Source organism: Bifidobacterium catenulatum PV20-2 (assembly GCF_000800455.1).
In the GTDB taxonomy this organism is placed as follows: Bacteria; Actinomycetota; Actinomycetes; order Actinomycetales; family Bifidobacteriaceae; genus Bifidobacterium; species Bifidobacterium kashiwanohense_A.
Genome location: NZ_CP007456.1, coordinates 459,842 through 517,512 on the forward strand (window position 1 = coordinate 459,842; position 57,671 = coordinate 517,512).

The 57,671-nt window shown below is 56.7% G+C and carries 49 protein-coding genes, 3 tRNA genes and 1 pseudogene (1 of these 53 cut by a window edge); 28 read left to right on the forward strand and 25 right to left on the reverse strand.

Annotation, left to right across the window (positions count from 1 at the left end):
* The 5 genes from nusA to ribF form a co-directional block, all read left to right on the forward strand.
* A protein-coding gene (gene nusA, locus AH68_RS01910; RefSeq protein ID WP_039197160.1) for a transcription termination factor NusA crosses the window boundary here: on the forward strand, nucleotides 1–111 show its end. 942 nt of this gene lie to the left of the window's left edge; only the last 111 of its 1,053 coding nucleotides appear in the window; the start codon falls outside the window, past its left edge; its stop codon occupies nucleotides 109–111.
* A gap of 213 nt (nucleotides 112–324) precedes the next feature.
* Nucleotides 325–3,171 carry a translation initiation factor IF-2 gene (gene infB, locus AH68_RS01915; protein ID WP_039197162.1) on the forward strand — a complete coding sequence of 949 codons (2,847 nt, stop codon included), beginning with the start codon at nucleotides 325–327 and terminating at the stop codon, nucleotides 3,169–3,171.
* 135 nt (nucleotides 3,172–3,306) lie between these two features.
* Nucleotides 3,307–3,810, forward strand: coding sequence for a 30S ribosome-binding factor RbfA (rbfA, locus tag AH68_RS01920; RefSeq protein ID WP_039197164.1), 504 nt, complete (start codon nucleotides 3,307–3,309; stop codon nucleotides 3,808–3,810).
* The gene (truB, locus tag AH68_RS01925) at nucleotides 3,794–4,861 is read left to right on the forward strand and encodes a tRNA pseudouridine(55) synthase TruB (protein WP_039197166.1); all 1,068 of its coding nucleotides are present in this window, start codon (nucleotides 3,794–3,796) and stop codon (nucleotides 4,859–4,861) included. The genes rbfA and truB overlap by 17 nt, the downstream gene beginning before the upstream one ends.
* Before the next feature lie 48 nt (nucleotides 4,862–4,909).
* Nucleotides 4,910–6,136 carry a bifunctional riboflavin kinase/FMN adenylyltransferase gene (ribF, locus tag AH68_RS01930; protein ID WP_039199682.1) on the forward strand — a complete coding sequence of 409 codons (1,227 nt, stop codon included), beginning with the start codon at nucleotides 4,910–4,912 and terminating at the stop codon, nucleotides 6,134–6,136.
* Nucleotides 6,137–6,214: 78 nt separating this feature from the next.
* Here the strand turns inward: ribF and AH68_RS01935 are convergent, their stop codons facing one another.
* Nucleotides 6,215–7,054, reverse strand: coding sequence for an ABC transporter substrate-binding protein (locus AH68_RS01935; protein ID WP_039197167.1), 840 nt, complete (start codon nucleotides 7,052–7,054; stop codon nucleotides 6,215–6,217).
* A 155-nt stretch (nucleotides 7,055–7,209) separates the two neighbouring features.
* On the opposite strand from AH68_RS01935, the gene AH68_RS01940 reads away from it, so the two are divergent.
* On the forward strand, nucleotides 7,210–8,007 hold the full coding sequence (locus AH68_RS01940; RefSeq protein WP_052189122.1) for a 5'-methylthioadenosine/S-adenosylhomocysteine nucleosidase: 798 nt from the start codon (nucleotides 7,210–7,212) through the stop codon (nucleotides 8,005–8,007).
* 91 nt (nucleotides 8,008–8,098) lie between these two features.
* Here AH68_RS01940 and AH68_RS01945 read toward each other — a convergent pair whose 3' ends face one another.
* From AH68_RS01945 to radA, 7 genes are all read right to left on the reverse strand, one after another.
* Complete coding sequence (locus AH68_RS01945) at nucleotides 8,099–8,869, reverse strand: amino acid ABC transporter ATP-binding protein (RefSeq protein ID WP_039197172.1); 771 nt, start codon at nucleotides 8,867–8,869, stop codon at nucleotides 8,099–8,101.
* A complete protein-coding gene (locus AH68_RS01950; RefSeq protein ID WP_039197173.1) occupies nucleotides 8,866–9,744 on the reverse strand; it encodes an amino acid ABC transporter permease in 879 nt (292 codons plus the stop codon). Before AH68_RS01950 ends, AH68_RS01945 begins: the two co-directional genes overlap by 4 nt.
* A gap of 35 nt (nucleotides 9,745–9,779) precedes the next feature.
* Nucleotides 9,780–10,640, reverse strand: a complete 861-nt coding sequence (locus AH68_RS01955) for an ABC transporter substrate-binding protein (protein WP_039197175.1) — start codon at nucleotides 10,638–10,640, stop codon at nucleotides 9,780–9,782.
* A gap of 145 nt (nucleotides 10,641–10,785) precedes the next feature.
* On the reverse strand, nucleotides 10,786–11,250 hold the full coding sequence (locus AH68_RS01960; RefSeq protein WP_039197177.1) for a cupin domain-containing protein: 465 nt from the start codon (nucleotides 11,248–11,250) through the stop codon (nucleotides 10,786–10,788).
* Nucleotides 11,251–11,280: 30 nt separating this feature from the next.
* Nucleotides 11,281–12,672, reverse strand: coding sequence for an amidohydrolase family protein (locus AH68_RS01965; protein WP_039197180.1), 1,392 nt, complete (start codon nucleotides 12,670–12,672; stop codon nucleotides 11,281–11,283).
* Complete coding sequence (locus AH68_RS01970) at nucleotides 12,662–14,140, reverse strand: adenosylhomocysteinase (protein ID WP_039197181.1); 1,479 nt, start codon at nucleotides 14,138–14,140, stop codon at nucleotides 12,662–12,664. The genes AH68_RS01965 and AH68_RS01970 overlap by 11 nt, the downstream gene beginning before the upstream one ends.
* A 110-nt stretch (nucleotides 14,141–14,250) precedes the next feature.
* A complete protein-coding gene (radA, locus tag AH68_RS01975) occupies nucleotides 14,251–15,669 on the reverse strand; it encodes a DNA repair protein RadA (protein WP_039197184.1) in 1,419 nt (472 codons plus the stop codon).
* Between the two features lie 127 nt (nucleotides 15,670–15,796).
* On the opposite strand from radA, the gene AH68_RS01980 reads away from it, so the two are divergent.
* On the forward strand, nucleotides 15,797–16,423 hold the full coding sequence (locus AH68_RS01980) for a hypothetical protein (RefSeq protein ID WP_039197186.1): 627 nt from the start codon (nucleotides 15,797–15,799) through the stop codon (nucleotides 16,421–16,423).
* Nucleotides 16,424–16,626: 203 nt separating this feature from the next.
* Entirely contained in the window at nucleotides 16,627–16,716 is a 90-nt protein-coding gene (locus AH68_RS10205; protein ID WP_004268639.1) for a 30S ribosomal protein bS22, read from the forward strand.
* Between the two features lie 217 nt (nucleotides 16,717–16,933).
* On the opposite strand, the gene rpiA is transcribed toward AH68_RS10205, so the two are convergent.
* From rpiA to pgm, 3 genes are all read right to left on the reverse strand, one after another.
* A complete protein-coding gene (gene rpiA / locus AH68_RS01985; protein ID WP_039197188.1) occupies nucleotides 16,934–17,632 on the reverse strand; it encodes a ribose-5-phosphate isomerase RpiA in 699 nt (232 codons plus the stop codon).
* A 174-nt stretch (nucleotides 17,633–17,806) separates the two neighbouring features.
* On the reverse strand, nucleotides 17,807–19,087 hold the full coding sequence (locus AH68_RS01990) for a ribonuclease H family protein (protein ID WP_039197190.1): 1,281 nt from the start codon (nucleotides 19,085–19,087) through the stop codon (nucleotides 17,807–17,809).
* A 326-nt stretch (nucleotides 19,088–19,413) separates the two neighbouring features.
* On the reverse strand, nucleotides 19,414–21,090 hold the full coding sequence (pgm, locus tag AH68_RS02000) for a phosphoglucomutase (alpha-D-glucose-1,6-bisphosphate-dependent) (RefSeq protein WP_039197195.1): 1,677 nt from the start codon (nucleotides 21,088–21,090) through the stop codon (nucleotides 19,414–19,416).
* 321 nt (nucleotides 21,091–21,411) lie between these two features.
* On the opposite strand from pgm, the gene AH68_RS02005 reads away from it, so the two are divergent.
* Together AH68_RS02005 and AH68_RS02010 are read left to right on the forward strand one after the other, a co-directional pair.
* Entirely contained in the window at nucleotides 21,412–23,499 is a 2,088-nt protein-coding gene (locus AH68_RS02005) for a glucose PTS transporter subunit IIA (protein WP_039197197.1), read from the forward strand.
* Nucleotides 23,500–23,526: 27 nt separating this feature from the next.
* Nucleotides 23,527–24,432 carry a PRD domain-containing protein gene (locus tag AH68_RS02010; RefSeq protein WP_052189123.1) on the forward strand — a complete coding sequence of 302 codons (906 nt, stop codon included), beginning with the start codon at nucleotides 23,527–23,529 and terminating at the stop codon, nucleotides 24,430–24,432.
* Between the two features lie 16 nt (nucleotides 24,433–24,448).
* Here the strand turns inward: AH68_RS02010 and AH68_RS02015 are convergent, their stop codons facing one another.
* Nucleotides 24,449–25,561: a diacylglycerol/lipid kinase family protein gene (locus AH68_RS02015; RefSeq protein ID WP_173405837.1), complete on the reverse strand. Its 1,113-nt coding sequence runs from the start codon at nucleotides 25,559–25,561 to the stop codon at nucleotides 24,449–24,451.
* 129 nt (nucleotides 25,562–25,690) lie between these two features.
* Here AH68_RS02015 and serS point away from each other — a divergent pair, with 129 nt between their 5' ends.
* From serS to AH68_RS02035, 5 genes and pseudogenes are all read left to right on the forward strand, one after another.
* Nucleotides 25,691–26,977, forward strand: a complete 1,287-nt coding sequence (gene serS, locus AH68_RS02020) for a serine--tRNA ligase (RefSeq protein ID WP_039197200.1) — start codon at nucleotides 25,691–25,693, stop codon at nucleotides 26,975–26,977.
* 67 nt (nucleotides 26,978–27,044) lie between these two features.
* Nucleotides 27,045–27,129: transfer RNA gene (locus AH68_RS02025), tRNA-Ser, on the forward strand.
* Between the two features lie 88 nt (nucleotides 27,130–27,217).
* Nucleotides 27,218–27,388 (forward strand): annotated as a pseudogene (locus tag AH68_RS11245) (PfkB family carbohydrate kinase); the annotation flags it as partial.
* A gap of 131 nt (nucleotides 27,389–27,519) precedes the next feature.
* Entirely contained in the window at nucleotides 27,520–28,971 is a 1,452-nt protein-coding gene (locus AH68_RS02030) for a purine-cytosine permease family protein (RefSeq protein WP_039197202.1), read from the forward strand.
* 33 nt (nucleotides 28,972–29,004) lie between these two features.
* Nucleotides 29,005–29,565, forward strand: coding sequence for a cysteine hydrolase family protein (locus AH68_RS02035; protein ID WP_039197205.1), 561 nt, complete (start codon nucleotides 29,005–29,007; stop codon nucleotides 29,563–29,565).
* Between the two features lie 215 nt (nucleotides 29,566–29,780).
* Here the strand turns inward: AH68_RS02035 and AH68_RS02040 are convergent, their stop codons facing one another.
* A complete protein-coding gene (locus tag AH68_RS02040) occupies nucleotides 29,781–30,467 on the reverse strand; it encodes a LuxR C-terminal-related transcriptional regulator (RefSeq protein WP_039197207.1) in 687 nt (228 codons plus the stop codon).
* On the reverse strand, nucleotides 30,464–31,987 hold the full coding sequence (locus AH68_RS02045; RefSeq protein WP_052189124.1) for an ATP-binding protein: 1,524 nt from the start codon (nucleotides 31,985–31,987) through the stop codon (nucleotides 30,464–30,466). Before AH68_RS02045 ends, AH68_RS02040 begins: the two co-directional genes overlap by 4 nt.
* A 113-nt stretch (nucleotides 31,988–32,100) precedes the next feature.
* Between AH68_RS02045 and AH68_RS10215 the strand changes: the two genes are divergently transcribed.
* Together AH68_RS10215 and AH68_RS02055 are read left to right on the forward strand one after the other, a co-directional pair.
* The gene (locus tag AH68_RS10215) at nucleotides 32,101–34,023 is read left to right on the forward strand and encodes a PspC domain-containing protein (RefSeq protein WP_039197208.1); all 1,923 of its coding nucleotides are present in this window, start codon (nucleotides 32,101–32,103) and stop codon (nucleotides 34,021–34,023) included.
* Nucleotides 34,024–34,025: 2 nt separating this feature from the next.
* The gene (locus AH68_RS02055; RefSeq protein WP_039197211.1) at nucleotides 34,026–34,601 is read left to right on the forward strand and encodes a DUF3784 domain-containing protein; all 576 of its coding nucleotides are present in this window, start codon (nucleotides 34,026–34,028) and stop codon (nucleotides 34,599–34,601) included.
* A 212-nt stretch (nucleotides 34,602–34,813) separates the two neighbouring features.
* Here the strand turns inward: AH68_RS02055 and AH68_RS02060 are convergent, their stop codons facing one another.
* The 4 genes from AH68_RS02060 to AH68_RS02075 all read right to left on the reverse strand — a co-directional run bounded on the left by AH68_RS02060 (nucleotide 34,814) and on the right by AH68_RS02075 (nucleotide 39,270).
* Complete coding sequence (locus AH68_RS02060; protein ID WP_039197213.1) at nucleotides 34,814–35,461, reverse strand: DUF4125 family protein; 648 nt, start codon at nucleotides 35,459–35,461, stop codon at nucleotides 34,814–34,816.
* 78 nt (nucleotides 35,462–35,539) lie between these two features.
* Nucleotides 35,540–37,657: a DUF4037 domain-containing protein gene (locus AH68_RS02065; protein WP_236682429.1), complete on the reverse strand. Its 2,118-nt coding sequence runs from the start codon at nucleotides 37,655–37,657 to the stop codon at nucleotides 35,540–35,542.
* A gap of 185 nt (nucleotides 37,658–37,842) precedes the next feature.
* The gene (locus tag AH68_RS02070; RefSeq protein ID WP_039197217.1) at nucleotides 37,843–39,030 is read right to left on the reverse strand and encodes an MFS transporter; all 1,188 of its coding nucleotides are present in this window, start codon (nucleotides 39,028–39,030) and stop codon (nucleotides 37,843–37,845) included.
* A gap of 166 nt (nucleotides 39,031–39,196) precedes the next feature.
* Nucleotides 39,197–39,270, reverse strand: a tRNA-Pro gene (locus AH68_RS02075).
* Between the two features lie 95 nt (nucleotides 39,271–39,365).
* Here AH68_RS02075 and lysS point away from each other — a divergent pair.
* From lysS to AH68_RS02090, 3 genes are all read left to right on the forward strand, one after another.
* Complete coding sequence (lysS, locus tag AH68_RS02080; RefSeq protein WP_039197219.1) at nucleotides 39,366–41,042, forward strand: lysine--tRNA ligase; 1,677 nt, start codon at nucleotides 39,366–39,368, stop codon at nucleotides 41,040–41,042.
* A gap of 317 nt (nucleotides 41,043–41,359) precedes the next feature.
* Nucleotides 41,360–42,298 carry a 1,4-dihydroxy-2-naphthoate octaprenyltransferase gene (gene menA / locus AH68_RS02085; RefSeq protein ID WP_236682430.1) on the forward strand — a complete coding sequence of 313 codons (939 nt, stop codon included), beginning with the start codon at nucleotides 41,360–41,362 and terminating at the stop codon, nucleotides 42,296–42,298.
* A 109-nt stretch (nucleotides 42,299–42,407) separates the two neighbouring features.
* Nucleotides 42,408–43,148, forward strand: coding sequence for a phosphoglyceromutase (locus AH68_RS02090; RefSeq protein ID WP_003835576.1), 741 nt, complete (start codon nucleotides 42,408–42,410; stop codon nucleotides 43,146–43,148).
* 187 nt (nucleotides 43,149–43,335) lie between these two features.
* Here the strand turns inward: AH68_RS02090 and AH68_RS02095 are convergent, their stop codons facing one another.
* Together AH68_RS02095 and phoU are read right to left on the reverse strand one after the other, a co-directional pair.
* Nucleotides 43,336–45,216 carry an oleate hydratase gene (locus AH68_RS02095; RefSeq protein WP_039197225.1) on the reverse strand — a complete coding sequence of 627 codons (1,881 nt, stop codon included), beginning with the start codon at nucleotides 45,214–45,216 and terminating at the stop codon, nucleotides 43,336–43,338.
* Between the two features lie 241 nt (nucleotides 45,217–45,457).
* The gene (phoU, locus tag AH68_RS02100) at nucleotides 45,458–46,138 is read right to left on the reverse strand and encodes a phosphate signaling complex protein PhoU (protein WP_039197228.1); all 681 of its coding nucleotides are present in this window, start codon (nucleotides 46,136–46,138) and stop codon (nucleotides 45,458–45,460) included.
* Nucleotides 46,139–46,329: 191 nt separating this feature from the next.
* Between phoU and AH68_RS02105 the strand changes: the two genes are divergently transcribed.
* Nucleotides 46,330–47,511: a sensor histidine kinase gene (locus AH68_RS02105; RefSeq protein ID WP_052189125.1), complete on the forward strand. Its 1,182-nt coding sequence runs from the start codon at nucleotides 46,330–46,332 to the stop codon at nucleotides 47,509–47,511.
* Nucleotides 47,512–47,617: 106 nt separating this feature from the next.
* Here the strand turns inward: AH68_RS02105 and AH68_RS02110 are convergent, their stop codons facing one another.
* Nucleotides 47,618–47,872: a DUF2530 domain-containing protein gene (locus AH68_RS02110; RefSeq protein ID WP_039197232.1), complete on the reverse strand. Its 255-nt coding sequence runs from the start codon at nucleotides 47,870–47,872 to the stop codon at nucleotides 47,618–47,620.
* Between the two features lie 21 nt (nucleotides 47,873–47,893).
* Nucleotides 47,894–49,036 (reverse strand): phosphoserine transaminase, encoded by a 1,143-nt coding sequence (gene serC / locus AH68_RS02115; RefSeq protein WP_039197234.1) that lies wholly within the window; start codon nucleotides 49,034–49,036, stop codon nucleotides 47,894–47,896.
* 183 nt (nucleotides 49,037–49,219) lie between these two features.
* On the opposite strand from serC, the gene AH68_RS02120 reads away from it, so the two are divergent.
* From AH68_RS02120 to AH68_RS02130, 3 genes are all read left to right on the forward strand, one after another.
* On the forward strand, nucleotides 49,220–50,161 hold the full coding sequence (locus AH68_RS02120; RefSeq protein WP_039197236.1) for a CHAP domain-containing protein: 942 nt from the start codon (nucleotides 49,220–49,222) through the stop codon (nucleotides 50,159–50,161).
* Between the two features lie 122 nt (nucleotides 50,162–50,283).
* On the forward strand, nucleotides 50,284–51,060 hold the full coding sequence (locus AH68_RS02125) for a C40 family peptidase (RefSeq protein ID WP_081995850.1): 777 nt from the start codon (nucleotides 50,284–50,286) through the stop codon (nucleotides 51,058–51,060).
* Between the two features lie 164 nt (nucleotides 51,061–51,224).
* Nucleotides 51,225–52,259, forward strand: coding sequence for a universal stress protein (locus AH68_RS02130; RefSeq protein WP_039199690.1), 1,035 nt, complete (start codon nucleotides 51,225–51,227; stop codon nucleotides 52,257–52,259).
* Nucleotides 52,260–52,354: 95 nt separating this feature from the next.
* Here AH68_RS02130 and AH68_RS02135 read toward each other — a convergent pair whose 3' ends face one another.
* A complete protein-coding gene (locus AH68_RS02135; protein WP_039197238.1) occupies nucleotides 52,355–52,768 on the reverse strand; it encodes an OsmC family protein in 414 nt (137 codons plus the stop codon).
* 240 nt (nucleotides 52,769–53,008) lie between these two features.
* Here AH68_RS02135 and AH68_RS02140 point away from each other — a divergent pair, with 240 nt between their 5' ends.
* From AH68_RS02140 to AH68_RS02150, 3 genes are read left to right on the forward strand one after another with little or no spacing between them, the layout of a single operon-like run.
* Entirely contained in the window at nucleotides 53,009–53,809 is an 801-nt protein-coding gene (locus AH68_RS02140; protein ID WP_173405869.1) for a thymidylate synthase, read from the forward strand.
* A gap of 57 nt (nucleotides 53,810–53,866) precedes the next feature.
* Nucleotides 53,867–54,532: a dihydrofolate reductase gene (locus AH68_RS02145; protein WP_039197240.1), complete on the forward strand. Its 666-nt coding sequence runs from the start codon at nucleotides 53,867–53,869 to the stop codon at nucleotides 54,530–54,532.
* 4 nt (nucleotides 54,533–54,536) lie between these two features.
* Entirely contained in the window at nucleotides 54,537–55,034 is a 498-nt protein-coding gene (locus AH68_RS02150) for a low molecular weight protein-tyrosine-phosphatase (RefSeq protein ID WP_039197242.1), read from the forward strand.
* A 148-nt stretch (nucleotides 55,035–55,182) separates the two neighbouring features.
* Here AH68_RS02150 and AH68_RS02155 read toward each other — a convergent pair.
* Both AH68_RS02155 and galE read right to left on the reverse strand, forming a co-directional pair.
* Nucleotides 55,183–55,256, reverse strand: a tRNA-Asp gene (locus tag AH68_RS02155).
* Nucleotides 55,257–55,501: 245 nt separating this feature from the next.
* On the reverse strand, nucleotides 55,502–56,512 hold the full coding sequence (gene galE, locus AH68_RS02160; RefSeq protein ID WP_039197244.1) for a UDP-glucose 4-epimerase GalE: 1,011 nt from the start codon (nucleotides 56,510–56,512) through the stop codon (nucleotides 55,502–55,504).
* A 172-nt stretch (nucleotides 56,513–56,684) separates the two neighbouring features.
* Between galE and trmB the strand changes: the two genes are divergently transcribed.
* A complete protein-coding gene (gene trmB, locus AH68_RS02165) occupies nucleotides 56,685–57,578 on the forward strand; it encodes a tRNA (guanosine(46)-N7)-methyltransferase TrmB (protein WP_039197246.1) in 894 nt (297 codons plus the stop codon).
* Nucleotides 57,579–57,671: the final 93 nt, after the last annotated feature.

Below are 57,671 nucleotides of genomic sequence, written 5' to 3' on the forward strand. Positions count from 1 at the left end.
CGTTTGGCCGCCAAGCTGACCGGATGGAAGATCGGCATCGAATCCGCCGAGGCACACGCCAAGAAGATGGCCGAAGCGCAGGCTTCGACCAGCGGGGAAACCGCCGAATAACCAACACTTTCAGCAACGGCAAGCCCGTGGGTGTTCAATCCACGGGCTTGAGTATGCTGGACTCGATAATCCAAAGCGTGGGGGTACGTGCCGTCATGCCCAGGGAAAAGACGAGGTATCACGAACATGGTTGCACGATGAGAAGGAACAAGCTCGCCGTGAATCAGTAGCGGTCGCGCTCGTATGCGCGCGGCCCAAGATAGGAGAAATTGAGTGCCGAAAGCACGCGTATATGAACTTGCCAAGGAACTTGGCGTTGACAGCAAGACTGTTTTGAACAAACTTGAGGCGATGGGCGAATTTGTGAAGTCTGCATCGTCTACCGTTGAACCTCCGGTTGCCCGTAAGCTGAGGAATGCCTTCGCTTCCAACGCGCAGGGCAACGCATCCGAATCCAAGAAGCCTGCGGCCCCGGCCAAGAAGCCGGCTGCCCCGGCAGCTTCGCCCACTCCTGCGCCTCGTGCCACTCCGGCTGCTCCCGCGGCATCTGCGGCAAAGCCTGCCGCTCCGAAGCCGGCACGTTCTGCAGCATCCAAGTCCGAAGCCCCGAAGCCCGGCCAGCGCATGCCTCGTCCGGGTGATTCCCGCCAGCATGGCAATCGCGCCAACGGCAGCGCTCCGCGTCCGCAGGGCGAACGCCGTCAGGGCGGCAAGCCGGCTCCGGTTCCGGGACCTCGCGCACAGCGCAACAATAACAATACCAATGCTCCGCAGGGCGGCAATGGCAACAATGCCGCCAATGGTGCGAAGCCGCACACTCCGGGCCCACGTCCGGGTAACAATCCGTTCAGCCGCAAGCAGGGCATGCACACTCCGACACCGGGTGACATTCCGCGTCCGCATCCGATGAACCGTCCGAACGCTAACAACAATGGCGAAGGCCGTCGTGGCGGCCGCCCAGGTCAGGGCGGCGGCCAGCGTGGTGGTTTCCGTGGTCGTCCGGGTCAGGGCAGCGGTGCGAAGCCGGGCCAGTGGGGGCAGCATCGTCCGGGTCAGGGCGGCGGTCAGCGCCCTGCAGGCGGTGGCAACCGTTTCGGTGGCGGCGCCAATACCAACGGTGGTGGTTTCCAGGGCGGCAATAGCGCTCCGAGCAACGGTCCGGCACGCGGTGGCGGTCGCGGTCGCGGCGGTGCTGCAGGCGCGTTCGGACGCCAGGGCGGCAAGTCCTCGAAGGCCCGTAAGAATCGTCTGGCAAAGCGTCAGGAATTCCAGGAGATGAAGGCCCCGGTCATCGGCGGCGTGCGCATTCCTACCGGCAACGGCCAGACCGTTCGCCTGCGTCAGGGCGCATCCCTCGCCGATTTGGCCGAAAAGATCAACGTCAATCCGGCTGCTTTGGTCACCGTGCTCTTCCATCTTGGTGAGATGGCCACGGCAACCCAATCCTTGGACGAGTCCACCTTCCAGATCCTCGGCGAGGAAATCGGCTGGGATATCAAGATTGTGTCTGCCGAAGAGGAAGACAAGGAGCTGCTGCAGCAGTTCGATATCGACTTGGATGAGGAAGAGCTGCAGGAGGATGAGGATCTGAAGCCTCGTCCGCCGGTCGTTACCGTAATGGGCCACGTCGATCATGGTAAGACCCGACTGCTCGACACCATTCGCCGTACCAACGTCATCGCACGTGAGGCCGGTGGCATCACCCAGCGTATCGGTGCATACCAGGTGACCGTCGATCTCGAAGGCGAACCGCGTAAGATCACGTTCCTTGATACCCCAGGCCATGAAGCCTTCACCGCCATGCGTGCCCGTGGCGCCGAACTCACTGACGTCGCGATCCTCGTGGTAGCAGCAGATGACGGCGTGATGCCACAGACCGTGGAAGCCATCAACCACGCGCAGGCAGCCAACGTGCCGATCGTGGTGGCCGTCAATAAGATCGATAAGCCGGGAGCGAACCCCGACAAGGTCCGCGGCCAGCTCACCGAATACGGGCTCGTGCCGGAAGAATACGGTGGCAGCACCATGTTCGTCGACATTTCCGCCAAGCAGGGCACCAATGTCGACAAGCTGCTCGAAGCCGTGCTTCTTACCGCCGATGCTGAGCTTGACCTGCGTGCCAACCCAGATATGGACGCTCGCGGTGCCACCGTGGAAGCTCGACTCGACAAGGGCCGCGGTGCCGTGGCGACCGTGCTTGTTCAGTCCGGTACGCTGCACATCGGCGACTCCATCGTCGCTGGCACCTCCTACGGACGCGTTCGCGCCATGCTTGACGAGAACGGCAACCATATGAAGGAAGCCGCGCCATCCACTCCGGTGCAGGTGCTTGGCTTGACCTCCGTGCCGACCGCAGGCGACCTGTTCCTGGTGGCCTCCGACGACCGTACCGCACGTCAGATCGCCGAGAAGCGTCAGGCCACCGAGCGTGCCGCCCAGCTGGCCAAGCGTCGCAAGGTCGTGTCTTTGGAAAGCCTCAAGGAGCAGTTCGCCAAGTCCGAAGTCGACATGCTCAACATCGTCATCAAGGGCGATTCCTCCGGTTCGGTCGAAGCGCTGGAAGATTCCTTGATGAAGATCGAAGTGTCCGACGAGGTCGGCATCCAGGTGATCCACCGCGGCGTCGGCGCCATCACCCAGAACGACGTCAACCTGGCTACCGTCGACAAGGCCGTCATCATCGGCTTCAACGTTCGCCCGAACCGTCAGGTGGCGGATCTGGCCGAACGCGAAGGCGTGGAAATCAAGTACTACTCGATTATCTACAAGGCCATCGAAGACATTGAGGCATCCCTCAAGGGCATGCTCAAGCCGGAATTCGAAGAGGTTGTCACCTCCCACTCCGAGATTCGCGAAATCTTCCGTTCCTCCAAGTTCGGCAACATCGCGGGTGTCATGGTGCAGGACGGCGAAGTCAAGCGCGGTACGAAGTGCCGTATTCTGCGCAACGGCATCGCGACCGTCAACGATCTCGAGATCTCCTCGCTGCGTCGTTTCAAGGACGACGTCACTTCCGTCAAGGAAGGTTACGAAGCGGGTATCAACCTCGGTTCGTTCAACGACATCGAGCTTGGCGATATTATCGAGACCTTCGAAATGCGGGAAATCGAACGTAAGTAGTCGATTGATTCGAACCAACGATCGATAACAGGAAAGGAACGCCCACAGCTGATATACGGCTGCGGGCGTTCCGCAATACAACAAGAACTTATTTCAAAAACTAAGCTGATACATTTATCTGATTGAAGGACGATAATGGCAGGAACCAATCCTCGCGCCGCACGTATCGCGGCGTTGATTCAACGTGTGATCGCATCCTCCATGGAGGCGCAGCTGCACGACAAGCGTCTCGCAAACGTGACTATTACCGAAGTGCGTGTGACCAACGATCTGCAGATCGCCAAGGTCTACTGGACCCAGCTTGGCCGTGAAGGCCATGAGCAGGGCGAGCGTCGCCGCGCACAGCAGGCGTTGAACCAGGCCAAGGGCCGTCTGCGTTCCCTTGTGGGCACTAAGGCCGGCCTGCGCCTGACTCCGCAGCTCGAATTCGTGTTTGACGAGGTGCCGGGCGAGGCGCATGAGATCGAAGATATTCTCGCCATCGCGCGCAAGCGTGACGAAGAGCTCGCCAAGACCCGCGAAACCGCGCAGTATGCGGGTGAAGCCGATCCGTACAAGCATCCGGAAGAGGATGACGACGATGATTTCGACGATGACGACGTCGAAGTTGAAGATTGGGACGATGACGAAGAAGCCTGAACATTCCGGTCTGCTGATCATCGACAAGCCGCAGGGCGTCACCAGCCATGACGTAGTCGCGGCCGTACGCGGCGCCCTGCATATGAAGCGAGTCGGGCATGCGGGCACGCTCGATCCGATGGCCACCGGCGTGCTGGTGGTCGGATTCGGCAATGCCACGCGACTGCTCAACTACATTGTCGACCATAACAAAACGTACGAGGCCACCATTCGTCTTGGGCAGCGCACCACTACGGACGATGCCGAAGGCGAGCTGTTGCCGGCAGGGGAGAGGGCAGTGAACTTTCCTTCGCGTCAAGCCGTGGAACAGCTGATCGCAGAACGGTTCACCGGGCGTATCGAACAGGTACCGAACGTCTACTCCGCCATTAAGATCAATGGCCAGCGTGCCTATGATTTGGCACGCGAAGGCAAGGATGTGGAGCTTAAGGCACGTCCTGTGACCATCGAAGAGTTCAACGTGCGGCAGGCGCGTTACGGCTACACACATAGCGATCGTGCCGGTGCGGAACTTGTTGGCGCAGTCGTGGCCGAGAAGGCAAGCGATGGATGGATTGCCGACATTGCACCGCATGAAGACATGCAGCCCGTCATGGAACTCGACGTGACCGTGACCTGTTCCGCAGGCACCTACATTCGCGCGCTCGCACGCGATTTGGGCGAGGAACTCGGGTTGGGAGGCCATCTGACAATGTTGCGACGCACACGCGTCGGCAGATTCTCAGTGGATATGCCCAACGTCATGAGCGCCCACGCTGAATCCAAAACATTCACCAATCGTGAAGGCATGGAAGTGACTCGCAATCGTGCGGTGCTTGACGATGCCGATCATGCGCTCGATCATGCGCTCAATCCCGTGGCCAGCGCCGCAGCTTCCATGAGTATGCTGGCCGTTAGCGAGCAGGAAGCGGCCGACTTGCGTTTCGGACGCAGAATCGCGCATGACATACGTACGACCACGGCGGCGTACGTTGAGGAAACCAACGATTTGGTCGCCATCCTCGAACGTGCGAAACGCGGTGAGGCTAAACCGGTCGCGGTATTCAACTGAACCATCTAATCAGACTACAGATACGAATTCATACACAAGAAGGACATGATGAAGACAATCACGCTCACGCCTGATGCCAGCGGCATGGTGGATTGGCCTACGCTGAGCAACGATAAGAAATCCGTGGTGACCATCGGTTCGTTCGATGGCATGCATCAGGGCCATCAGGCGGTGATTCGCCGCGTAGTGGAACTCGCCAAGAAGGAGCAGTCCTTCTCCGTGGTGGTGCTATTCGATCCGCGCCCTGCATTGGTGCACGGTTATGCGGCGAAGAACGGCGGTCAGGAGCCGCCGACCGGCATGGTTGACACGCAAGCGCTCACCAGCATGCAGGAGCGTCTTCGCGCCATCAACAAGCTGGGAGTGGACTACACGCTCATCGTGCACTACACACTGGCATTCGCGGCGAAATCATACCGATTCTTCCTCGGCCAGATGGTCGGCAAGCTGGGTATGCGCACCTTGGCGCTCGGTTCCGACGCGGCCATGGGGGCAAATCGCGCCGGAGACGTAAAAGCCATCGAGAATCTAGCGCTCGCTACTGGCGTGTTCCAGCTTGAAGTGGTTGATGATCGAGGTCCCGGAGAGACCCGAGTGCCAGCCAATGCCCAACCAGTTATGCCGACCGGCCACGGCGAGCCGACAGACCCGCTGGAAGGCGCTTCCAAGGCGGAACGCCGCGCATGGAGCAAGAAGAACCAAGCCAAGCCCGTGCGTGTGTGGAGTTCCACGAACGTGCGCTACCTGCTAGGCCAGGGGCGCATCAAAGACGCCGACGCGATTCTGGGGCATCCGCACGCCGTGGAAGGCATTGTGGTGCACGGCGAGGAACGTGGACGCACCATTGGATTCCCGACGGCGAATTTGAACGACAATGTGGCCGGTTATCTGCCGGTTGACGGCGTGTATGCGGGTTGGCTCGTTGATTTGGGAGCGAAGACTGCAGAGGACGACCATGCGGAAGCGGCAGCCGATGGTATTTCGCAACAGTTTGACTCGTCTTCCGTTGACGCCCGCCTTGCCGATCATTCGCCGTATCGTTGGCCCGCTGCGATTTCCATCGGCACCAAGCCGACCTTCAACGAGACGACCGGAATGAACGAGCGCGTGGTCGAAGCTTACGCCATCACCGACGATTGGCTTGATTTGTACAATCATCAGGTGCGCGTGGAATTTACAGGATTCCTGCGTCCGCAAATTAAGTTCGATTCCGCACAGGATCTGATCGACGAGCTGAAGCGCAATGTCGAGGAGACCAAGCGAATTACTGCCTGATTTTCCAAAAAGTTGTGTCGGACAGTGATGACACTGTCCGACACAACTTTATCTATATGCCTAATAGGCATTCGCGGATTACTTCAATGTCGGAATATCCGTGGTGTATGCCTTCAGCCATGTGTTTTGCAGTTGTCTCAGCGTACCGTCCTGCTTCAGTTCGTTGAGAGCTTTGGAAACTTTCGAAGTCAATGGTGAATCCTTCGGCAACACGATGCCCATGCCTTGTTTATCTTCGGATCCTGGAATCTGGCCAACGACCTTACCGTTCTTTACTTGGGAGGATGTTGCCACATTAACTGCGGCTGGAGTGTCCATGACCAGCGCGTCGATTTGATCGGCATCCAGTGCTTGAGCCAGCGTCGCATTGTCATTGAAAGTCTGCACGTTGGTGCTGAGCTTCTGCTTGGCGTAGTCATAGGAAGTGGTGCCGACCATAGCGCCGATTGTAGCGCCCTTGAAATCGCTGAGCGATGTTGCTGATGCGTACTTCGAATCACCTCGTACGACGATGGACTGCGTCGGATTGTAGTAGCTCGGGGAGAAGTCGACAGCCTTTTTACGCTGGTCGGTGATGGAGAATTGCTGAATATTGAGATCCCAATCCTTCGTGCCTGGGGCGATGGCCGCGTCAAACGTGGTGCGTCTCCAATCGACTTGGTTCTTGGAATACCCGAGTTTGTCTGCTATGGCATACACCAAGGCTGATTCGTATCCTTTGCCGCTTTCCGGCTTGTTGTCAATTACCCATGGCTCATATGCTGGTTCTCCAGTGGCGACCGTAAGTTTGTTTGTGGTTACGGTGTCTTGGGTGGATTGGGAAGAGGAATTAGATCCGCCGCAAGCACTGGTACCGGTCAGCGTGGCAATGGTCAATAATGCAGCTGCCAGACGGATGAAATGCGATGAACGAGACAATGGACACCTCGGTTTGCTTGGATGAATATGGCGAACACCCAGAGGCTATCGCTTCTATGCTAATGACATGCCCCATAAGGTATGGGGAATACTTATGACGTGTTCAATAAATCCCCTGAGGATTTTGTCTGTATCCTGGCACAGAATCGGCACTTATGAAAGACACCATCACTGTGGCTGTGCAATGCGCGCTTGCCAAGGAAACCAAGCCATTTCTCGAACGAATTGAGAACGTGTCTCATGAACGGCACGGTGGAATCGACGTGGGCATGGGAATGTATCGGGGTGCTCGTCTGGTCGTAGCCGAAGGTGGTATGGGCTCTGTCAACGCTGGCGCCGCATCGCAGATGTTGATTGACCGCTATGAACCGGATTGTCTTATATTCAGCGGTATCGCCGGGGGATTGAACCCCGCTTTGCGTATTGGGGATATTGTGGTTGGAAATCAATTGCATTATTTGGAAACGAATACCCCGATTATTGCGGAATGTGCGCCTTGGAAGGAATCCTTCGCATCTAGCGATGTGCTGCGTGATGCCGTTTTGGGCGTATTGCATCAGCATGGATGGGCTAGGATTCCTTCACTGCGTGAATTGAAAGCGGGATTGCATACCAGTTTCAAGGATCTATCGAGTGAAGGGAAACGACGTTTTGTGTGTGGTACCATCGCCACGAGTAATCAATTCAACACTGACCCGGCTGTTTTGGAAAACATTAGAACCATGATTTATGCGGACTGTGAAGAGATGGAAGGAACCGCCACCGCACATATCTGCACCAAAAATAACGTGCCTTTCTTAGTGATTCGAGCCATCAGCAATCAATGCGGGGAATCCTACGAATCGCTGGATAATCATCAGAACGACTTGGTTGATGCGGCACGAGCGGCAGCTTCTATAGCATTAGATGTGATTGATATGGTGGTTGAAGGGCGAATCGGTCTGGGCCAGTGAGTCCTGCGGACTTATGAAAACAGCCAGAGACCTATGAAGGATTTTTCCCTATTCCATAAGCTACTGGCCGTTCTCATAAGTCACTTGTCTCCTAATTACGGAAATGAGAGAAGAATTCTTTCGTTTCCGGATCTTGCGATTCGTCCATGACTTCTTGAGGCGAACCGTTTTCGGCGATAACACCGTGGCGCAGCAGCACAATGCGGTCCGCAGCATCATGGGCGAAACTCATTTCATGGGTCGCCATGAGAATCGTGGTGCCCTGCTCTTTGAGCTCGGCCACCATGTTCAGCACCTCGCCCACCAGCATCGGGTCGAGTGCCGAGGTAATTTCGTCAAGGAGCAGCAGTTCCGGATCGGTCATCAACGCTCGGGCGATGGCCACGCGTTGTTGCTGGCCGCCGGAAAGCTGATCGGGGTAGGCACCGGCCTTGGCGCGCATACCGATGCGGTCAAGCAGCTCCAGCGCGCGGGCTTCAGCACGATCCTTATCCCAATGGTGCACCTTGAGCGCCGCCAAAGTGACGTTCTTGATCACCGACATGTGGGGAAACAGGTTGAACTGCTGGAAGACCACGCCGATGCGCGAACGAATCTTATCCTGGTTGGCGTGAGGATCGGTGATATCCGTGTCTCCCAGCCAAATCTGTCCATCGTCGACACGTTCCAACAGATTCACGCATTTCATCAACGTCGACTTGCCCGAACCGGAAGGGCCGAGCAGCGCCACCACCTCATGCTGGTTGACATCGAAGGAAATACCGTCAAGCACCGTGGTGGAGCCAAACGATTTGCGGATGCCGTCCAGATGCAGCACAGGCGTCTGGGATTTGCCTGCGGACGGGGTCATAGTCTCGCTCATACCGTGCCTCCACTCAACTCGCGCTTACGCAAACGCGCCGAATACCAGTCGTTCAGCAGAATGAACGGCACGCTCATCAGAATGAACAGCAGGCTCGCAACCACATACGGGGTGAAATTGTAGGTGCTCGCCACCTCGATCTGGGCAGCACGCACTGCGTCGACCGCGCCCAGCACGGAAATCAATCCCACATCCTTCTGCATGGAAATGAAGTCGTTCATCAATGCGGGAGCGACCTTGCGCAACGCCTGCGGAATCACGATCATGCGTGTCGTCTGACCTGCGGTAAGTCCGAGGGAGCGCGCCGACGCGCGTTGCGAAGGATGCACATCATTGAAACCGGCGCGTAGCACTTCCGCCACATATGCCGAATAGCCCATGATCACGGCGATGGTGCCTAGGACCGACGGGTCGATACGTCCGAAAATACCCAAGCCGGGAATGCCGAAACCGATAAGATACAGCACGACGATCATTGGAATGCCGCGCATAATCGTGGTATACAACGCGGCAAGAGCGCGCAGCGGGAACAGTACGGGATTATTGCTGGTGCGCACCAACGCAATCAACGTGGCAAAAATGGCCACACCGACCAACGCTATGGCGAGCACCTTGATATTCAGCCACAATCCCTTCAAAATCTCGGGGAATGACGAAACGAAATATTCGGCGGAGAAGAACGTCTCCTTGACACGCGGCCAACCGGGGGACATCTTCAAACCGATGACGATGATCGCCACAAACACAATCGTGCTGATCAGACTGGTCATTACCGATTGCAATTGCTGCTTTTTGCGATACGCGCGCCGGGAAAGCTCGACCTCGCTGACTTGATGTTCAGCGAGGCCGTCCGGACGACTATCCGAAACACTCATGAGAGAAATCCTTATGTAGCGAGCTTGCCATGAGCCTACTTGAGTTCTGCCAGATCGGTGGTGTATTCGGCCAGCCACTTGTCCTGCAGGGCCTTGATAGTACCGTCGGAATCCAACTCCTTCACGGCCTTGGAGGCAGCGGAGGTGAGCTTGGAATCCTTCGGAAGCACAATGCCCATGCCGTTCGGATCGGTGGAGTCGGCAATGCGGCCGACGACCATGGCGTCCTTAACCTGCTCGGACTGCACCATGTACACGCATTCCACGGTGCTGGTCACCAGAGCGTCGATCTGGCCGGCGTCGAGCGCCTGGGCCACGGCGGCGTCATCGTTGAAGGTCTGCACGTCATCCTTGATCTTCTTGGCGTACTTGTAGCCTTCGGTGCCTACCATCGCGCCGATGGTGGCGTCCTTCAAGTCGGTCAGGCTCTTGGCCTTGGCGTACTTGCCGTCCTTCTTGACGATAATGGCCTGAGAATCGTTGTAATAGCTGGCGGAGAAATCTACAGCCTTCTTGCGTTCAGGAGTGATGCCGAACTGCTGGATGTTCATATCCCAATCCTTGGCGCCCGGTGCGATGGCAGAATCGAACGTAGTGCGTGTCCATACCACGTCGGACTTCTTGAAGCCCATCTTCTCGGCGACGGCGTAAGCCACGGCCGCCTCATATCCCTTGCCAGATTCTGGCTTGTCGTTCATGACCCACGGTTCGTAGGCCGGATCGCCGGTGGCGATGGTCAGCTTGCCGGGAGTGACGGTCTGCTGCGTGATGTCGGAGCTGTCGGAGCCGGCTGACTTGGTATCGGAGCCGGATCCGCAGGCGGCGGATAGCGTCAGCGCGGCGATGGATGCCAACGCCGCCGCGGCACGTATAAATTTTCTGCCTGAGAATGCCATTTTTCTTTACCCTTGTCTTCATGCTGCGTGTAAAGCGCGATTCTTCTTGTCCATAATGAACGTACGCCACTATAGACTATTGATGTTTCTGAAACGGCGCACGCGATATCGCATTATGTGATATCGCATTATCGACGGACTCGCGTTATTCGAGCGTGAATCCGTCGAACACAAAACCGGGACTGACCACACAGGAGACAAGCGCGTCGCCCTTTCCTGGAACGGTGCGTTGCCAGACCCCTGCAGGTACCACGGCATGGCCGGTGGGGATTCCCTGCGCGCCGTCCGGAGCGATTCCCGTGCCCAGCACGATGGATTCCACTGTGCCATCGCCGGCGGGCGAATCGCCCGTGCCTCCCAATTGCAACGTGACCGGGGCTGGACCGTGCCATAACCAGATTTCATCGGCGTCCACCTTATGCCAGGCGCTCATGTCTCCCTCCGGCAGAAGGAAGTAGATCAGCGATGACAGGGGACGGTGCGAGGCTTCGTCCGTTTGCGGCGACTGCCAGTCGCGTACATACCATCCGCCTTCCGGATGGGCTTCAAGACCAAGGTCCGCCACCACGCCACGGGCATAATCGCTCATCTGATCAAGTGGGACACTCATGATATTCCTTTCGTTTGTATCGCTGCACCGTCAGCGAAGGTCGAACGCGCCGTCGTTGTAGACGATATCGCCGGAAATGATGGTCGCCCGGTTGGTGCCGGCCCCGTGACGGACGAAATCCTCCAAGGTTCGTTCGATGGCCTGTGGTGAGTCTGTGCCGACGGGAATATCGAAGAACGCAAGATCGGCTGTGGCACCGGCGTTGATCTGACCGATACGGCCCGCGCCAACATGCAATCCCATTTCCTCGGCACCGCCGATGGTGATCATGCGAATGATGCGGTGGGTCAGGTCATCGCGGGTGTACCCCTGCTCGCGTGCCAGATCGTAAACCATGGCCGCATCGTCGAGCACATCCAGGCTGGGTGAGCTCGACAGTGAATCCGTGCCGATGGCAAGCAGATTGCCCTCTTCGAGATATTGGCGGATCGGCGCGTCCTTGCCTGTCACGGTAATGCGGTTGGAACGCGGACACAGTGCCACGCCAACCCCACGCTGGCGTAGGATGCGGCGATCCTCCGCATCGGCCCACACGCCATGCGCGATATGCACGTCCGGGCCGAGCGACCCCAGCTGGTCGACGAACTGGATGGCGGACGCGCCCTTGCCTGCGGCCTTGAGCTGCTTGTAGCTGTCCCACTGGCCATCACGCCAATCGGCTGCGGAATACGTGGTGAGCGTGGACTCATGCTCACCTGCCTCGATCGGCGTTTCCGACAGGTGGATATGCAGTCGCATGTCGAGCTGACGTGCAATGTCGGGAAGATCCACGAATGGTTCCGTCTCCAGCGTGTAGGGCGCATGCGGGCTGATGCCGATGCTTGGCAACCCCTCGTGATGCATGTGCCCGAGATTGCTGATCAGCTCTGCGATGCCCTCGGTTTTCCAATCGTCGTTATGCCAGCCCATGACCTCCCAATAGGCGATGCCATGCATGCCCTGCGAGGCAAGTGCGCCCACGGCTTCCGGGTCGGTGACGATATCGGCTGCCGCGGTTGTGCCGGCTTCTACCATCATGCGCGCGCCCTGATATGAGGATTCCTTCCACGGACGTGTTTCCTGCAGCTTCTCGTACACTTCGTTGAAGCCGAGTTCCCAGGCGCGGAAGCGGTCGTAGGTTCCACGTCCCACTTCGGCCATATTGGTGTACTGAAGATGCGTGTGTGCGTTGATCAGGCCGGGGGTGATGATGCCGTCCCAATAGTGTTCGACGATGCGCCCATTGGCGGCCATATCGTGCTTCAGCGCATCGAGCACCCACTGTCGGGTGCCCACATGCACCACTCGGCTGCCGGACACCGCGATGGCGCCATTGAGCACCACCGGTCCGGTGACGGGAATGATCAGCGGAGAGCTGTACAGCGTCACCGAGTCGAGCGGCTGCGGATGCGCGGCCAGGTGCAGGGGGTTGTCAAGCTGCATGATGCTGTTCCTTTTCGTTTTCCGCGAAACGGGTGAGGGTCCAATCGTAGCCGTTATCGGCTACCGCTTGGCTTGCCTGGTAGCCGCGTACGCGCAATGCGATATCGGCGATATTGCAATCGATATCATGTCCAAGCTTCTGCAGTCCGTTCTGCAGTTTTCCTTGATTTCTCAACAGATGCGTGACCGCTGATATCTGCACGGCGAAGCTTAGATCCATGATTTCGATCGGATTGCCGCCTCCGACGGTGTAGTTGACGCCGTCGCCTTCCGAAATAAGCCGGATTCGCGGTCCGCTTGGAACGTCAAGATTGCGGATTTCACGCTTGTTCTCCGCTTGGAAACCGTCAATTTCATCCAATGCGATTTCGTTGGCGATGCCTCCGATCACCGAAAGCACGGCATTCGGCTTCATGATCTGCAGATGTTGCATGGCGATGGTGTGACGCACGCCGGTTGCGGAAATCACGATATCGGATTCGGAAATCGCGTGATTGATATCGTCGGCGCCGAATCCGTCGAATACGGCCTGCAATGCGACCACGGGATTGGTATCGCAAATGGTTACGTTGGCGCCGAGCGCACGCACGCGATGCGCGAAACCGCGTCCGACAGGACCATAGCCAACCACGCATACGTTTTTGCCTGCGAAGCAGTCATGGCCGAGAATGCGCTGCATGGTGGTGACGCAGGTTTCGCCGGTGCCGTGCGCATTGTCGAAACCGGTTTTCAGCATGCTGTCGTTGACTGCGATAACGGGGAATGATAGCGCTCCGGCGTCCTGCATGGCTTGGAACGCGCGAATGCCGCTGGTGGTCTCTTCCGCCACGCCGATGATGCGTTCCATCAGTTCGGGGCGTTCCATCGCGGCCAGTCGCGCGAAGCTCGCACCATCGTCGATGATGATGTTCGGCCGGATCTCATCAAGCAGGTCGAGTGCCCCCTGATGCGCCTGCTCCGGCGTCCAATCGGGATTGTATGCGACGGGAATGCCCTCTTCGCGCAGATGCGCCGCGACGCGCTCGTCATTGGCTTCGGAACCGCAGTATGCGCCGACGATGGCTCCTGCCTGCTTTAATTGGCGGAGCAGTACGGCGGTTTTCGGCTCAAGAATCAGGCAGACCGCAATGCGAATACCGGTGAAATCAACATCCTGCCGTGCCTCGCGCATAAGTTCCGCCGACACCGGCATATGATCCTGTGCGAAATCAATCGCCCCTGCTCCGGTCAATTCGCGTGCATCGGGTACCTCGTCCAAGGGAACCGTTGCGTCAATGGCATGGTATGTCTGCGATTCGGCCTGATCGTAAACGGGAATCATGCCCCAATCCTGCGCTTTGGCGAGATCGGATTGCGTGAAACATGCCTGTGTATCGTCATCGCCGACATACAAACGGGTGCCAGCCAGCGAAAGATTGGTTTTCTGGGAATATTCCGCGGCCCATGCACTGAATTGCGATTGTTCCATGAATCACCTTTCCTTGATCCGTCTTCTCTGTCCGCGCATTGCGCTGCAGCTGCATAAGCATAATGTATATGCTTCGCGTGCATACATGGGAAAACGGTATGTAGGGTGTGCTATCGCAACATGGCACCAAGCGCATCCTGCAATGTGTCGACCTGAACGATCGACAATCCGGGAATCGCGATTTCCCTACGTAATGTCGGCACTACAGCGGTGGTGAAGCCAAGACGGGCGGCCTCGCGCAACCGGTATTCCAGTCGCGGCACCGGACGCACCTGCCCGGTCAACGAAATCTCACCGATCGCACACGTGGTGCGGACGATCGCCTTCGACTTCGCGGCGCTCGCCAACGCGCCCACAATCGCCAGATCGCAGCCCGGCTCACGTGCCTGACCCCCGGCAATCGTGGAAATATAGAGATCGTTCGCCAGAAGATTGACGTTGCCATGCCTGTATAGCACCGCCACCAGCATGGCGATGCGGTTCGTATCCACGCCATTTGCCGCACGGCGAGGCGTCGGCAATACCGATTTGGTGACCAACGACTGCACTTCGATGGGCAGGCTGCGGTGGCCGTCCAACGTGAACGTCACGCACGTGCCCTCCACCGGAGCGGAACTGGCGGAATTGGATGATGAAAGAAAAAGCCCAGACGGGTCCGTCACCTCTTCGATGCCTTCGCCGCTCATATCGAAACAGCCGACCTCATCGGTGGGACCGAAACGATTCTTCACCGCGCGCAGCATGCGAAGCGCGGTTTCAGCATCCCCCTCGAACTGGCAGACCACATCAACGAGATGCTCCAACGTGCGCGGGCCGGCAATCGAGCCGTCTTTGGTGACATGACCGACCAATAATACTGGAATATCAAGCGTTTTTGCGGTGTCGATCAGGGCGCTCGCCACTTCGCGTACCTGCGTCGACCCTCCGGAAATGCCGTCGACTTCCTGTGAGACGATGGTCTGCGCGGAATCGACGATGGCCAGCGCAGGCTTGCTTTGCTCGATCAGTCCAAGTACGGTCGACAGGTCGGTGGTGGCAGCCAGTAGCAGATTCGGCTCGACAGCGCCTATGCGTGAGGCCCTCATACGCACCTGCGCCTGCGATTCCTCGCCGGAAATATACAGCACCGTGTTGCGTTCCGGTTGCGCCGCGCAAAGACGGGCCACGTTGCCGGCGGTTTCCAGCAGCAGCGTCGATTTGCCGATGCCAGGCTCGCCTGCGATGAGCGTCACGGAGCCGGGTACGATGCCGCCGCCGAGTATGCGGTTGAACTCCGTGAAACCCGTGCTGATTCTGGAAATGTTTTCCGTGCCGATTTCCGTGATGGGCTTCGCTGCGGAAGCAGGCACCGCATGCGATTGCGTGCGCGATGTGCGCCCGGGGGCTGCGGTGCGTTTCGAAGCGGCGGGACGGGCCTCATGAAATTCTTCGATGGTGCCCCATTGGCCGCATTCGGGGCAGCGGCCCAGCCATTTCGGGCCGTTCCAGCCGCATTCGGAACATACAAATTGCGAGGACGTCTTTGCCATACCGCCGACAATACGGATATTTTGAGACAAGCGTTCGCCGCGATGTTAAGGGGGTACTGATGCGGGGGTGCTGCGCGATTGTGTCGCCCGGATTTGAGCGTCTTGCGGATGTGAAAGAATAACAGCCATGTCTAATACGCAAACTTCCTCTTCCCATGGCAAGCTGATTGTGGCTGTCGTTGCCGCCGCTTTGGTGGTTGTACTCGCTTTGGTGTCCGCTTTTATTTGGCCCGGCTGGGCGTTGAACAAGGGTGACGGGGCGAGCTCCCAAGGCGCCACCTCTCAGGGAGCGTCGCAGAATGCCTCCGAACCGACCACGCCGTCCATCGACGCGGTGGCTTTGCCGGATGGTGCCAGCGAACTGCTGAAGGCCATGCCTGATTCCGTACTGAATTTCGCACGCACCAAGGCCGATGCCAGCACTTCCTGGAGTGGAGCGTCTCCGGTTGAGGAGTACACGCTGACGTATTCAACCGGCACGGACGGCCAGGAAGTCACTCTTGAAGTGGCGCAGTGGTCCCAGGACGAGGATGCGCAAGGCCAGTACGACAATCTGACCGGCGCCATGACCGGCAAGGAGCTGGGCAGCGGCAATGTGAAGGTTTCCGGCGAGGCTACCGGTGCCTACAGTGCTAAAACCGATCCGAACGATGAGACCAAGGCCATCGCCGTCTGGCGTAACGATACCGTGGTGTTCCAGGCCACTGGTGCCAAGGATTCGGTGCGGCGCTTCTACCAGCAGTTCCCGCTGTGACATTTGGCGGTCGGATACTGGACCCGCATGATGCACGCATGATTCAGTCGTGGCCTATGAGGGTTGTGGTTTAATCTGATTTTCCAATAAAGAGGTGTGTGCTTCCACCATATGAATGCGGTTGTGCGCGTTCGTCCCCGAAGCAGTGTAGTATTGGGCAAGTTGCAAACTTTTACCCTTTGAGTTTAAGAACGGAGGCTGAGATGGGCTCGGTCATCAAGAAGCGCCGCAAGCGCATGAGCAAGAAGAAGCACCGCAAACTGCTTCGTAAGACTCGCCACCAGCGCAAGTAGTCTTCAGGCGCGGTTGAGGCGTCGCTTAAACAAAATCCCGTATATCTTTTCTGATATACGGGATTTTTGCATATCTCAAAGAAATAAACGAAAATCACGAAAATGAAATCACAAGCAAGATGCAGCATCAAAGTCAATAGATGCAAATGAGGCTGTGCGCTCGATGTGAACGCACAGCCTCATAAGGATTCGCGGAACTTCCGCTACTGCTCTAATCTCACTTGTTGGAGTTGGTGAGCACGCGCGGGCCGTTCGGGTCGCCCACGATGACCTGATCCACCATGTGCAGGAACAGGCCGTGCTCCACCACACCGACGGTGTTGATGAGGTCGTCGGCCAGGGCTTCCGGGTGTTCGATGCGCTCGAGATGCAGGTCGACCACATAGTTGTTCTCGTCGGTACGCACCGGCTGACCTTCGGCGTCGAGGCGCAGCACCGGCCTGTAGCCGCGTGCTTCGAACCTCTTGACGACCTGGCCTGCGCCGAACGGAATCACCTCGACCGGCAGCGGGAACTTGCCAATGGTGTCGACGACCTTGGATTCGTCCACGATCCACACGATCTTGTTGGAGTTGGTGGCCACGATCTTCTCCCACAGCAGGGCAGCGCCGCCGCCCTTGATGCCGTTGAAGTTCTTGTCGACCTCGTCGGCGCCGTCAATGGTCACGTCGATGTGATCAACGTCATCGATGTCGACGATCTTGATGCCGTAGCCTTCTGCTTGTTCCTGGGTGCGGCGGGAAGTGGTCACGCCGGTGAACTCCAGGCCTTCCTCCTGCACGCGGCGGCCAAGCTCGTCGACCAGGAAACGCACGGTCGAACCGGTGCCCAGACCTGCGATCATGCCGTTCTGAATCAGCTTGGCAGCTTCGATGCCAGCTGCCTTCTTCAATGCGTCCTGCTGTGCCTTGTCCATGATCCTCCTTCGATATGGGGTTAAGACCGTCTCCATATTATCGGATGTGTTGATTTTTGTGCGTTTGTCGACATGTCTTGGCCGATGATGTGCAATCAATTACCGACAAATGTTTTCACGAGGTGTTTCACGTACTTTTTTGGCTGGGGATATGGGTTCCGGTGCGAGATTCCATTAATTGTGTTTGACTGCGAACGGCGCGTCCTCCAATACCAGTGTGCCATCGCCCTGCACATACCCCTCCACCGCGATGTAGCCGCGAATGCGGCGGAGTCTGCCGTCGAACGTCGGACTGGAATTTGGCGGGGGAGTGAAACGAATGGTGCCCGACACCGACAGTCCCGAAGGGCTTTTCCGGCGTGGTTGCTGGGATTGTTGCGGTTGCGTCGCCGATTGCGGTGCGTCTGCCTGCGATTCCTGCGTTTCTGGTGATTGCGGGGAGTCGGCTGTTTTATCGGATTGCGTCGCCGATTGCCCGGATTGCGTTGGCTGCAGCGTTCCGGCGGATGCGTTTTCCGTGTCTTCACGCGGGAAATAATCCGTTTTGATCAGCATTTCCGCATACGATTTGTGCGGTGCGGTGGTATCGGATTGCGTAGAGCCAGACGTCGCGGTATCCGATGGCATGGAGTCGGATACCGACGTGGCAAGCACTGTGGTCGGTTCCGGCATTTCGTCGGATTCTGCCGGCATTCCGTTGGGAGGCAGCGGCAACGTCGACTCGTCGGGCGCGGGGTAGCCTTCGGGCTCCACCAGCATGTCCGCTATGGAACGCGGCCGCGGTTCCGGATCGGACATACCTATCAGATCGTCGGCCAGAGAGCCGCCGGCGGATTCGCCCTGCCCGCGTCCGATATGGTATTCGTCCGAAGTGATTTTGCCGTCGAGCAGCATCTGGGCATCGTCGGGAACATCGATGCCTTGCGAGTATTCGGAAGCCAGCAGCGACTGCCAACCCTCCAAAGGAAGATATCCTTCGCGAACCTTCGAACGGCAATCGCCGGCATACGTGCGCGCAAGCTCGTCCACCTTCTCATTGCCCGCATTGCCGGCATGGCCCTTGACCCATACGAATTTCACCGATCCGGGACGTTTGGAAATCTCGGCGTCGATCGCGCGAATCAAATCCGCGTTCTTCACCGGCTTCTTCTGTGAGTTCTTCCAGCCGTTCTTCTTCCAGCCATGCACCCACGTGGTGGAACAGTTGATCGCATACTGCGAATCAGTTTCGATCACCAACGGTTCGGAACCGGGATGCGCGCGCAACGCCTCCAACACTGCGCACAGTTCGCCGATCTGGTTGGTGCCGTTCGTTGCTCCACCGGCGTCGCAATCGCCCTCATGGTGGTGCCCCGGCTTGCCACCCGTCGCGAGTTCGTGATCGGCCCAGCCCCAACCCATTGGACCATTCGGATTACCCAAAGCGGAACCGTCTGTAGAAACCGTAATCGTCATGCCTCTACCCTACGAAAGCCATGCGACTCGCTCCGCGCCCGTCTGCAAAGGGCATCCATGCGGGTGCTCATCGTCCAGACATAGCATGGCCGAAGTCTGGAACACGCCCTCGCCATAATCGAATGTGGCCATGCCATGGTGCCGTTCGGCCGTCCCTCGTACGGTTTCGGTGTCCAGACCGGTGCCGCCGTGCTTCGTCGAGACGGGGCCTCCGTCGCGTTTTCCAACAGACGACAAAAGGTCCGTCCCATTTTACGGAACGGACCTTTTGCTCGCGTCACGGTCGCATATCGACCGCGATTATTGTGCGGCGGTTAAGCCGAATGTCACTCGGCCAGGGCCTTGTCCACGACTTCGGTGGCCTCGGCGAGCACCTTGTCGAGAGCCTCCGGGGATTCGAAGGACTCGGCGTACACCTTGTAGATGTTTTCGGTGCCGGACGGGCGTGCCGCGAACCAGTTGTTCTCGGTGGTGACCTTCAGGCCGCCGATCTTGGCGTTGTTGCCCGGAGCCTCGGTGAGTTTGGCGGTGATGTCTTCACCGGCCAGCGTGGTGGCAGCAACGTCGTCGCCGGAAAGCTTGGCGAACTTCTGCTTCTGCTCCAGCGTGGTCGGGGTGTCGATGCGCTTGTACCAGCTTTCGCCGAAGCGTTCCACCTGCTCCTGATGCAGCTGTGCCGGGTTCTTGCCGGTCTTGGCGGTGATTTCCGCAGCCAGCAGGTCAGGGATCAGACCGTCCTTGTCAGTGGTCCACACGCGGCCGTCCTTGCGCAGGAAGCTCATGCCGGAGCTCTCTTCGCCGCCGAAGGCGACTTCGCCCTTGAACAGTGGGTCGACGAACCACTTGAAGCCGACCGGCACCTCAACGAGCTTGGCGTCGATGGAAGCGGCCACGCGGTCGATCAGGGAGGAGGAGACCAGCGTCTTACCGATGCCGGCGCCTTCCGGCCAGCCCGGGCGATTGCCGCCGAACAGATACTCCACGCACACGGCGATGTAGTGGTTCGGGTTCATGACGCCCCAGTTCGGGCATACGATGCCGTGGCGATCGGCATCCGGATCGGTGCCGCCGACCAGGTCGTACTTGTCCCAAGCGCCGTTGTTGAGGGAATCAACCAGACCCTTCATGGCGTATGGGGAGCTCGGATCCATGCGGATCTTACCGTCGTGGTCGATGGTCATGAAGCTCCAGGTCGGGTCGACCTGCGGGCGTACCACGTCGATGGTCAGGTTGAACTTCTCGTTCATCAGCGGCCAGTAGTTGACGGAAGCGCCGCCGAGCGGGTCGATGCCCAGGCGCACGCCGGAGGAACGGATCACGTCGAAGTCGATGACGTTCTCCAGATCTGCGACGTAGTGCTCACGGAAGTCGAAACGCTCGACCAGATCGGACTTGACGGCCTGCTCGAACGGAACACGCTTGATGTTCCTGAAATCGCCGAGCAGCTCGTTGGCACGGTCTGCGATGGCGTTGGTGACGTCAGCCGGAGCCGGGCCGCCGGTGACCGGATCGTACTTGAAGCCACCATCGGTCGGCGGGTTGTGCGACGGGGTCACGACGATGCCGTCGGCCAGACCTTCGCCGGTGAAACGCTGCGTGCCGTCCGCTGCGCGGTTATGGGTCAGGATGGCCTGGGACACAACCGGAGTCGGAGTGAAGTCGTCTCGGGAGTCGATGCGCACGGTCACGCCGTTGGCGACGAGCACTTCGATGGCGGTCTTCCAAGCCGGTTCGGATAGGGCGTGGGTGTCGCGGCCGATGTACAGCGGGCCGGTCACGCCGGCCTTCTTGCGGTATTCGGCGATGGCCTGGGTGATGGCCACGATGTGGGCCTCGTTGAACGAGGTCTTCAGGGACGAGCCACGATGTCCGGAGGTGCCGAAGGAGACACGCTGCTCGGGAACGTTGGGGTCGGGGACGACGTCATAGTACTTGCCGATGACCTCGTCGACATTGATCAGATCTGCTGGGGTGGCGGGCATTCCCGCATTGTTTGCAACCATAGCCACTATTCTGCCACGCTTTTGCTGCGAATGTGCGTAATTGTCCCATTATGTGCGATGAATACGTTGTCTATTTATCGCATGTTCAGATATAAATATAAGAATTTTCGTTAATGATGGATTGTGCTCTCGGTCGATTTGCGCAATGTCAGATGATGGTGTATAGTTCTGTGCTATTCGACTGAAGCAGGGTTGCTAGTCAACATAATGACGCAAGACCTGAGATACGGCTTAACTATAGCTATATCTCAGGTCTTTTTTGTTGCCCGAAGCAGTGTTGCTTGGATCGAATCGGTTGTAAGGGAAAGAAAGGAAAACAGGATGGCTGACTCACTCGCATCGCAGATCATCACTGCAATCGGTGGTCCTGAAAACGTTCGCAGTCTGACGCATTGTGCCACTCGACTGCGCTTTGAATTGGTTGACGCATCCAAGGTCGATCAGAACAGTCTCGAGCACACGCAAGGCGTGCTCGGTGCGGTGCCGCAGAGCGGTGACCGTTACCAGATCGTCATCGGCGGTGGCGTTGCAACCGTGTACGAAAACATCATGCATCTGCCCGAAATGGCCGGTGTCGGCGGTGCCTCCGCATCCAGCGATGGTCAGAAGAGCAATGCCGACGTCAAGGCCGAAGCCCGTTCCAAGGCCCGCGGCAAGGTGGCTTGGCTGGACTCCTTCTTCGAGTATCTCGCCGATTCCTTCCGCCCGATTCTGGGCGTGCTGCTCGGCGCTTCCATCATCATCGCGCTGGTCAACCTGCTTATTTCGTTGAACGTCATTTCGAATGACGAGGCCTCCGCGGGCTGGGTGTTCGTGAAAGCCATCTGGAAGGGTGTATTCTACTTCCTGCCGATCATGGTCGCCTACAACGCTGCCAAGAAGCTCAAGGTCGACCCATGGCTGGGTGGTGCCATCATGGCCATCCTCATGACCCCGCAGTTCACCGGCTTGATGGACGCCAAGACCACCACGTGCGTGGAGAACGCCGCTTTGGGCACCAAGTCTTGCACGGCCAACATATTCGGTCTGCCAATGGCATTGAGCGACTATTCCGGCAACGTGTTCGTGCCGCTGCTCATGGCCGCCGTGCTTGCTCTCGTCTGCCACGGATTGAAGAGGATTATTCCCGAAAGTGTCCAGCTGGTCTTCGTGCCGTTCTTCTGCATGATCATCGTTGGTGCGCTGACCGCCTTCATCATTGGCCCGATCGGTGTGTGGGTCGGCAACGGCCTCGGCGTCGGCTTGTCCTGGATGAACACCCATGCTCCGTTCATCTTCGCCATCATCATTCCGATGCTGTACCCGTTCCTCGTGCCGCTCGGTTTGCACTGGCCACTCAACGCACTGATGCTCATGAACATCCAGACCCTCGGCTACGACTTCATCCAAGGCCCGATGGGCGTGTGGAACTTCGCCTGCTTCGGTGCTACCGCTGGCGTGCTCTTCCTTGCTGTGCGTGACAAGGACAAGGACATGCGCCAGACCGCTTTGGGTGCGCTCGCGGCCGGCCTGCTCGGTGGCGTTTCCGAACCGTCCCTGTACGGCATTCACCTGCGTTACAAGCTCATCTACAAGCGCATGCTGGTGGGCTGCGGTCTCGGTGGCGTCGTCATCGCCATCCTCGGTTGGCTCTTCCCGTCCGTCACCGCCGCCGGCCAGACCGTGCATGGCGTGACCACCACCGCTTTCGCATTCACCTCGCTGCTGACCATTCCGGTCTTCAATCAGATGTGGGTGTATGCAGTGTCCATCGCCGTGTCCTTCCTCACCTCCTTCCTTCTGATCATCACTTTCGACTACCGCACTCCGGAACAGAAGGCCGAAGTGCTGGCCCGCGTGGCCGACGGTCAGAAGACCGCTGTCTCGTCGGTCGAAGCCAAGGGAGCCGCTCCGGCTGCTGCCACCGCGACTGCCACTGCTACCGCAACCGAGACCGAAGCCCCGGCTGCTGCCGCCACCACCATGGTGAACGCTCCAGTCGCAGGCCATGTGATTTCCCTGGACGAAACCGGCGATCCGGTGTTCGCATCCCGCGCGCTCGGCGAGGGCGTCGGCATCCAGCCGGCAGACAGCACCGTCGTCGCGCCGGTATCCGGCGTACTGCAGACCGTCGCCGAAACCGGTCACGCATTCGGTATCAAAACCGATGATGGCGTGGAAGTGCTCGTGCACGTCGGCATCGACACGGTGAAGATGAACGGCGAAGGCTTCGATGTGAAGGTCAAGGCCAACGAACACGTGAACGCGGGGGACACCCTCGTTGTCGTCGACTTTGATAAGGTTAAGGAAGCTGGATACAGCACCACCACGTTGATGACGGTGCTGAACACAGTGGCTTTCGCGTCCGTCGCGCCAAAGACCGGCGTCGACGTCAAGGCCGGTGAGTCGGTGATCGACATTCAGCGCTGACCAATCACGTAGTCGGAAGGGGTCGACGTGGACGTTCTTCGCGTATTCAACAATAATGTCGTACTGGCAAAAGACGGCAATAGTGAGGTGATTCTCACCGGTCGAGGCATAGGCTTCCAAGCCAAGCCCGGACAGCATGTTGACGACGCGAAGATCGTCCGTCGGTTCGTTCCCGTAGATGGCAAGGATCCCGATCATATGGCTCAACAGGTGGCCGGGATCCCGCCCGAAATCATTCGTCTCGTTACGGACGCCATGAACCGCACCGGTCTGAAGGAACAGGCCGACAGACAGCCTGCATTGGTGCTGGCATTATCCGACCATATTTGCGGTGCGATTCGCCGATCTCAGAACAAGCAGACCATCGAATATCCGCTGGAAGCCGAAGTGCGTTCGCTCTACGCGAGCGAATACGCCAAAGGCAAAGCTCTGGTCGATGCGATGAACACGTATCTGGGAGGCGCCCTACCGGATTGCGAAGCCGTGGCTTTGGCCCTGCACTTGGTCAATGCGGGCTTCTCCACCGGCGATCTTTCCGCCACATACACCATGACCGGCGTCATCCAGCAAATGCTGACGGTCATCGAAGGCTATTACGGCATCAACCTTGACCAGAACAGCGTCAATGTGGCGCGTTTCATCACGCATCTGCGCTATCTTTTCGTGCGCATCCACCAACATGAACAGCTTGATGACGAGCCTGAACCAATCGTGGAATCCATCAAAACCTCATATCCGAAAGCATCGGATTGCGCGAACAAACTCGCGATCATCATCAAAATGCGATTGGATGCAAGTCTTTCGCAAGCGGAAATCGCCTATCTCACCTTGCATGTCGCACGAGTGACTTCTCATGCGGCGGAATCGCATGAGAATAATAGTACAATCAATGCATACTGCATAAAATACACAATCATCGTAATAAATAATTGATAATTACGATTAATAGTTACTGATTTACATTGGCAGTATTGGTTTCGGGCGCTTCCGGCACACGCACACACAACGACTTACGCTCCACACTGAAACGAATATGCTGCGTTTCGGGAAGCATATCGCCGTCAACCTGCGCCAAAACGGGCTTCTCCAACTTGATTTCCGCGCTGACGCCCTGAATCTGGTCAACCGTAGAATTCGTGGAGAGCGGACTCTGCTGTGCCTTGCCAGTGATGGTCTGATGCAGCACATCGCCAAACAGATTCGCCCAACCGATCAAACCGCCGGACGTGTCAATAATCTCATAATCAAGGATGCCATCATCGTATACGGCGTCTGGCATGAGTGAAAATACCGGAATCTGGCCGCAATTGCCAGCCATGAACGTGCGGAACGTCAGTCCGTGCGTGGTGTGCGTGCTGCCATCCGCGCTGGTAATGGTCACGTCGCCCTTATATTTCGGGGCGAACAGGTTCTTCACGCCCGACACGAAATAGGCGAGCCAGCTGATGTTCTTCTTCAACTCAGGATCGGTGTCGTCGATCATCACCGCATCGAAGCCGATACCTGCGATAATAAGGAACGCATGGCCATGATCGGTGGTTTCATCATCGAGCAACGTCAAACGGCCGACATCCACCAAACGCGAGCCGTGAGACGTGGCGACGGTCAACGCCGCATCGATATCATCCACGGGAATGCCCATATTGCGGGCAAACAGATTGCCGGTGCCAATAGGGATGATGCCTAGCGCGTGGCCGGTTCCCGAAAGTGCGCTCGCCACCGTGCGCACCGTGCCGTCGCCGCCGACCGCGACCACCACATCGGCGCCATGCTCCAACGCCTCCAACGCGCAGGCGCGACCATCCTTATCAAGCTGTGTTTCGATATACTCGACCTGCGTAAGATGCTTCGCCTCGCAGAATTCCTGAATATGCTGCTTGCGCTGTTCCGCTTGGGGCTTCGACGGATTGATCACGAACGCATAGTGCACCTGATCGTCGTCGCGTTTGTCGAGCTGCTCGGCAAACCTACGGTGCTTATATGCGCGCACCGCGAAAAAGACGGCCGCGCACACCGCTGCGACCGCAAGAACGACAATCACAATGATAACTGGCATAGGCATGTCACCTATTTTTCACGTAAGACGTGAAAAAAGCGAATCAAGCACGATTTATTCGACGATTCCTGCACGTTGTATACAAAAATGAGAGGCTTGCGGCGAGTGTCGGCTTTCGGCACTAGTCTAGGAGACATGCTTGATATCCAATTCATTCGTGAACATGCTGACGTTGTCAAGGAATCCCAGCGCAAGCGTGGCGAATCGGTCGAACTGGTCGACGAGGTGCTGCGCTCCGACGAGGTTCGTCGTTCCTCTCTGAAGGAATTTGAGGCTGCACGTGCGCAGCAGAAAGAAATCGGCAAGAAGGTCGCCGCGGCTCCGGCTGATGAAAAGGCCAAGCTGATTGCCGAAACCAAGGAACTCTCCCAGAAGGTTTCCGAATACAAGGCCGCAGCGGACGCCGCAGCCGAAGAGTACACCACCGCCATGTGGAAGCTCTCCAACGTGGTTGAGCCGGAAGCTCCGGAAGGCGGCGAAGACGATTACGTGGTGGTCAAGAAGGTTGGCCAGATTCGTGATTTCGCAGCTGAAGGCTTCGAACCGAAGGACCACCTGACCCTCGGTCGTGGCGTTGCCGGCATTGATATGGAACGTGGCGTGAAGGTCGGCGGTTCCCGCTTCTACTTCCTGCGCGGCCAGGTGGCCCGCATGCAGATAGCCATGCTCACCATGGCTGTGGACCAGGCCCAGGAGCACGGCTTCACGCTGGCCATCACCCCGACGTTGGTGCGTCCGGAAGTGATGCGCGGCACCGGCTTCCTCAACTCCCACGCCGACGAAATCTACCGTCTGCGCGAACCTGACGAGCAGTACTTGGTCGGTACCTCCGAAGTGGCGCTCGCCGGTATGCATGAGAACGAGATTCTCGACCTGTCCGACGGTCCGCTGCGCTACTGCGGCTGGAGCTCCTGCTACCGCCGCGAAGCAGGTGCTGCTGGCAAGGATACTTCCGGCATCATCCGCGTGCACCAGTTCGACAAGGTGGAGATGTTCGTCTACACCAAGCAGGAGGACTCTTACAAGGAGCATGAGCACTTGCTGGCCATGGAGCAGGAGATGCTCGGCAAGGTTGAGGTGCCATACCGCATCATCGATACTGCTGCCGGCGATCTGGGCTCTTCCGCAGCACGTAAGTTCGATTGCGAAGCTTGGGTTCCGACCCAGGGTCGCTACCGCGAGCTGACCTCCACCTCCAACTGCACCGAATACCAGGCCCGTCGCCTGAACGTTCGCGAACGTATGGAAGATGGCGGCACCCGCGCCGTTTCCACGCTGAACGGTACGCTGGCCACCACCCGTTGGCTGGTCGCCATTCTCGAGAACCACCAGCAGAAGGACGGCTCCATCGTCATCCCGCAGGCCATGCGTGCCTACATGGGCGGCAAGGAAGTCATCGAACCGACCAAGTGGGAAGCCTGATTCCACAACTTCCTTGCACTGTGATATATTGACATCTTGTGTGTTGGCAGTGATGTCGACACACAAAGGGTAGGTGTCTGAGCGGTCTAAAGAGACGGTCTTGAAAACCGTTGAGGTGCAAGCCTCCGCGAGTTCGAATCTCGCCTTACCCGCCTATAAGGCTTACTGAGAGCGCTTTAAGCGCCCGGTAAGCCTTTTTTGTTGTTGCAATCCGGGCAAACTTCACCCAAGTTCCTATAGGCCGTGAATACCAATGGCGCCGGTGATTGTCACGCGGGTGTGTTGTGCGCCCTGCCGTGCGAAGGCATGTCGTTGGAGGATGCCGTACGTTGCGCCAATGCTGCTTCGGCGTTGGCTGTAACGCGATCAGGGCCGGCTACCTGCCCTGATCGAAATGAGGTTGAGCTGCTTGGGAAGGGCGTTCTAAAACTTATGGTACAAATAACCATAAGTGGTTATATCATGTGCGCGATTGCGTTGAGGCGGCGTGCATATAGCCTGTCTGCAATGTCGTGCGGCAGATTTAAGGAGATTAGTTTCACATGAGCAATGAGAAAGGGACCCTCTCCATTGAGGAGCAGGGCATTGACACCATTTCCGAAGAGGAGCGTAGGGGCACGCCGGCCAGTCTGTTCTGGCCTTGGTTCGCTGCCAATATTTCCATGTTCGCCATGTCGTACGGCGCGTGGGCGCTTGGGTTCGGCATCTCGTTCTGGCAGGCCACCGCCATGACCATTATTGGCGTGGTCGTCTCGTTCCTGCTGGTCGGCATCATCTCCATCGCAGGCAAACGCGGCAACGCGCCCACCATGGTGCTCACCCGCGCCACGTTCGGCGTGGAAGGTGCCAAAGTGCCAGCGGCGCTGAGCTGGATCGCCACATTGGGCTGGGAGATTTCACTGACCACCACCGCTGTGCTGGCATTATCAAGCACCATCGAAAAACTCGGTTGGGGCTCTGGTGTCGCGCCCAAGATCATCTCCACCATTGTGGTGGTCGGCCTTGTAGTGGTCGCAGGTATTTTCGGATACGACCTGATTATGCGTTGCCAGCAGGTGATCACCATCGTGACCGGTGTGATCACCGTCGGTTTCTTTATTCTCGGCTGGGGACATATCGACTTTTCCGCCATTGACTCGGTTCCGGCGGGATCATTGCCGGCCATGCTCGGCTGCTGCTTCTTCGTGATGACCGGCTTTGGCTTGGGCTGGGTGAACATCGCTGCCGATTACTCGCGCTATCTGCCGCGCAAGTCCTCCAATGGCGGCATTGTGTTCTGGACCACATTCGGTGCGTCCATTGCCAATGTGTTCCTGATTTTCTACGGTCTGCTGCTCGCGGTTTCCAATGCTGATATGGCGGAAAACGTTGGAAATGATCCGATTGGCGCCATGGCTTCCATTCTGCCGACCTGGTACTTGATTCCGTACACCATCGTGGCCGTGCTCGGTTTGATGTCCGGCTCCATTATGGACAATTATTCCAACGGGCTTGCGCTGCTGTCGTTCGGTGTGAAGTTGCCGCGTACTGTGGCTGCCGCGCTCACCGCCGCTTTGACTGTGCTTGGCGTGGTCTACGTGACTTTCTTCTCCGACACGTTCATCGGCCCGTTCCAAGGCTTTCTGACCACGCTCGGTGTGCCGATGGCTGTATGGGCCGGCATGTTCGTAGCCGACGTGATCATTCGCAAGAAGGATTACAGCACTGCTGATTTGTATGATCCGAAGGGTCGTTACGGTGCGTGGAACGGTAAGTCTTTCGCCATTCTCGTCGTCGGTACCGTGCTTGGTTGGGGATTGGTGGTCAACACTGCCGCCAGCTGGCTGAACTGGCAGGGTTATCTGCTGTTCCTTATCGGTGGCAAAGACGGTAGTTGGGCTGCCGCTAATCTTGGTGTGATTGTTGCGCTGATTATTGGTCTTGCGGGATTGTTGATTTTCCAGCGCGGCGATATTGCCAAGCAGGAAGCTGATTTGTCGGTTTCGGAAGCCTGACCAAACTTAAGTGATATACAGAAAGGAAAAGCCATGATCGCGGAAGATGAATGGCTGGTAGTCATCGACAGGCAGCGTGTTTTTGCGGAAAGCGAATGGTCCGCATGGGCTTGCCCGGACGGCTCCTACCACACTACTGATGAAGCGTTCGCACGATTGGCCAAAGCGTTCGGCGATCGTGTGATTTATACGCGATATGTTGCGCCTGAGCCGCCGCAAAACGCTTGGGTTGATTATTTCAAGGATTGGCCGCAGTTTTTGGTTGCTCCCGACGATCCGATGTACGATCTCACCGCGGATACCGCGGAATTGGCACAAGGCCATGCCGTGGTCAGTTGCGACACCTTCGGCAAGTGGGGAAGCGTGCTGAGCGAAGCCATTAAAGGCGCTAAAAAAATCACGATATGTGGTGTCGCCACCGATTGCTGTGTGCTTACCACTGTGCTCGCCGCGGCTGACAATGGTGTAGCGGTGCGCGTTGCTGCTGACGCTTGTGCAGGCAGTTCGCCAGAAAACCATCAGATGGCATTGAACACCATGGCATTGTTCACGCCGCTGGTCACCGTTACCAACACTGACGCTATTCTGAAGTAAAAAAAATACCGCAAGCAAGCCATTTTCTGCGGGGCTTACTGAAGTTTTTCAGTAAGCCCCGTTCATGTATATCGCAGCAAAACGGGTCTCAAAAGCGTTTGAGAGTCCGGACTCCTCCACTCGTTGGAAGTTTTATCTCGTTGTCGGCCCTGTGAGCGTCCAGATCCTCCCAGTGGGTGGGATGGTGAGGCGGGATGAAAAGGAAGATTCTTCGGTTATACGATGCGGCGGTCGGCGGCCCAGCGGGTGAGTTCGGTGCGGTTTGACAGCTGCAGTTTGCGTAGTACGGAGCTGACGTGCGTTTCCACGGTTTTGATGGAAATAAACAGTTCCGCAGCCACTTCCTTGTACGTGTAGCCGCGTGCGATCAAGCGCATGACTTCCTGCTCACGGTTCGACAAGCGGTCCAACTCGTCATCGTGGATCGGTCCGCTTGCAGAGCCGCTCATGCCAGCCGGTGAGCCATTTTGGAAGGCAGACAGCACGAATCCCGCCAATTTCGGCGAAAACACGGCATAGCCCTCATGTACTTGCTTGATGGAAGAAATCAAATCATCGCCGGAAATCGTTTTTGTCACGTAGCCTTGCGCTCCGGCACGAATTACCGATCCGACATCCTGCGGCGAATCAGACACCGACAGTGCCAGAAACACGGTATTAGGGGAGTATGCGCGCGATTTCACGAGAATTTCAGCTCCGCCGCCGCCCTCACCGCCGGGGACATGCACATCAAGCAACACCACATCCGGCTTCGTCTGCGCGATCATCGCCACCGATCCCTCGACATCGGCCGCTTGCCCGACGATATCGAAATGCGGCTGCAGCGTTGCGATAACGCCCGCGCGGAACATTTCATGATCGTCAACGATGGCGATGCGGATCTGCTGTTCCTGCTCGTTCATTGCTGCTCCTCCGTTGGCATATTTGTACTTACGGTTGCATTCGCGTCTGTAGTTGCATTCGCAGGAGTTGCTGCGATTGGCATATGCATGCGCACCTCCGTGCCCCATTGCGGTCTCGATACTATCTCCACTGTACCGCCACGTCGCTTGATTCGTCCGATAATCGATTCACGAATGCCAAGGCGATTCGCAGGGATGGCATTCACGTCAAATCCGTTGCCATGGTCGCGCACGAATACTTCCACCAGTTTGCTGCTTGCCTCGCAGTAGACGGAAATCGGCTCTCCTCCATGCGCTACCGCATTGATAAGAGCCTGTTGCGTGGCGTCAAGCAGCGCATCGGTTTGCGCGCTTGGACGTGCGTCGCCCACCGTCACCACTTCGATCGGCTTGCCATGCGTGTCTTCCACATGTGCTGCGATCTCTTTCAAACCGGCGTTCACGGAACGGTCAGACGTGGTGCGTTCCTGATACAGCCATTCACGCAATTCGCGTTCCTGCGAGCGCGCCAGCGAAAACACCGTCTGCTGATCATCGGCATGCAACTGAATCAGCGCCAACGTTTGCAATACGCCATCATGCAGATGTGCGGTCATGTCGGCACGTTCCTCTTCGCGTTCCTTCAACGCGCGTTCCGTACCCAAATCGCGAATCAGTGCCATGATCCATGGCACAATCGCAAGCAATGCGCCAATCAGCAGTGTCAAACCGGCGCACAGTATGCGAATCATGGAAAACGCGTCAAAATGCATGCAGGAACTGACATACAAAGCGTATGCGGCGAAAATAATCGCAATGCCGCCAAGCATCGTCCATAATTGGCCTTCTTCGGCGTTGAAACGCAACCAAGAGACGCCGATACCGACCAGACCAAGCAGCAGGGGCACAATCAGAGTGCGTTCAACACCGCCTGCGAACATGACGAAACAGATGGAAAGCAGTATCAGACCGGCTAATGCAAGCAAAGCGGGTTTCGGTGCTTTCTTCAGTGTCTGTGCAAGGTTTTCGCTGGAAGATTGCGTATCGCCATACGTTCCGTCGTTGCGTGCAGTCGTATCTTCAAAAGATGGTGGTTGCGGGTGCGGACCATCTTGCGGAGCTGTAAAAGATTGATATTCCGGGGAAACGGGATATGTTCCGTACGGCATGTTGCCTCTGGAAAGCGGTGCCTGCCATGGCGAACGCTTGCCGGCAATAATGTACGCCTGCTGCACCGGATCGCCCACGGGCAGTGCCATCCACAGGAAAACATAGGCGATCAGTCCCGCACCGAACAGACATGTGGTGGCGAGAAAAAACAGGCGCACCCATAGCACGGCAATGCCCAAATGCATGCTGATCGCCTTGCATACGCCGGCTCCCATGCGTCCGTATGGAGGGCGCATCAACGGCAGTTTGGCCGGCTGCGTCGGCAGCGGACGTCCCTCATGCAGGGCTTGATCGCAGCAGTAGCGCATATACACGGCGCTCGCCTGGTCGTATTGGCTTTGCGTGTACCACGGTTTTCCTAAGGATTTCATACTTCTATTGTGCCCTGTGAGGGATGCCGTTTCAGGGCATTCATATAGTGTTCAGGGCAGATTCAGGGTGTTCCCCGATACGTGTGGCACGCGCGAGTTGCTGTAATGGAACCATGAGCAATGCAAATAATGATCCGCTGGGTGATCGCGGCAACGCAGGGCCGCAACCCGCTGCTGGACAATCGTATCATCGGCAGCCTGCGTACGGTTCGCCGCAACCTTCTCGCGGTGGCCGTTTCTTCGCGTGGATTCGTTCCAGCCAGGTCAAGCGTGGGCATGATCGTTGGATTGGCGGCGTGTGCGATGGCATAGCACGTCGTCTTGGTTGGAATACCACGTTGGTTCGTGCGCTTATGGTGGTTGCCACGCTGTTTTTCGGCGCGGGTGCCGCGTTCTATGGCCTGGCGTGGTTTGTGCTGCCGGATGAGCGCGACAATCAGATTCTTGCTGAGGATTTGATTAACGGCAAGTGGGATTGGAATTGCATTGGCGCGCTGTTGTGCTGCCTTGTTGCCATCTGTTTGCCGGGTGCAGGATGGTTTGCTTTCGCGTTGGCCGCGTTGGTGCTGTGGCTTCTGCTCAATAGGCAGATTTATGCGCCGAATGTTCGTCCAGCTCAGTGGCAGCAGCCCCCGTATGGTCAGGCTCCGTACGGTCAACCGCAATATGGTCAGCCTCAATATGGAAGTCCTTCGTATGGACGGCCGGTGCCTCCTGCATCGCCGTCTCCGGCGCAATCGAATCCTTATACTCAGCCGATGCAGGCGAGCGGCGCATATAACGGGGCGGCCAACACGGCTTCGTCACCGGAATCGCAATCGCCTCAGCCTCAGCGCCCTCAGCCTCAGTATCATGCCTACCAACAGCAGGCCAATGGTCCGGCCGCTTTTGCCACGGCCAATGTTCCTCCAACATTCACCGCTCCGGCAGCCCCGGTGGCGCAGACGCCTACGCAGCCAAGAAGGGGGCGCCGTAAGCCGGCCGGTCCACTGCTGGTATTGATGATGTTCGGTCTCACGATGATCGCATGCGCGCTATGCGTATGGTGCATTATGACGTACGGCGTTCAAGGCGGGCAGCGGGGCACCGAATACACGTTGCAGGCATGCGCGGCATTCGTCGGTGGCATCTGTCTGGTGACGGGAATCGTTATTGTCGCGCTCGGATTCGCGGGCAGAAGAACGGGAGGATTGCATCCTCTGACATGGATATCCGTATTCATGTCGTTGGTCATGGTGATGGCTTTGGCGAGTTATTCGCTGTTCAGCTATCGGATTGACACGAGCATTCCCTCATCCTACAAGAGGGTCAATGTGTCGGGAATAACCACCATGGGCTCTACCGCCAGTGAAATGAGCAAATACGAGCAGGGCATCGTCGCGCAAGGCAATGATTACGCCACCGACGTGCTGCATATCGACTTAAGCGATTACGCGAAAAACAACGGTCCGCACAAAGTGGATCTTCAGGATGGCACACAGGGCACAACTTCCTGCCCTACAGGAACGTTGAATGTGGTGGCCTCAAGCGCACAGGTCGTGGTGACCTTGCCGAACGGCTGCTGGTGGGCGTTCGGGTCTAACGGTAATTTCTATAACATCACCGATTTCGTCGGCAGTTCGGACGGGCTCACGTTGGATTCCGGCAATATCTATGTCTCGCTTATGGGCAACGATTCCACGAAATCGGTAGTGAAAAAGCGTGCGCTGGGAACTTACGATACTTACGATCGGAGTTGCGGCTCATACGGAGATGAATCCGGCATCGAGGATTTCGATGATGAGACCGATACGGAAGATGGCACGGATACCGGCGCCGATTCCACTAGGACCGATTCCCCATTCAAAGACGGGGATGTGGACAAGGCCTACCGCGAAATCTACGACAATCATCAATATTGGCCGTGCTTCACCGGTGATGACAAGGCTCCGGTCAGACCAGCCGGACTGCGGATCAATACTATGGCAACGATCGGCGGCAGCGTCGCGGTGCAGTATGCGTCCGACAACACATTGGGCAAAGCGGGAAAGGAGTGACCATGAGCGACGACAAAACCCAGGAAATGCCGGTTATGACGGATGCTGGAGATATGCCTACCGAAACGTTGCATACCGTGGATGCGCAGTCCGCGTATGACCAGTCGCAGCACAGTGGGCGTGCGGCGCAGGATGATAAGCCGCACGTGGAATCCGTTCCAGCGCAAAGCGTTCCGACCTATACCGCTTCGGCAGCCGGTGCGAATGACGGGCGCAAGAATCGGCAGATTGGAGACGACATCATCAGACCTTCCGGAAGAAGCGGTTCGACCATCGCGCTCGGCGTGTTCACGTGCTTCATGGGGGTGGTGACGCTGCTTTGCGGCATGCATGTGCCAATGAATCTCTGGTGGTGGGCCAGTGATCCGAAACAGTCCTTCGTATTCCTGCTTGGGGGCATCGGCGTGCTGCTTATCGCCGTCGCCGTGATTTGGGCGATAGTCAGTGCGGTGCATTCGAACCGATCCAAGAATGGAAACGATGTGGATGGCGACGATCCATTCGACGCTCCCCATAGCTCGGATACCACGGCCTTTTCGACTGATTCGGATAAGTCACCGGTTTCGGAACGATCGTGAGAATCAGCTGAATAACCCCTGATATCAGCCGCACCAACGAAATCGAGGCTGACGTCGCAAACAAATACGTGGCCACCATGGCATGACCAAATCCAACACTTGCTTTTCCATCTTGACGTTGGATTTTGGTCGTACCATGGTGGTCATTTTTATTGTGATTTACGGGGCTTACCGCAGTTTTCAGTAATTTTCACGGTGTTTTTCACTGTGTTTTACTGTGCGGCCTCAGCCTGTGCCAAATCCTCAAATCCAGCCAAACGAATCGTATTGCGAATCGTCTCTTCGGTGAGATTACGCTGTTCGTGCCGCAAACGCTCCACAAAATCGCGGTACAACGCCACAGTACGGTCGGAATAGGTGCCCAATTCGCCGCGCAGATACGTTTCGAACGACGTGGTCTCTGGCGTATCTTCGACAGTGGTCAGCACGCGCATCGCCTCGCCAAGATGAGGAAAACGCTCACGAAAATCACGCGCCCACGACACCTGAACTGTTATGATGCCTTCCTGCAAGGCGTTGCGATCCGCGGAAATCCGGGGAATATACGGCGCAATGTTTGCACAATACTCCTGTGGATATGTGGATTGCATCATGCGACCATACTTTTCCGTCACCAAATTACGTCCAACACGGTCGGCTTCCTGCAAGTCCGACCGGTAACTGCGCAGCAATTCTTCCGGCCACGTCATGAACTGACTGGCACGCATCTGATGGAACATCGGCCAATTGCCTTGGCAGGACGCGCGGCCGCCCTCATTATTGGTTTGCTGAAACTGATTCCACTCCAGTTTGATAATGGATTCAACAAGATTTGCTGTATCGTGACCGTCTATTACATCTGAACTTACGCTGCTATTCATATGATTTCGATTCTTGATTTCGTCTGATTATTGCTCTGATTTGCAATGCTTGCGATGGAATTTTTGATTGCAGGCACGTCACAAGCTGTGCAGACAACTTGCATCGGACTTGATATGGTCCTCAATATACGGACGTTGCCATTCCACAAACGTTTCGTGGGATTCGGTCAATCCCTCCCGCAGCAATTCATCCACAACATCACTGCAGATGCGCTCAACAGTGGCGATAATGTGCTCTGCCGCAGGCTTCGCACCCTTGCCGCCCTCACCGAAACCGGCACCACCGAAACATGCGGCGGAACTCAATCGCAATATGTCTTCCAACTGTTCGCACACGCCGGCAAGCCTTGTTGCCATACGGCGGCTCAGCTTGCGCATGGCAACAAACTGCCATTTGTAATACGGCAGATATCCAACGCTCACCGGCTCATTGATCAGAAACACCAACGAAGCCGTGGCGTTCACGAACTCATGAATGCTCAACATCGCAGCAGCACCATCGCCACGTTGCAGCATGCGCGGCAGATTGTATTGCCCCGCCTGAGCCATCATGCCCAAACAGCGAGAAATCAAGGAAAGTCGAACATCTTCCGGCATGAACTTGAACCCCTGCCGAGTCTTGGAAAACACCCCTAACGGATCAGCGAACACCTGGCCGTTTGTGGCAGTGGCAAGTGTGGCTTCGTCCAAACTCAGCCAAGACGCATAGTCGTTCTGCGCCGGAGCCTCACGAAACAGTGTGATCCGTTCGAAGAAATCACCGATACGAAACACGCCATCACGGCGAAACTCGCCTTGCGCACGCGGCGTAAGTGGCGATTGAGATGCGGCAAGAGCGTCGGAATTAGCCGAACCATGCCCGGCAAAATGCGGCTTGCCCTGCTCCTCAACAGTGAAATCGCGACTCAACGCATCGTAATTAGCCTGCAATTGCTCGCCAATCGCATCATAATCCTCATCGGTAAGCCACAGGCAGAAACGCGGCGCGAAATCATGATCGCGCGACAACTCATCGTCGAAACCGAAACATTCCGAACCATAACCGACCAAACCTGCGGCAATCCGCCCCTGATATGCCGAATATGCGCCGGCAACCAACGGTTTGCCGAGATCATTCCAGAATGCGCGAGACAAAGCAAGTCCCGAAATATGGTGAGAAATCGCAGGAATCGAAGATGTGCCGGATTCTGCCATACAGTGCGGTTCGCTCGATTGCTGAGATTCGCTTGATTTCGGTGAATGCTGAGATTCCAAGGATCCTTGCGATTCTTGATATTCTTGCGATTCCCGCGTTTTATGAGATGATGGCATGTGCTTATGCAACGCCTGTTTTGCCGCTTCAAGATTGGCTGCAGTCGTGTGATAGTAGTCGGTGTTGCGTCCGTAGCATTCCTCAATCACGCTCAACGCATGCTCATAGCCGGAAACCGCATCCTGCAGGCAGCCGGCCATATAGCAGGCCTGCGCATAGCCGGCCAGCGCCGAAGCATAATGCGCACTATGTTCCAAATGCCCGGTACGGTAGATTGTCAACGCTTTCTGGGCGTGCTGCATGGCATCGCTCGCCCAATACCGGTCCATCTGTAGGAGCAGCAACGCAAGATTGGTGTGCGTGGAGGCAATGTCGATATCAGCGCTCGCATCGGGGGAAGATTGCTCCAACAGATTCAGCGCCTGTTCCAGCTCGCGCTTCGCCTGATTGAGACGACCGGTTTCGCTGTATAACATGGACATATTGTTGTGCAGCGCGGCCAGGCGTCGGTCGGTGGGGGAGAAGACGGATGCGGCCGCGTCAAGCGCCTGACGGTACAGCTGTTCGGCCTCCTCGTACTGGCCTGCGGCTCGCATGCCCGTGGCCGCGTTGATCAGCGTCGTAGCCCACGCCTGCGGGTCGATTCCCTGAAGATGCAAATGATCCGCAACGCTTAACGATTCGCGGATAATCGGCAGATTGTCGGTATGGCGACCTTGCGAACGGTAAAACCCCATCGTTTCGTTCAACACCGTCAGCAAACCGGCGTCATTATGGCTGTGTTCGGCTTCGGTTCGTGCCTTCTGCAGGTACGGTTCAGCCTGTTCAGGAGCCTTATGCGCATCGAAAATCGCATCAAGACCACGCAGAAATCGTTGTACATCAAATGTTGCGCATTCGTCATCGCAATTATTCATATTCAGATTGACATCACTGTCTGCCATCGCAATCCCTTCATCGGTGACTTCCATCATCTCCCGAACCGCAGACGGCATCGCAGACGGCGAAACAACGAAAGATGGGGAACATGCGATACGTCGTAAAAAGAACAACGGGATATCTCATCATATTTTTTGATGAGATATCCCGTTAAATAACAGAAATAATCGAAATAACTGACTGTCGAATGTCAGACATGCACTTCGCGCATACGCTCCGTAGCACCCGTATGCGTTTCGTAACGACGCGAATAGGTGACCAGCATAATCACCGCAATCAAGGCGATCGGGGCACCGGCCAAACCGGTGTAATGGTAGTTCATGGCGGTTGCCGTCAATGCGGCGCCACCAACGATCGAACCGATCGCATTGCCAAAATTGAACGCGATCTGCACGGCCGCGCCCGCAATCAGCTCGCCGCCGCCCTCACCGGCCTGCACCATCAGCAGCTGCTGCGGAGACGAGTTGAAGAACAGTGCGAAACCAAGCATGAACGTCAACACCGCAGTCGTAACGAGATTGCCGGGAACGAAAAACACAAGCAGCAAACCAACCGTGGCGATGGCCTGCGAAAGACCGGCAGTGGCACCCGGCTTCCACAAATCAGTCAAACGGCCGCCAGCAATACCGCCAAGCACCATGCCGAAACCAGCAAGCACCATTAACAGGGGAACCATCGAGGAATTCCATCCACCGACTTTCTGCAGCCACGGCGAAATGTAGCTCCACCAGCAGAAAATACCGGAATTACCGCAGAACACCGCCAACAGAATAAACCACGGACCGGCGTGGGTGAGGAAACGGAACTGCCCTTTAATGCCAGCGTCCTTGATCGGCGCGACGAACGGCACCCACGCAATCACCAACACCATCGTCATCAACGCCCAAGCGGCAAGAATCGCAAACGCCAAACGCCACGACAGCATTTCCGAAAGCAATGTGCCCGCAGGCACACCCAACATATTGGCAACCGTCTGACCCGTCACCATCATCGACACGGACTGCGCTTCCTTGCCCTTATCGGCCAAAGTCTTGGCAATCAGTGTGGCCGTACCGAAAAACGCGCCATGCGGCAAGCCCGAAATGAAACGAGCACCCAACAACATGGGGGAATTGAACGAAACCGCGCTCAACGTATTGCCGACCAGCGCGATGATCATGAACAGAATAATGAGATTCTTCGGCGGTATCTTACGGCCGAACACCAGAATCAGCGTGCCCACGCACACGCCGATCGCATATGCGGAAATATAATGGCCTGCCGCAGGAATGCTGACCTGCATGGCGGCGGCTGTTTGGGGCAGAATGCCCATCATCACGAATTCTGCGGCACCAAGAATAAAGGCGCCGGAAGCCAAAGCCAGAATGCTTCTTTTCACAGTCTCTCCTCCATGAATGTGAAGCGTGTTGGTGTGCGCGCTTGTTTACGCGCTTGTGTATTACGTGTTTTTTGATTTTTCAGGTGGTTGCGTCTCGCATATGCTGTTTTGCACCGCTGATGCGCTGGAAATAAAAAAGGCGGAACCGAAGTTCCGCCTTAAGTTGTCGGGCTGGCGGGATTTGAACCCGCGGCCTCTTCGTCCCGAACGAAGCGCGCTACCAAGCTGCGCTACAGCCCGTTTTGCAACAGTTGGAAATATTACACGATTGCTTAGGTAATGCAAATACGGCGTGTCGCATGTGGTGTAGTGGCTTCTCGGTACACTGTGGGCTTATGAGTGAGACCATCGAATCGCAAGAAAATCAGAATGAAGAGGCTGCCGTTCCCGCTATGACCACAGTGGAACGTGCCGAAATGCTGCTGCAGCAGGATGCGGCTATCTACGCCAAGATCAATGACGGCGCTACCCTGGATGAGGCCGTTGATCCAGGCAATAAGGAATTCGGATCGCTGGCGCATCCGGAACAGGTGCAGATGCGCGTGGCCAAGCGTGCCATGATGCTTAAGGACGGCATTCAGCCGTACCCGGTGACCCTCGACGTCACCGCCACCATCGAAGAGGTCCGCGCCAAATATGACGGCAAGCTCGAAGCCGGAGACGAAACCGAAGACGTGGTCGGCATCGCCGGTCGCGTACTCTTCCTGCGCAACGCCGGTGGCTTGTGCTTCGTGCAGCTTTCCGCTGGCGATGGCACCAAGATCCAGGGCATGATTTCCAAGAAGGAGATTGGCGCTGATTCCCTCAAGCAGTTCAAGCAGCTGGTTGATTTGGGCGATCACCTGTTCATCAAGGGTCGTGTGATTGCCTCCAAGACCGGCGAACTGTCCGTGTTCGCCACCGAATGGGCCATTGCCGCCAAGGCGCTGCAGCCGCTGCCGGCCCTGCACAAGGACCTGAACGAAGATACTCGCACCCGCAAGCCGTACATTGGCATGATCGCCGACGAGAAGATGCGCAATATGGTGCGCAACCGTTCCAAGGCCGTCGCCTCCCTGCGCAAGACCTTCGCCGATCATGACTTCCTCGAGGTTGAAACCCCGATGTTGCAGACCGTGCACGGCGGTGCCGCCGCACGTCCGTTCACCACGCATATGAACGCCTTCGACCTTGACCTGTACCTGCGTATCGCGCCGGAACTGTTCCTCAAGCGCTGCCTGGTCGGCGGCATCGACCGCGTGTTCGAGATCAACCGTGACTTCCGTAACGAAGGCGTTGACGCCACCCACGCTCCGGAATTTACCATGGTCGAGGCCTATCAGGCTTACGGCAACTACGACACTATCGGTGCGCTCGTCAAGCAGCTCGTGCAAGACACTGCCATGGACGTGTTCGGCACCCACAAGGTGACGTTGCTTGACGGTTCCGAATACGATTTTGGCGGCGAATGGAAGACCATCAGCATGTATGATTCCCTGTCCGAAGCGCTCGGCGAGGAAATCGTGCCGAATGGCGGCCCGGATAATCCGGGCACTTCAGTGGAACATCTCGGTGCCATTGCCGACAAGCTTGGCGTGGAACGCGACGATGTGGAGAACCACGGCAAGCTCGTCGAACACCTGTGGGAGCACTTCTACGAAGACAAGCTGTTCGAGCCGACCTTCGTGCGTGACTTCCCGGTCGAAACCTCCCCGCTGGTCAAGGGCCACCGTTCCAAGCCAGGCGTGGTCGAAAAGTGGGATCTGTATGTGCGCGGCTTCGAGCTGGCCACCGGCTACTCCGAATTGAACGATCCGGTTGTGCAGCGTGAACGTTTCGTGGCTCAGGCCAAGGATGCGCTCGCGGGCGATGAAGAAGCCTGTGATATTGATGAGGACTTCCTCGAGGCTCTCGGCGTGGGCATGCCTCCGGCAGGCGGCATGGGCATGGGTATCGACCGACTGCTGATTGCCCTGACCGGCGCCACCATCCGCGAAACCATCACCTTCCCACTAGTGAAGCCGCTGAATTAAGGCAAAGCCTTAATTCAATATCGGTTTCGCGCGAGGCGGAAAAGCTGACGGCCCAGTGGGCCGTCAGCCCGCCGGAGCCATCCTTATAAAATTGCCGCTGAATTAAGGCAAAGCCTTAATTCAATATCGGCTTCACGCGTAAAATCATGAAAGGCCGTCTGACTTCCAACGTCAGACGGCCTTTGCGTTTTAAAAGAAATCCCCGGGGTTCATAATATTCCGCATGAGTGACGTTCCGAGGCATTCGCCAGTATCATATCTCCTATTTCTGGGAATGAATGAAGGCATGCAATGAGCATGATTCTAGAATGACGTTCATGGGAATAACGATTTGGATTCGTGGGGCGCGGCTGAAAACGTTGCCGTTGGCGATTGCGCCGGTGTTGATTGGTGCGTCGTTGGCTTGGCGCGATGCGGGTGAGCGTCGTGTTGTGGTGGCGGTGTTGTGCGGTTTCGTGGCATTGCTGTTGCAGATTGCGGCTAATTTCGCCAATGATTATTCCGATGGCATTCGCGGTACGGATGCGGGGCGCTCGGTTCCGGTGAAAGATGCAGACGATTCCGCGGTCTCCGGCAAAGCAACGCCGTCACGCGGTCCTGCCCGTCTCGTGGCTTCCGGTGTGAATCCCAGGAAAGTACTGGCTGCGGCGGGAATCAGCGCTCTGCTTGCTTGCCTGTGCGGACTGGCGATCATTGCGCTGACTGGCTACTGGTGGTTCATTCTGGTCGGCATCGCATGTCTGGCGGCCGGCTGGTTCTATGTCGGCGGCAAGCACCCATACGGCTACCACTATTTGGGTGAGGTCTTCGTATTCATTTTTTTTGGATTGGTTGCCACTTGTGGCACCATGTTCGCCTTGTCTGGCACGATTACGCCTGATGGACTGCTTGGCGGTTCAGCTGCGGGATTGGTTGCGGTTGCTGTGCTATGCGTCAACAATCTGCGCGACATCGAATCTGACGGCAATCACGGCAAACATACGTGGATGACTGCAATGGGGCTGCGAAACGGCACTATCTTCACTATTGCAATCCTGATTATTTCAGCATTGATCGCGTTGCGCCATCTGTTGCAATCGTCGATATATGCGGCAAACAGCATTCCACTAATCGCAATTATTGCAATACTGTGTGCGGCGCAAATCGCCGCATCATATGCAATCGCAAGAAAAACCTACCACAAAGCATTGCCGTTATGTTCGCTCGATTCATTGACTGTCGCAGCGATTTTCGTGCTATCGACGATGCTTGCATAGCGTTTGACTGACAGTAGATTGCAGCGGAATGAAAATTGTTGCATAAACGTAACTCGAATAATCGAGAAAACACTCGTTTTTGGGTGTGCGAGGCGGTAGACTGGCAAACATGACTTACAAACTAGTACTGCTCCGTCATGGACAGAGCGCATGGAATAAAACCAATCAGTTCACCGGCTGGGTCGACGTCCCGCTGACCGAGCAGGGTGTCGAGGAAGCCAAGAACGGCGGTCGCCTGCTCAAGGAGAAGAACGTCCTTCCGGATATCGTCTTCACCTCGATGCTGCGTCGCGCCATCAACACCGCCAACGTGGCTCTGGATGAGGCAGATCGTCTGTGGATTCCGGTCCAGCGCAGCTGGCGTCTGAACGAGCGTCACTACGGCGCTCTGCAGGGCAAGAACAAGACCGAGATCCGTCAGGAGTACGGTGACGAGAAGTTCATGCTGTGGCGCCGTTCCTACGCCACTCCGCCGCCGGAGATCGATCCGAACGACGAGTATGCGCAGAACAACGATCCGCGCTACACCGGCGATCCGGTTCCAGAAGCCGAATGCCTTGCCGACGTGGTCAAGCGCGTTGAGCCGTACTTCAAGTCCGACATCGAGCCGGAACTGAAGGCTGGCAAGACCGTTCTGATCGCCGCTCACGGCAACTCCCTGCGCGCCATCGTGAAGATGCTCGACAACCTCTCCGAAGAGGAGATCGCCAAGGTCAACATCCCGACCGCAATGCCGCTGCTGTACGAGCTGGACGAGAACTTCAAGCCGATCAAGCCGCGTGGCGAGTACCTGGATCCGGAGGCCGCCGCCGCCGGTGCCGCCGCTGTCGCCGCCCAGGGCCAGAAGTGAGTTTGTTGCGATTGATACGCAGGTAATCGCGTTCAATCGCACGGAACGTATATGAAAAGGTGGAAATCCACAGTACGTGGGTTTCCACCTTTTTGCGTCCGGTGCCTTTGTCGGGTTTTTGCGTCCGTCTGCCGGATGAAATACGGAACATGGGATGTGCGGCAGACGGACGTCAATCGCAATCGGCTCAGATCACGCCGTATTCCTTAAGTAACATCGGAATATCGGTGGAATCGAGCTTCTTCAGAATCTGCTTCAACACGGTCTTTTCAATGGGGTTGAGCTTCATGTCGGTAATCGGCTTGCCGTCACGCAGCATCACCGTGGCGTTGAGCAGGTTGCGTACGTCGTAGACCGAACCCCACACCTCCGGCACGCCACGGTCCACATCGCACAAGGTGTACACAGCTTCCATGCCGGTGCGCATCGAATATTCAGTGGTGAAGATCGTGTCGCGCGGGGTTTCGGCAAACTGGCCGAGGAATGCGAAATTCACGGCACCATCAGGCACCACATCAGGGCGGTCGCCGGCGGAACGAGGCATGAAGAACGCGTCGATGTATGGCATCATCACCGGAACCGTGTTCGCGTGGTTTTTGGCCAGATCCGTGATCTTTTCGACCGGTACGCCCATATGGTAGAGCCATTCCTCGCAGATCTCCTCGCCGGTGCATTCCTGCATCGGCTTCTTCACATAGTTGCCGGGCTTGTCGGGGAACAGACCGTACACCCACACGCACAGCTGGTCTTTCGGCTGGTCGCGGAACTGCTGCTGGCGGTTCAAAGTCCAGCTCATCAGCCAGTTGGAATCCTCCACGGTGACGATGCCGCCTGTCACCACGCGGCCGGAGAACGGGTCGCGCTTGCAGATTTTCTGAATATACGGCGGAATTTCCATGTCAAGCGTGGTCACGGTGGCACTCATCCACTTCGAATGCTCCGGATCGCCGCAGAATACGTCCGGGTGGCCGAAGCTCGGGTCTTGCTTGGCGATGCGACGCCACATATCCCAACCGCCGCCGGGCTTGATTTCCGGAGTCCACGCGGCCGTCTCGGTCTGCGAGCCCATCGACGAGTTCTCCACGCAGCCGCCGTTGGTGATGAACACCAGATCGTTTTCGCCCAAGTCGATGCTTCGCTCGGTGCCGTCCGCTTCGGTCAAATCGATGCGTGTGGCCATTTTCTTGGTTGGTGAGCTATACGGATTGCGTACGAACACACCGGATTCAGCCTGCTTCTTCAAAATCGTGTCTTGACCGGTGCCTGTATGCTGCCGAACTGGACCCATGCCTCCGCCGATCTTGAAATCGACATTCTCCACCTTCACGTTGTAGTGGAACTGCACGCCGAATCCTTCCAAATACTTGATCATCGGCAGAATCATCGACTCATACTGGTTGTAACGGGTGAAACGCAACGCACTGAAGTCCGGCAATCCGCCAATATGATGAATATATCGACGGATATACAGCTTCATTTCCAACGCACTATGCCAATTTTCAAAAGCGAACATAGTGCGCCAGTACATCCAGAAATTCGAATTGAAAACCTCATCGTCGAAATAATCAGAAATTTTCTTGCCGTACAGTTCCTCATTCGGTGTGAAGAACAATTTCATGATCTCCATCGAGGCTTTGTCTGACAGATTGAATTTGCCGTTCGTGCCTGCGTCAACACCGCGCGCTTTTGTGGAGCGGCAGAGTGAGAAGTTGGGGTCTTCCTTGTTCAGCCAGTAATACTCGTCAAGTACGGAAACGTCTTCCTTTTCGATGGATGGAATGGAACGGAACATATCCCACATCACTTCGAAATGGTTGTCCATTTCACGGCCGCCGCGCATCACATAGCCGACACCGGGAATATTCGCGCCGTCGCAGGCGCCTCCCGGAACCGCGTCCTTTTCGAATACATGAATGTGACTACCCGGCATTTGCGCGTCTCGCACCAGGTAGCAGGCTGCGGTGAGTGCAGCCAAGCCGGTGCCGATGATGTACGCGTTCTTGTCGTTCACGCCTTCGGGCTTCTTCGGTCGGGCGAATGCTTCGTAATTGCCGTTGGAATAATACATGACTGCCTCCTTTGGATGTCACTGCACATATTGTGCCGCGACATTACATAAAAGTATATGGGCAAAAAATAGACATGTTGTTTAATTTTTCTTACGGCTTGATGGAAGCGAAATAATGCGGGAGATAGTGCTTGACGATTCGTACTGAACAATTGCAAAAAACAAAACAAGAAGGCGGCTTCCGCGGGGAACGGAAGCCGCCTTCTCAAAAGGAAGATGGAAAAGAAGATCGCAAGAAAAATCAGGCGATGTCGGTGCCTTCGTCGCGGGTCGGCTCCTTGGACGGGTCGAAACCGGAGACGATGTACACCACGCGGCGAGCCGCGGACACGGCGTGATCGCCAAGACGCTCCATGAAGCGGCCGATCAGCACCACGTCAATGAGCTGCTGGTTGGTGCCGGACCAATCCTCGGACTGAGCCAGTTCGAAGGTCTTCTTGTGCAGTTCGTCGAGCTTGTCGTCGTTGATGATGATCTGCTCGGCGGTCTTGGTGTCGCGGTCAGACAGCATGGCCACGGTCTGATCGGCGACGTCGTTCAGAAACGCCTGCATTTCGGTGAACAGCGGCTGGGCTTCGGCCGGCAGTGGGGAAGCCGGGTAGGTGCGGCGGGCGGCTTCGGCGATATGACGAGCCAGATCGCCCATACGTTCGAAAGTGGTGGCCAAACGCATGGTGGAAACAACCACGCGCAGATCGGTGGCAACCGGGTTCTGCTTAGCCAGCAGCTTCACGCACTGGTCGACAACGCTGGCTTCGAGGGCATCGATTTCGATGTCGCCATCGATAACGGCCTGGGCGGCTTCAAGATTCTGGTTCAGCAGCGCGTCGCCGGCACCGTTGATCGCCTTGCGAACGCCTTTGACCATGTGGTCGAGATCATCGGCAACAGCCTTGAGCTCTTCGTTGAAAATAACGCGCATGTGACTTGCCTTTCAATGCTTCACAATTTCAGGTCTGGTAATACCTTGCATAAGTCTATTAGAAAAACGCCATATTCATAACCAGCGTTCGTGTTGTTCCGTGAAAGTTCACCGGCGCGTTCACCTTGCGTTCATGAACGGGCTGTGGTGTCGTGGAGCATGAGAGCCGTAGGATATGCGAGAATGAAATCATGGTTGAATCTTTGAGCTCGTGGTGGCGTTCATTGACGCACCGCAATGACGATGATGAGCATGATGCCGATGATGACACATTGGATGATGCCACCAATGCGTTGCTTTCCATGCTTCCGCTGGCTTCCATTGTGGTCGATGAGCATGATGAGGTGATTCGCGCGCATCCTTCCGCATATTCGCTTGGTGTGGTGCGAGACGACGTCATCATCGAAGACAGTGTGCTTCAGACGGTACGCGAAGTGCGTTCCTTCGGTGGCAAAAAGCAGTTCGATCTGACCACCACCACCGCGTATGTTGCGCAACATACGCCGAAAGCAGGCAGGCTTTCCACTCGCCAAGCCGCGAAACAGGCGCTGATTGGGCAACAGCCAGCCAGCAAGCCCACGGCAACCGTGTCAAGGCCAAACTGGTTGAAAGTCATCGTCGGCAAACTCAGCGACAATCTGGTAGTGGTGCTGATCAGCGACGTCAGCGAAAGCGTACGATTCTCGCAGGTACGTGACTCCTTTATCACCAATGTGTCCGAACAGCTGCTCAAGCCCACGCAATCGCTGGAACAATTGGCGGATATCGTGGAACAAGGTGGAACAAGCCAGCAGGATGTTGAGCGCAACGCCATGCAGCTGCGTCAGTCCTGCTCCCGCTTGGAGCATATGATTTCCGACCTGCTGCTGCTTATCAAGGCGCAGAAGCCGATCTTGCCGACCGCGGACAATCGCATCAATGTAATGGATTCGGTGCGGGCTGTGGTCAACTCCCATCGTGAGATGGCGGCGCAACGCAATATCACCATCGATATGAAGGGCGACGAAAGCTTGGAAATCAATGGCGAGGCCGAACAGGTTCAGGCGGCGCTTGCCAAACTGGTTGAAAACGCCATCACCTATTCAAAGGACGGTTCGACGATCAACGTTGTGGCCAAAGCCAATGAGGAGGGCACGGAGGCGGTCATCAGCGTGCTTGATCGTGGTGCTGGCATTGCCATTGGCGAGCAAAGCCGCATTTTCGAGCGATTCTATCGTGGCGATAATCAGAATGATCATTCCGGCGATGGCATTGGTTTGGGACTTGCGATTGTCAAGCATGTTGCGTTGACGCATCATGGTTCCGCTTCAGTGTGGAGCAGTCCGGGGCAGGGAAGCACGTTCGCGCTGGTATTGCCGTTGGCTGGGGAGTAATACGGAGTAATACAGGGAGACAGCATGATGCCCGTCTTGCTTTCAATAAGGCAAGACGGGCATCATGCTTTTATTTATGAAAAAATTCTCGGGGGTGTGTTGCCGGTTATTCCCCGAGACGTCGGTAGTCCCAACGGTCGAAATGCTCCCAAACCAGCATAAGTACGCCAATGACTGTGCCGGCCTCGCATACGGTCTGCGCACGCTCGGCGTTGATGCCGAATGCAAGCAATGCAATGCAGACGATCAGTGCGATGGCCCAAAGCGCGGTGCCGAACGTAAACACCTTGCGCAAATCCACTCGCACTGGTTTGGGGGAGGGCTTCCTCACGCTGGGGTCAATGATCGGAGCAATCTTCATATCGTCATACCCTACCTTGCGTCATAGATGTTCCACCACATAGTCGATGCAGCGGGTGAGCGCGTCGACGTCGCTTGGATCCACCGATGGGAACACGCCGATGCGTAGTTGGTTGCGGCCCAGCTTGCGGTATCCGTTGGTGTCTACAATGCCGTTTTCGCGCAGTGCGGCAACCACTTGGGTGGCGCTGATGCGTTCGTCAAGGTCGATGGTGACCACGGCGTTGGAACGAGCGTTCTTGTCGGCGACGAACGGGGAAGCGTAATCGGACTTTTCCGCCCACTGGTACAGCAGGGACGCCGACCTTGCGCAACGTGCCGAAGCCCAGGCGAGGCCACCGTTGTCGTTGAGCCAGCGCACCTGGTTTTCCAACATGATCAGCGTAGCCACGGCCGGAGTGTTGAGCGTCTGATCCTTGCGCGAATTCTCGATGGCCGAGGTGAGCGATAGGAACGGGGGAATCCAGCGGCGTGCGCCCGGAAGGTCCACGCTTTTGGCGATGCCGTATGCGCGTTCGACCGCGGCGGGGGAAAGCACGGCGATCCACAGGCCGCCGTCGGAGCCGAAGGCCTTCTGCGGAGAGAAATAATAGGCGTCGGTCTGGCTGATGTCGACCGGCAGCGCTCCGGCGCCGCTGGTGGCGTCGATCAGTGTGAGCGCGCCCTGTTCCTTGGTGCCTGCGATGCGTTTGACCGGTGCGGCAACGCCAGTGGAAGTCTCATTATGGGCCCAGCAGTAGGTGTCCACGTATTCCGTGAGCTCTGGCAGACGGTAGGTTCCCGGCTCTCCTGCGAAAATCTCCGGCTCCTCAAGGAACGGTGCGGATTGCGCTGACTTGGCGAACTTCGAGCTGAATGAGCCGTACGTGCCGAATGCGGCCTTGCGGGTGATCAGCGAGGCGCAGGCGATATCCCAGAACGCGCTGGCTCCGCCGTTGCCCAGCACCACTTCGTAGCCATCGGGAATCTGGAAGAATTCGGACAGTCCTTCGCGGATTGAGCCGACCACCTGCTTGATGGGAGTCTGTCGATGGGAGGTTCCCAGAAGATTACGGGCTCCCTTATCGAGCGCTTGGATTTGCTCCGGACGGATTTTGGTCGGGCCAGAGCCGAAACGTCCGTCTTCCGGAAGCACGTTGGAAGGAATGGTCACAGTGTTCGTCATGACAACCTAGGGTAGTCATGACGGTCGGATTGTGCGTGGTGATGACCGCTTTTCGGAACCATGACGTGGCGATGATGACTGCGATATCCCGGTGTCGGTGTAGCCTGAGCTTCCGTGACGGTTCTGTAACCACGCGGTCATAAGCCTGCTGTGGTTGAAGTAATCCGCAAGGAGTGTTGATATATGAGGCATGCGGCGCATAAAGCTGCCAAGGTTTCGAATGAGCGTTTCAGCGTTGCCAAGGCGCTGTTCACCTCGAGCCGCGGTTCCCACACCGCCAAGGCCGTTCGTATGGTCCAGCTGGCAAATGGTGGGGGTGCCGTTGTGGGTCTTGAGCCTGCGGTTGCCGAAAAGCTGAATGAAGTGGCTCCGATGAGCCGCCGCGCCATGCGTGAGGCCGCTCGTGTAGCCGGTCGTCGCTCCGCATTCATGGCTTCCGCATCGCTGGCTGCGTTGGTCGGCACTGCGGCCACTGCCATGGCGGTCGGTCAGCAGAATGCGTCTGAAATGTCTTTTGCCGACAATGCCACCACTACCACGCAGATGAAGCGTGTCTCCGACGATGCGGCATCCCGTTCCGAGTCCCGTAGCGGTCTAGACGCTCTGGCCTCCACCAGCAATAGCGGTGATTGGCAGCTTGGCGAAACCAGTTCCTCCATGGACACGAATCTTCTGTCAAAGTCCATTGCCGACAATCCCAATGTCGCCGTTCTCATGGATCAGGACGCCGGTCTTCTTCCTTCGGGCTTCAATCCGAACCACGGCACCGGTGATACCGGCAATGACTACCCATACGGTCAGTGCACATGGTGGGCGTATACTCGTCGTGCACAGCTTGGCCTGCCTGCCGGGAGCCATTTTGGCAATGCACGGAGTTGGGGTGATTCCGCTCGCGCTCTCGGCTATTGGGTTGATAACACGGCACGCCATGTTGGCGATATCGTGGTATTCGCTCCAGGCCAACAGGGTGCGGACAGCTATTACGGGCATGTCGCGATTGTCGAAGGAGTGAATGCCGACGGTTCGATCAAGATTTCGGAATCCAACGTCAAGGGTCTTGGCGTGATTTCCGATCGTACGTTCACTGCGCAGGAAGCTTCGCAGTTGACATATATTCATTACTGATTCCTCTGTTTTCGTTAATTTGCGCTTGCCATCCCTTTTTTGGCATAGCGTGATCACGTCGGCGTGTCGCATGATATGACACTGTTCTGATTGTCTTGCTGTTCTGTTGCAGGGGAACGTTTATGGTAGCTTCAGACACGATGAATATTGCTAAACGTTTCACGAGTATCTTCGCCGTTGTTGCTGTGTCTGCCTCGTTGGGTGCGGCAGTTCCGGCCGCAAGCGCAGACGGTGCTATGGCTGATACCACGGTAACCGCTACACGTTCTTTCCCGAAGACCACCGCGACCAAGCGTGATTTTCTCGCCGAGCACACATCCACGGATGTTGAGTCCAACGCCGATTGGGGTGGCATCGAAAGTTTGAATGTTCCCCAGACCGAGTCTCAGGCGGAAAAGGACCGAAAGGCTCAGGAGCAAGCTGAGGCTGAAGCTCAGGCTCAGGCACAGGCGGCTCAGTCTCAGGCTCAGGCGCAGACGCAGGCTGAAGCTCAGACTGCCAGCCGTTCTTCCGAACGTGCCGACATCAGTAGCGTTCCTACGGCTCCTGCGAGTGCCACTGGTCAGGCATTGGCCGACTATGCTCTGCAGTTCCAAGGCTATCCGTATGTGTCTGGAGGCAATACTCCGTCCGGCTGGGATTGCTCTGGCTTCGTACAGTGGGTGTTCGCCCAGTTCGGTGTAAGCCTGCCGCATTATTCCGGTGCCCAGATGAGCGTTGGAACGGCTGTCGGAAGCATTGCCGAAGCAGCTCCTGGGGATATCATCGTCAATACTCAGCATGCCGCGATCTATATTGGCAACGGCATGGTGATCAACGCGCTGAATCCGGCTCAGGGAACGCAGGTCACTTCGCTGGCCGTGTTCTCAGGTGGCTATGCGATTCGTCGTGTGCTCTGAGCGAACATACGGTTTGATTTTTTTAAGGCGTATCCTTTCGGGGATACGCCTTTTTGTATGGAAAAGACCGAGTCGTTGCTGACAAAACCGCATGTCGCGCGGTATGGTGGAGCCTAGAGGCAATGCATGGTGGCGTTGCCGAGGTGATTCAAGGAGGTCGTCTCATGATTAATGACAAGGCAATCCTCGTTGGTGTTGATGGATCCCACGCCAGCTACAAGGCCACGTGGTGGGCTGCGAATTATGCGAAGCATGCGGGATTGACGTTGCAAATCGTATGTGCGTACTCGTTGCCGAGCTATGCCGCTGTCTCCTTTGACGCGACGTACACCGCCATGGGAGACGACAATGCGGCCCACAACGATGCTCAGGAGATTCTGTCGAAGGCCAAGGCCATCGCCGATGAGCAGGGCGTTGAGGCGACGACCCTCATCGTCACGGGCGATCCGGCGTCCGTGTTCGTGGAACTGTCTCGCAACTATAATCTCATCGTCATCGGCAATCGTGGCAAGGGCGGCTTGGCGGAACGTCTGCTGGGTACCACCAGCTCCAGTCTGCCGGCATATGCGTACTGCCCGATCGTGGTGGTGCCGTACACCGACGATGATGGCAATCTGATGCATTTGAACAACACCATTACCAAGGTGGCCGTCGGCTCCGACGAATCCAAGTGGGGTTTGAAGGCTCTTGAGATTGCGGCTGATTTCGCCGCCGCATGGGATGCCGAGCTTGACGTTATCTCCGCGGTGCCGAATATGAAGGGTTCCGACGATGAAGGCGTGATGGCTTCGTTCAAGGATGATCTTGAAGTGCGTATCAAGCCGCTTGAGGAAGCCCATCCGGATTTGAAGATCAACAAGCAGATCGTGCCTGGCCCGGCAGTTGGCGCGCTGACCAAGGCCAGCTACGATCACGACGTCGTCGTGGTCGGTTCCCGTGGCCGCGGCGGCTTCACTGGTCTGCTGCTCGGCTCCACCAGCCAGGGCTTGCTGCAGCATGCGGTCGGCCCGGTGTATGTGGTGCCCCGCAAGTATGTCGAGGCTGCGGAAACCCGTCTTGATACGGTTCCGAGCTCGCCGGCCGAGGTCAAGCCGAAGGCACTCGACGATATCAAGGGTGTCGAAGAGGTGCCGGTCGCCAAGGCCGAGCCGGAAGTGGTCAAAGCCATCGAAACCAAGATCGACCCGGAACGTCAGTAAATTCAATAAATATATATAAAAATGGCGATTGCGGCGCTGTGAAAAGCGTCGCAATCGCCATTTATTTTTTAAAAAATCTTTTTACAAAGAAAACATCAGTGCTTGATGGTGACGTTCATACGGACCGGAGTTTTCTCCACGTACGTATGCTTCACCGTGCAGCCCTTGTCAATATGACGGGTGACACGTTCCTTGAATTTCTCGGCATCCTCGTCGTTCAAGCCGGCGTCGGAAGCGTCGATGACCACCTGCTCGTCGAAACCGATATAAGCGTCGTTGTCGGCGTCATAGGTGCCATCCACAACGATTTTCGCACCCTTGCCCTCGCCCAGCGTATGTTCGACGGCGAACTGGCTCGACAGTGCGGCACAGCCGGCCAAAGCGATTTTCATCAGGTCTCCAGGCGTGAACTGGCCACGGCCTTTGCCGAACTTGATATGCGCGCCATCTTCGCTGAACGCATCCCAGGAACCGTCTTTGTTACGCTCGACCCACAGCCTTTTGCCCATGGTGAACTCCTCATCGTCTTGCCGGGAGCGCCATTCGCTCCTCGCCTACATACCTAATGTAATCCATTGATGTCCATTCACCGTGAAGCATTCCGAAAAGCGTAGGAAACATCAACGCGCGGGCGGTATATGCTTGACCTGCGATTCTGTGCTGTTAAGCTTGCAATCATGGCTTTGACACCTGAACAACTTGCAGATATTCGTACTCGCATTCCGGCGCGCCCGGAAACCGACATTCCCATGCCATATGAGGATTTGGTGCGTCGTATCCTGACGGAGGGCACGTTGAAGTCCGATCGCACGGGCACTGGCACCATCAGCCTGTTCGGACAGCAGATGCGATTCGACCTGAGCGAGTATTTTCCGCTGCTTACCACGAAAACGGTGTTTTTCAAGGGACTTGCCTATGAGTTGCTGTGGTTCCTGAAGGGTTCCACGAACGTGCGTTGGCTGCAGGAACATAATGTGCATATTTGGGATGAATGGGCCGATGAGAACGGCGATTTGGGTCCCGTGTATGGTGCGCAGTGGCGCAGCTGGCCGGCGCCTACGCCTGATGATCCGAATCGCACCATCGATCAGATCAGCAATGTGCTCGATCTGGTCAAGAACCATCCGGATTCCCGCCGTATGGTCGTATCCGCATGGAATCCGGCCGAAGTGGAGAATATGGCGTTGCCGCCATGCCACGCGCTGTTCCAGTTCTACGTGGCGGATGGCAAACTTTCATGCCAGCTGTACCAGCGTTCCTGCGACATGTTCCTCGGCGTGCCGTTCAATATCGCGTCCTATTCTTTGCTGACGCTAATGATTGCCCAGCAGGCAGGACTGCAGCCGGGGGAGTTCGTGTGGACGGGCGGCGACTGCCATGTATACGACAATCACATCGATCAGGTTCTGGAGCAGTTGAGCCGCAATCCATATCCGTATCCTCAGATCCGCATTAACAAAGCCGCTTCTCTGTTCGATTACGATTACAGTGATTTTGAAATCGTCGGCTACCGGCACCATCCAACCATCAAGGCGCCGGTGGCGGTCTGAGAGTCGTCGCCAGACGTTAGACTACTGACCCTAGTTCGACTTCAAGGAGTGAGTGAAATGGAGCATGACAGTAGCTGCAGTGGCTATCACGAACCCGAGCCCGGACTTGCCGGGCTTGAGAACGAGGAGGATTGGGGTGATGATTTCCCCAAGACGTTCTCGGTGAATCTGATTTGGGCGCAGGCCTGTGACAAGGAAGGTCATGACGGCGCCATCGGATTCGAGGGTGGTATGCCGTGGCATCTGCCCGAAGATATGAAGCGTCTCAAGGAGCTTACCGTCTCGCATCCGGTCATCATGGGGCGCAAGACGTGGGAATCCCTGAGCCCGAAGTATCGTCCGTTGCCGAATCGCGACAATATCGTGGTTTCGCACGATTCGTCTTATAGGGCGCCTGGAGCGACCGTGGTCGACAGTTTGGATGATGCGCTTGATCTGGCCCGTCAGGAAGCCATTCCGGATGATGGTCTCGACCGCAGCGAAATCTGGATCATCGGTGGCGGTCAGCTGTACCACGAGGCGATGCCGTTTGCGGACAAGGCATATGTGACGCAGATCAGCATGCACGTTGACGCCGACACCTATGCGCCTGACATCAAAGGCCTGGTGGAATCCGGGGCATGGAAGGTGGCCGAGGAAGGCGTATGGCAGGGCACTACGAAGGGTTCCGACGACATCGCCGGATTCCGTTTCATAACCTTTGAAAGAAATCACGAGGAGTAAACCCATGTATACCGTGATGACCGTGTGCACCGGCAACATCTGCCGCTCTCCCATGGCCGAGATCATTCTGCGCACCGAATTCGAGCGTCGTGGGCTCGCCGACAAGGTCAATGTCGAATCCAGCGGTGTCAGCGATGAGGAATACGGCAATCCGATCGATCGTCGCGCCGTCAAGGTGTTGCGTGAGCGTGGATATGAGCTTCCGGCGCACCATTTCGCGCACCGCATCACTCGTGATGAGATCGAGCGCACCGACCTGTTCTTGCCTATGACCGCTTCCCACATGCGTGCGTTGTTGCGTCAGCTTCCGCAGGCCAAGCGTGAGAACGTGCACATGTACCGTAGTTTCGATCCGAATCTTGCCAAGCCTGCTGCAGGCTACGAAAGCGAGATTGATCTGGTCGATCCATGGTATGGTGGCGCCCACGAATTCGAAGTGGCAATCGATCAGATTGAGGAAGTGGCTCCGTTCATCGTCGATTGGGTCGAGCAGCGGCTCTGAACCTATGTTGAATGTGCCATTCGAGGCGATTGAAAAAAGCTCGGTTCGTTTGAACCGGGCTTTTTTGTATGAGAGATATGCTGGCGTGGCAACTGCAATACGACGATCGCAAAAAGATATTTGAAAAGATTCAAAAAGAAGTAAAAAGCGACCCCGGCCGGACTTGAACCGGTGACCTCCGCCGTGACAGGGCGGCGCTCTAACCAACTGAGCTACGGGGCCGTTGTTTCAGCCTTGCGACCGACAACAGATGTATATATTACGGCAAAGTCGCCATTGTGCAAATCACGGCGTGTCATCGGCGAATATTTGCATGGATCGGCGAAGGAAAAAATGTTTATGAAATCGGAAATAGCGAGAAAACAAAGCAACGGCCGGTCGTATATGAGGGGAAAACTTCTCATATACGACCGGCCATTACATTTGCGGTGCCGTGTTGTCGCTCACGACACTACGTCTTGTTGAAATCAGTCGGTCTGCTTCCAGGTTTCGACGTCGATATGGTGTTCTGGATTGGCCTGCCATGCTGCCCAAGCGGACTTCACGATGTCTTCCACGTTGTACTGTGCGTGCCAGCCCATCTCTTCGTTGATGCGCTTCGGGGAGCCGATCAGGTGCGGCGGATCGCCTGCGCGGCGGGCCATGACGGTCTCTTCGAACGGCAGGCCGGTGACCTTCTTGACCTCATCGACGATCTGGCGCACGGAGGTGCCTTCGCCGGTGCCGACGTTGAAGGCATCGTACTTGCGCTCGTCGCGGTCCAGATACTTCAGGGCGGCGATGTGGGCGTCGGCCAGATCGGAGACGTGGATGTAGTCGCGCACGCAGGTGCCGTCCGGAGTCGGGTAGTCGTCGCCGAAGATTGCCGGAGCCTTGCCCTTCTTCAGGCGGTCGAACAGCATCGGGATGAGGTTCAGGATTGCCGGATCCTCGAGCTCGACCGGGCCGCAGCCAGCCACGTTGAAGTAGCGCAGACCGCAGAAGCGAATGCCATACGGCTCTTCGCAGGCGCGAGCCATCCACTCGCCGAACAGCTTGGTCTGGCCGTACGGGTTGATCGGCAGCATCGGAACGACGTCTTCCGGCACCACGTCGACCGGCGGAACGCCGTAGGTGGCTGCGGAAGAGGAGAAGACGAGCTTCTTGGCGCCGGAGTCGCGCATGCCGGTGAGCACGTTGAGCATGCCGTTGATGTTCTGCTGGTAGTACCACAGCGGCTTCTCGACGGATTCGCCGACCTGCTTGCGGGCGGCGAAGTGAATGACGGAGTCGACACCTTCGGCCTTCATGATTTCAGCGAGACGTTCGCCGGCACCCGGAGCGGCGATATCCATGCCGTACAGGCGGGAGCCTTCGATGCGGGTTGGCTTGCCGTAGCTCAGATCGTCAACGACGACGACCTGTTCGCCGGCCTGATGAAGAGCGTGGACGACGTGGGCGCCGATGTAGCCGCACCCACCAGTGACGAGAACTGTCATGTTCTGGCCTTTCCTCCAAATGAGCGATAAAGCGCTTTGTTCGAAAAACGAACGTTCAACGAACGTTGTTCACTTTTGCTCTAGTTTGTTACTTTTTGAACAATTTGAGTATAACACATGAACAGTAACGCACATAATCGCTCCGTTCCTGCGTTTCCTCTATAAATAGGGTATGCAAGAAGATGCGAACACGCCGACTGAAAATCAAGTAAACGGCGAAAACGAACAAAACATGTCAAAAACGCAAGGTGAACTACAGGCTGATGCTGGTCAGCGTCCTGCCTTGTATGGGCGCAAGGTGCTTTCCTTCGTGCGTCGTTCCGCCAGGCTCGACGCGCGCTTGCAGCGTGCATGGGATACCTATGCCGATACCTATCTTTTGAATATCAATGCAGGTGAAGGCTCCCTTGACGTGCGAAACGATCTGGTGTTCGACCAGTCGTATATTGCGGAAGCGTGGGGCAATGCCAATCCTCTGATTGTGGAAATCGGCACCGGTCAGGGCGAAAACGTTGTTGCCGCAGCCGCCGAACACCCAGAAATGAATTTTCTGGCGCTTGAAGTCTACGATCCGGGTGTGGCGCACACCATGCTGCTTGCTGGCAAGCAAGGCCTTGCCAATCTGCGCATCGCACAGGTCAACGCTCCTGAACTCTTCAAAGTCGCCGCAGATGGCTCGATCGCTGAAGTGTGGACCTTCTTCCCCGATCCATGGCCCAAGATGCGTCATCACAAGCGTCGCATCGTGCAACCGGAGCTTGCCGGTGAGATTCATCGCACGCTGCAGGCTGGGGGAGTGTGGCGTATCGCTACCGATATTGAAGACTATGCATTGCATGTGCATGAGGTCATGGACGGTATTGAAGGATTCCAGAATGACGGCACGTTGACGGTGAGTCTGCCGGTTGAGCATGTCGGCAAGGGAAATGCCGACGAGGCCGCAAGTCTGCGACACGCCGATTTCAGTGAATCAGAGCGTTTTTCTGGTCGAGTTTTGACGAATTTCGAGAAAAAAGGACTTGCTGCCGGTCGTGTGATTCATGACTTCACCTATCGCCACGTATGAGGCTTCATATTGTGCTGTTCATGTGATGAAATGGCTTTATCTCAACGATTTTCAACATGTGAACAGCATGGTTTCCGCAATTGTGCAACGTTG

Bases quoted from the DNA above. Each gene is read 5' to 3' on its own strand.
- rbfA (WP_039197164.1), top strand. From the start codon at position 3,307: ATGGCAGGAACCAATCCTCGCGCCGCACGTATCGCGGCGTTGATTCAA.
- truB (WP_039197166.1), top strand. From the start codon at position 3,794: ATGACGAAGAAGCCTGAACATTCCGGTCTGCTGATCATCGACAAGCCG.
- ribF (WP_039199682.1), top strand. From the start codon at position 4,910: ATGAAGACAATCACGCTCACGCCTGATGCCAGCGGCATGGTGGATTGG.
- AH68_RS01940 (WP_052189122.1), top strand. From the start codon at position 7,210: ATGAAAGACACCATCACTGTGGCTGTGCAATGCGCGCTTGCCAAGGAA.
- AH68_RS01945 (WP_039197172.1), bottom strand. From the start codon at position 8,869: ATGAGCGAGACTATGACCCCGTCCGCAGGCAAATCCCAGACGCCTGTG.
- AH68_RS01950 (WP_039197173.1), bottom strand. From the start codon at position 9,744: ATGAGTGTTTCGGATAGTCGTCCGGACGGCCTCGCTGAACATCAAGTC.
- AH68_RS01955 (WP_039197175.1), bottom strand. From the start codon at position 10,640: ATGGCATTCTCAGGCAGAAAATTTATACGTGCCGCGGCGGCGTTGGCA.
- AH68_RS01960 (WP_039197177.1), bottom strand. From the start codon at position 11,250: ATGAGTGTCCCACTTGATCAGATGAGCGATTATGCCCGTGGCGTGGTG.
- AH68_RS01965 (WP_039197180.1), bottom strand. From the start codon at position 12,672: ATGCAGCTTGACAACCCCCTGCACCTGGCCGCGCATCCGCAGCCGCTC.
- AH68_RS01970 (WP_039197181.1), bottom strand. From the start codon at position 14,140: ATGGAACAATCGCAATTCAGTGCATGGGCCGCGGAATATTCCCAGAAA.
- radA (WP_039197184.1), bottom strand. From the start codon at position 15,669: ATGGCAAAGACGTCCTCGCAATTTGTATGTTCCGAATGCGGCTGGAAC.
- AH68_RS01980 (WP_039197186.1), top strand. From the start codon at position 15,797: ATGTCTAATACGCAAACTTCCTCTTCCCATGGCAAGCTGATTGTGGCT.
- AH68_RS10205 (WP_004268639.1), top strand. From the start codon at position 16,627: ATGGGCTCGGTCATCAAGAAGCGCCGCAAGCGCATGAGCAAGAAGAAG.
- rpiA (WP_039197188.1), bottom strand. From the start codon at position 17,632: ATGGACAAGGCACAGCAGGACGCATTGAAGAAGGCAGCTGGCATCGAA.
- AH68_RS01990 (WP_039197190.1), bottom strand. From the start codon at position 19,087: ATGACGATTACGGTTTCTACAGACGGTTCCGCTTTGGGTAATCCGAAT.
- pgm (WP_039197195.1), bottom strand. From the start codon at position 21,090: ATGGTTGCAAACAATGCGGGAATGCCCGCCACCCCAGCAGATCTGATC.
- AH68_RS02005 (WP_039197197.1), top strand. From the start codon at position 21,412: ATGGCTGACTCACTCGCATCGCAGATCATCACTGCAATCGGTGGTCCT.
- AH68_RS02015 (WP_173405837.1), bottom strand. From the start codon at position 25,561: ATGCCTATGCCAGTTATCATTGTGATTGTCGTTCTTGCGGTCGCAGCG.
- serS (WP_039197200.1), top strand. From the start codon at position 25,691: ATGCTTGATATCCAATTCATTCGTGAACATGCTGACGTTGTCAAGGAA.
- AH68_RS02030 (WP_039197202.1), top strand. From the start codon at position 27,520: ATGAGCAATGAGAAAGGGACCCTCTCCATTGAGGAGCAGGGCATTGAC.
- AH68_RS02035 (WP_039197205.1), top strand. From the start codon at position 29,005: ATGATCGCGGAAGATGAATGGCTGGTAGTCATCGACAGGCAGCGTGTT.
- AH68_RS02040 (WP_039197207.1), bottom strand. From the start codon at position 30,467: ATGAACGAGCAGGAACAGCAGATCCGCATCGCCATCGTTGACGATCAT.
- AH68_RS02045 (WP_052189124.1), bottom strand. From the start codon at position 31,987: ATGAAATCCTTAGGAAAACCGTGGTACACGCAAAGCCAATACGACCAG.
- AH68_RS10215 (WP_039197208.1), top strand. From the start codon at position 32,101: ATGAGCAATGCAAATAATGATCCGCTGGGTGATCGCGGCAACGCAGGG.
- AH68_RS02055 (WP_039197211.1), top strand. From the start codon at position 34,026: ATGAGCGACGACAAAACCCAGGAAATGCCGGTTATGACGGATGCTGGA.
- AH68_RS02060 (WP_039197213.1), bottom strand. From the start codon at position 35,461: ATGAATAGCAGCGTAAGTTCAGATGTAATAGACGGTCACGATACAGCA.
- AH68_RS02065 (WP_236682429.1), bottom strand. From the start codon at position 37,657: ATGGCAGACAGTGATGTCAATCTGAATATGAATAATTGCGATGACGAA.
- lysS (WP_039197219.1), top strand. From the start codon at position 39,366: ATGAGTGAGACCATCGAATCGCAAGAAAATCAGAATGAAGAGGCTGCC.
- menA (WP_236682430.1), top strand. From the start codon at position 41,360: ATGGGAATAACGATTTGGATTCGTGGGGCGCGGCTGAAAACGTTGCCG.
- AH68_RS02090 (WP_003835576.1), top strand. From the start codon at position 42,408: ATGACTTACAAACTAGTACTGCTCCGTCATGGACAGAGCGCATGGAAT.
- AH68_RS02095 (WP_039197225.1), bottom strand. From the start codon at position 45,216: ATGTATTATTCCAACGGCAATTACGAAGCATTCGCCCGACCGAAGAAG.
- phoU (WP_039197228.1), bottom strand. From the start codon at position 46,138: ATGCGCGTTATTTTCAACGAAGAGCTCAAGGCTGTTGCCGATGATCTC.
- AH68_RS02105 (WP_052189125.1), top strand. From the start codon at position 46,330: ATGGTTGAATCTTTGAGCTCGTGGTGGCGTTCATTGACGCACCGCAAT.
- AH68_RS02110 (WP_039197232.1), bottom strand. From the start codon at position 47,872: ATGAAGATTGCTCCGATCATTGACCCCAGCGTGAGGAAGCCCTCCCCC.
- serC (WP_039197234.1), bottom strand. From the start codon at position 49,036: ATGACGAACACTGTGACCATTCCTTCCAACGTGCTTCCGGAAGACGGA.
- AH68_RS02120 (WP_039197236.1), top strand. From the start codon at position 49,220: ATGAGGCATGCGGCGCATAAAGCTGCCAAGGTTTCGAATGAGCGTTTC.
- AH68_RS02125 (WP_081995850.1), top strand. From the start codon at position 50,284: ATGGTAGCTTCAGACACGATGAATATTGCTAAACGTTTCACGAGTATC.
- AH68_RS02130 (WP_039199690.1), top strand. From the start codon at position 51,225: ATGATTAATGACAAGGCAATCCTCGTTGGTGTTGATGGATCCCACGCC.
- AH68_RS02135 (WP_039197238.1), bottom strand. From the start codon at position 52,768: ATGGGCAAAAGGCTGTGGGTCGAGCGTAACAAAGACGGTTCCTGGGAT.
- AH68_RS02140 (WP_173405869.1), top strand. From the start codon at position 53,009: ATGCCATATGAGGATTTGGTGCGTCGTATCCTGACGGAGGGCACGTTG.
- AH68_RS02145 (WP_039197240.1), top strand. From the start codon at position 53,867: ATGGAGCATGACAGTAGCTGCAGTGGCTATCACGAACCCGAGCCCGGA.
- AH68_RS02150 (WP_039197242.1), top strand. From the start codon at position 54,537: ATGTATACCGTGATGACCGTGTGCACCGGCAACATCTGCCGCTCTCCC.
- galE (WP_039197244.1), bottom strand. From the start codon at position 56,512: ATGACAGTTCTCGTCACTGGTGGGTGCGGCTACATCGGCGCCCACGTC.
- trmB (WP_039197246.1), top strand. From the start codon at position 56,685: ATGCAAGAAGATGCGAACACGCCGACTGAAAATCAAGTAAACGGCGAA.